This window comes from Campylobacter corcagiensis (assembly GCF_013201645.1).
GTDB classification, from domain to species: domain Bacteria; phylum Campylobacterota; class Campylobacteria; order Campylobacterales; family Campylobacteraceae; genus Campylobacter_B; species Campylobacter_B corcagiensis.
On record NZ_CP053842.1, the window covers coordinates 515,963 to 573,633 of the forward strand.

63 protein-coding genes (2 of these 63 running past the window's edge) are annotated in these 57,671 nt (G+C 31.9%); 47 read left to right on the forward strand and 16 right to left on the reverse strand.

The features are described from left to right. From CCORG_RS02715 to CCORG_RS02760, 10 genes are all read left to right on the forward strand, one after another. A protein-coding gene (locus tag CCORG_RS02715; RefSeq protein ID WP_025802965.1) for an AAA family ATPase crosses the window boundary here: on the forward strand, positions 1–588 show its 3' portion. It extends 360 nt beyond the left edge of the window; 588 of the gene's 948 nt are visible here — the last part of the coding sequence; its start codon lies off the left edge, out of view; the stop codon is at positions 586–588. 1 nt (position 589) lies between these two features. Continuing rightward, the gene (locus CCORG_RS02720; RefSeq protein WP_025802964.1) at positions 590–1,414 is read left to right on the forward strand and encodes a DUF58 domain-containing protein; all 825 of its coding nucleotides are present in this window, start codon (positions 590–592) and stop codon (positions 1,412–1,414) included. Positions 1,415–1,416: 2 nt separating this feature from the next. After that, a complete protein-coding gene (locus CCORG_RS02725) occupies positions 1,417–1,788 on the forward strand; it encodes a hypothetical protein (RefSeq protein ID WP_025802963.1) in 372 nt (123 codons plus the stop codon). Next, positions 1,785–2,666, forward strand: a complete 882-nt coding sequence (locus CCORG_RS02730; protein WP_025802962.1) for a vWA domain-containing protein — start codon at positions 1,785–1,787, stop codon at positions 2,664–2,666. Before CCORG_RS02725 ends, CCORG_RS02730 begins: the two co-directional genes overlap by 4 nt. Next, positions 2,659–3,594: a VWA domain-containing protein gene (locus CCORG_RS02735; protein ID WP_025802961.1), complete on the forward strand. Its 936-nt coding sequence runs from the start codon at positions 2,659–2,661 to the stop codon at positions 3,592–3,594. The genes CCORG_RS02730 and CCORG_RS02735 overlap by 8 nt, the downstream gene beginning before the upstream one ends. After that, positions 3,591–4,484: a tetratricopeptide repeat protein gene (locus tag CCORG_RS02740; protein WP_025802960.1), complete on the forward strand. Its 894-nt coding sequence runs from the start codon at positions 3,591–3,593 to the stop codon at positions 4,482–4,484. The genes CCORG_RS02735 and CCORG_RS02740 overlap by 4 nt, the downstream gene beginning before the upstream one ends. Continuing rightward, on the forward strand, positions 4,462–5,934 hold the full coding sequence (locus CCORG_RS02745; RefSeq protein ID WP_025802959.1) for a BatD family protein: 1,473 nt from the start codon (positions 4,462–4,464) through the stop codon (positions 5,932–5,934). Before CCORG_RS02740 ends, CCORG_RS02745 begins: the two co-directional genes overlap by 23 nt. Before the next feature lie 261 nt (positions 5,935–6,195). After that, positions 6,196–7,002, forward strand: coding sequence for a transporter substrate-binding domain-containing protein (locus tag CCORG_RS02750; protein WP_025802958.1), 807 nt, complete (start codon positions 6,196–6,198; stop codon positions 7,000–7,002). 93 nt (positions 7,003–7,095) lie between these two features. Further along, complete coding sequence (locus CCORG_RS02755; protein ID WP_025802957.1) at positions 7,096–7,941, forward strand: transporter substrate-binding domain-containing protein; 846 nt, start codon at positions 7,096–7,098, stop codon at positions 7,939–7,941. Positions 7,942–8,012: 71 nt separating this feature from the next. Beyond that, positions 8,013–8,222: a hypothetical protein gene (locus CCORG_RS02760; RefSeq protein WP_025802956.1), complete on the forward strand. Its 210-nt coding sequence runs from the start codon at positions 8,013–8,015 to the stop codon at positions 8,220–8,222. On the opposite strand, the gene acpS is transcribed toward CCORG_RS02760, so the two are convergent. Further along, positions 8,219–8,569 (reverse strand): holo-ACP synthase, encoded by a 351-nt coding sequence (acpS, locus tag CCORG_RS02765; RefSeq protein WP_025802955.1) that lies wholly within the window; start codon positions 8,567–8,569, stop codon positions 8,219–8,221. The genes CCORG_RS02760 and acpS overlap by 4 nt on opposite strands. Before the next feature lie 130 nt (positions 8,570–8,699). Between acpS and CCORG_RS02770 the strand changes: the two genes are divergently transcribed. From CCORG_RS02770 to CCORG_RS02780, 3 genes are all read left to right on the forward strand, one after another. After that, complete coding sequence (locus tag CCORG_RS02770; protein WP_025802954.1) at positions 8,700–9,458, forward strand: DUF4198 domain-containing protein; 759 nt, start codon at positions 8,700–8,702, stop codon at positions 9,456–9,458. A gap of 89 nt (positions 9,459–9,547) precedes the next feature. Next, positions 9,548–10,354, forward strand: coding sequence for a sulfite exporter TauE/SafE family protein (locus tag CCORG_RS02775; protein ID WP_025802953.1), 807 nt, complete (start codon positions 9,548–9,550; stop codon positions 10,352–10,354). After that, the gene (locus CCORG_RS02780) at positions 10,351–11,268 is read left to right on the forward strand and encodes a DUF1848 domain-containing protein (protein ID WP_025802952.1); all 918 of its coding nucleotides are present in this window, start codon (positions 10,351–10,353) and stop codon (positions 11,266–11,268) included. The genes CCORG_RS02775 and CCORG_RS02780 overlap by 4 nt, the downstream gene beginning before the upstream one ends. Before the next feature lie 106 nt (positions 11,269–11,374). Here the strand turns inward: CCORG_RS02780 and CCORG_RS02785 are convergent, their stop codons facing one another. From CCORG_RS02785 to CCORG_RS02800, 4 genes are all read right to left on the reverse strand, one after another. Then, positions 11,375–13,195, reverse strand: a complete 1,821-nt coding sequence (locus tag CCORG_RS02785; protein WP_025802951.1) for a heavy metal translocating P-type ATPase — start codon at positions 13,193–13,195, stop codon at positions 11,375–11,377. Next, a complete protein-coding gene (locus CCORG_RS02790) occupies positions 13,192–13,410 on the reverse strand; it encodes a cation transporter (protein ID WP_025802950.1) in 219 nt (72 codons plus the stop codon). The genes CCORG_RS02785 and CCORG_RS02790 overlap by 4 nt, the downstream gene beginning before the upstream one ends. Before the next feature lie 12 nt (positions 13,411–13,422). Next, the gene (locus tag CCORG_RS02795) at positions 13,423–13,710 is read right to left on the reverse strand and encodes an ArsR/SmtB family transcription factor (protein WP_425321212.1); all 288 of its coding nucleotides are present in this window, start codon (positions 13,708–13,710) and stop codon (positions 13,423–13,425) included. Positions 13,711–13,924: 214 nt separating this feature from the next. Next, entirely contained in the window at positions 13,925–15,016 is a 1,092-nt protein-coding gene (locus CCORG_RS02800) for an FtsW/RodA/SpoVE family cell cycle protein (protein WP_025802948.1), read from the reverse strand. Positions 15,017–15,070: 54 nt separating this feature from the next. Here CCORG_RS02800 and CCORG_RS02805 point away from each other — a divergent pair, with 54 nt between their 5' ends. From CCORG_RS02805 to CCORG_RS02875, 15 genes are all read left to right on the forward strand, one after another. Continuing rightward, the gene (locus CCORG_RS02805) at positions 15,071–16,024 is read left to right on the forward strand and encodes an RluA family pseudouridine synthase (protein WP_025802947.1); all 954 of its coding nucleotides are present in this window, start codon (positions 15,071–15,073) and stop codon (positions 16,022–16,024) included. Further along, entirely contained in the window at positions 15,954–17,159 is a 1,206-nt protein-coding gene (locus tag CCORG_RS02810) for a fibronectin type III domain-containing protein (protein WP_025802946.1), read from the forward strand. The genes CCORG_RS02805 and CCORG_RS02810 overlap by 71 nt, the downstream gene beginning before the upstream one ends. Beyond that, the gene (gene trmB / locus CCORG_RS02815) at positions 17,159–18,331 is read left to right on the forward strand and encodes a tRNA (guanosine(46)-N7)-methyltransferase TrmB (RefSeq protein ID WP_025802945.1); all 1,173 of its coding nucleotides are present in this window, start codon (positions 17,159–17,161) and stop codon (positions 18,329–18,331) included. The genes CCORG_RS02810 and trmB overlap by 1 nt, the downstream gene beginning before the upstream one ends. Further along, positions 18,316–18,981, forward strand: a complete 666-nt coding sequence (locus CCORG_RS02820) for a cell division ATP-binding protein FtsE (RefSeq protein ID WP_025802944.1) — start codon at positions 18,316–18,318, stop codon at positions 18,979–18,981. The genes trmB and CCORG_RS02820 overlap by 16 nt, the downstream gene beginning before the upstream one ends. Continuing rightward, positions 18,968–19,768, forward strand: coding sequence for an FtsX-like permease family protein (locus tag CCORG_RS02825; protein WP_025802943.1), 801 nt, complete (start codon positions 18,968–18,970; stop codon positions 19,766–19,768). Before CCORG_RS02820 ends, CCORG_RS02825 begins: the two co-directional genes overlap by 14 nt. 2 nt (positions 19,769–19,770) lie before the next feature. Beyond that, a complete protein-coding gene (locus CCORG_RS02830; protein ID WP_025802942.1) occupies positions 19,771–21,045 on the forward strand; it encodes a murein hydrolase activator EnvC family protein in 1,275 nt (424 codons plus the stop codon). Positions 21,046–21,153: 108 nt separating this feature from the next. Beyond that, positions 21,154–21,873 carry a UMP kinase gene (gene pyrH, locus CCORG_RS02835; RefSeq protein WP_025802941.1) on the forward strand — a complete coding sequence of 240 codons (720 nt, stop codon included), beginning with the start codon at positions 21,154–21,156 and terminating at the stop codon, positions 21,871–21,873. 9 nt (positions 21,874–21,882) lie between these two features. Beyond that, positions 21,883–22,101, forward strand: coding sequence for a DNA-directed RNA polymerase subunit omega (locus CCORG_RS02840; RefSeq protein WP_034971442.1), 219 nt, complete (start codon positions 21,883–21,885; stop codon positions 22,099–22,101). Next, positions 22,076–24,271: a RelA/SpoT family protein gene (locus tag CCORG_RS02845; protein ID WP_034971440.1), complete on the forward strand. Its 2,196-nt coding sequence runs from the start codon at positions 22,076–22,078 to the stop codon at positions 24,269–24,271. Before CCORG_RS02840 ends, CCORG_RS02845 begins: the two co-directional genes overlap by 26 nt. 15 nt (positions 24,272–24,286) lie before the next feature. After that, positions 24,287–25,489 (forward strand): tyrosine--tRNA ligase, encoded by a 1,203-nt coding sequence (tyrS, locus tag CCORG_RS02850; RefSeq protein ID WP_025802938.1) that lies wholly within the window; start codon positions 24,287–24,289, stop codon positions 25,487–25,489. A 9-nt stretch (positions 25,490–25,498) separates the two neighbouring features. Then, positions 25,499–26,584 carry a nitronate monooxygenase gene (locus CCORG_RS02855; protein ID WP_025802937.1) on the forward strand — a complete coding sequence of 362 codons (1,086 nt, stop codon included), beginning with the start codon at positions 25,499–25,501 and terminating at the stop codon, positions 26,582–26,584. A gap of 1 nt (position 26,585) precedes the next feature. Continuing rightward, on the forward strand, positions 26,586–28,193 hold the full coding sequence (locus CCORG_RS02860; RefSeq protein ID WP_025802936.1) for an N-acetylmuramoyl-L-alanine amidase family protein: 1,608 nt from the start codon (positions 26,586–26,588) through the stop codon (positions 28,191–28,193). A 1-nt stretch (position 28,194) separates the two neighbouring features. Then, positions 28,195–30,027 carry a bifunctional tRNA (5-methylaminomethyl-2-thiouridine)(34)-methyltransferase MnmC2/FAD-dependent 5-carboxymethylaminomethyl-2-thiouridine(34) oxidoreductase MnmC1 gene (gene mnmC, locus CCORG_RS02865; protein ID WP_025802935.1) on the forward strand — a complete coding sequence of 611 codons (1,833 nt, stop codon included), beginning with the start codon at positions 28,195–28,197 and terminating at the stop codon, positions 30,025–30,027. Then, a complete protein-coding gene (locus tag CCORG_RS02870) occupies positions 30,024–30,392 on the forward strand; it encodes a hypothetical protein (protein ID WP_025802934.1) in 369 nt (122 codons plus the stop codon). The genes mnmC and CCORG_RS02870 overlap by 4 nt, the downstream gene beginning before the upstream one ends. Further along, positions 30,379–30,705: a hypothetical protein gene (locus CCORG_RS02875; RefSeq protein ID WP_025802933.1), complete on the forward strand. Its 327-nt coding sequence runs from the start codon at positions 30,379–30,381 to the stop codon at positions 30,703–30,705. Before CCORG_RS02870 ends, CCORG_RS02875 begins: the two co-directional genes overlap by 14 nt. Before the next feature lie 94 nt (positions 30,706–30,799). Here CCORG_RS02875 and CCORG_RS02880 read toward each other — a convergent pair whose 3' ends face one another. The 5 genes from CCORG_RS02880 to aspS form a co-directional block, all read right to left on the reverse strand. Next, a complete protein-coding gene (locus tag CCORG_RS02880) occupies positions 30,800–31,903 on the reverse strand; it encodes a 5-methyltetrahydropteroyltriglutamate--homocysteine S-methyltransferase (RefSeq protein ID WP_025802932.1) in 1,104 nt (367 codons plus the stop codon). Between the two features lie 125 nt (positions 31,904–32,028). Further along, a complete protein-coding gene (gene ppa / locus CCORG_RS02885; RefSeq protein ID WP_025802931.1) occupies positions 32,029–32,544 on the reverse strand; it encodes an inorganic diphosphatase in 516 nt (171 codons plus the stop codon). Positions 32,545–32,547: 3 nt separating this feature from the next. Next, positions 32,548–32,892 carry a NirD/YgiW/YdeI family stress tolerance protein gene (locus CCORG_RS02890; RefSeq protein WP_025802930.1) on the reverse strand — a complete coding sequence of 115 codons (345 nt, stop codon included), beginning with the start codon at positions 32,890–32,892 and terminating at the stop codon, positions 32,548–32,550. 9 nt (positions 32,893–32,901) lie between these two features. Further along, entirely contained in the window at positions 32,902–33,486 is a 585-nt protein-coding gene (locus CCORG_RS02895; protein ID WP_025802929.1) for an adenylate kinase, read from the reverse strand. After that, the gene (gene aspS / locus CCORG_RS02900; protein ID WP_025802928.1) at positions 33,483–35,240 is read right to left on the reverse strand and encodes an aspartate--tRNA ligase; all 1,758 of its coding nucleotides are present in this window, start codon (positions 35,238–35,240) and stop codon (positions 33,483–33,485) included. The genes CCORG_RS02895 and aspS overlap by 4 nt, the downstream gene beginning before the upstream one ends. 59 nt (positions 35,241–35,299) lie before the next feature. Between aspS and CCORG_RS02905 the strand changes: the two genes are divergently transcribed. The 15 genes from CCORG_RS02905 to CCORG_RS08910 all read left to right on the forward strand — a co-directional run bounded on the left by CCORG_RS02905 (position 35,300) and on the right by CCORG_RS08910 (position 47,881). Continuing rightward, positions 35,300–36,172 carry an NAD(+)/NADH kinase gene (locus tag CCORG_RS02905; protein WP_025802927.1) on the forward strand — a complete coding sequence of 291 codons (873 nt, stop codon included), beginning with the start codon at positions 35,300–35,302 and terminating at the stop codon, positions 36,170–36,172. After that, the gene (locus tag CCORG_RS02910) at positions 36,169–37,692 is read left to right on the forward strand and encodes a DNA repair protein RecN (protein ID WP_025802926.1); all 1,524 of its coding nucleotides are present in this window, start codon (positions 36,169–36,171) and stop codon (positions 37,690–37,692) included. The genes CCORG_RS02905 and CCORG_RS02910 overlap by 4 nt, the downstream gene beginning before the upstream one ends. A gap of 67 nt (positions 37,693–37,759) precedes the next feature. Continuing rightward, complete coding sequence (locus CCORG_RS02915) at positions 37,760–38,542, forward strand: TatD family hydrolase (protein WP_025802925.1); 783 nt, start codon at positions 37,760–37,762, stop codon at positions 38,540–38,542. A 2-nt stretch (positions 38,543–38,544) separates the two neighbouring features. Then, positions 38,545–39,687: a lytic transglycosylase domain-containing protein gene (locus tag CCORG_RS02920; RefSeq protein ID WP_034971470.1), complete on the forward strand. Its 1,143-nt coding sequence runs from the start codon at positions 38,545–38,547 to the stop codon at positions 39,685–39,687. A gap of 108 nt (positions 39,688–39,795) precedes the next feature. Continuing rightward, positions 39,796–40,449 (forward strand): septal ring lytic transglycosylase RlpA family protein, encoded by a 654-nt coding sequence (locus CCORG_RS02925; RefSeq protein ID WP_371827745.1) that lies wholly within the window; start codon positions 39,796–39,798, stop codon positions 40,447–40,449. 2 nt (positions 40,450–40,451) lie between these two features. Beyond that, complete coding sequence (hisB, locus tag CCORG_RS02930) at positions 40,452–41,015, forward strand: imidazoleglycerol-phosphate dehydratase HisB (RefSeq protein ID WP_025802924.1); 564 nt, start codon at positions 40,452–40,454, stop codon at positions 41,013–41,015. Then, entirely contained in the window at positions 41,012–41,500 is a 489-nt protein-coding gene (locus CCORG_RS02935) for a KdsC family phosphatase (protein ID WP_025802923.1), read from the forward strand. Before hisB ends, CCORG_RS02935 begins: the two co-directional genes overlap by 4 nt. Further along, entirely contained in the window at positions 41,491–42,012 is a 522-nt protein-coding gene (locus CCORG_RS02940; RefSeq protein ID WP_025802922.1) for an LptA/OstA family protein, read from the forward strand. The genes CCORG_RS02935 and CCORG_RS02940 overlap by 10 nt, the downstream gene beginning before the upstream one ends. Next, positions 41,991–42,482, forward strand: a complete 492-nt coding sequence (locus tag CCORG_RS02945; RefSeq protein WP_025802921.1) for an LptA/OstA family protein — start codon at positions 41,991–41,993, stop codon at positions 42,480–42,482. The genes CCORG_RS02940 and CCORG_RS02945 overlap by 22 nt, the downstream gene beginning before the upstream one ends. Further along, positions 42,479–43,078 (forward strand): ribosome biogenesis GTP-binding protein YihA/YsxC, encoded by a 600-nt coding sequence (gene yihA, locus CCORG_RS02950; RefSeq protein WP_025802920.1) that lies wholly within the window; start codon positions 42,479–42,481, stop codon positions 43,076–43,078. Before CCORG_RS02945 ends, yihA begins: the two co-directional genes overlap by 4 nt. After that, positions 43,065–43,523, forward strand: coding sequence for an N-acetyltransferase (locus CCORG_RS02955; protein ID WP_025802919.1), 459 nt, complete (start codon positions 43,065–43,067; stop codon positions 43,521–43,523). The genes yihA and CCORG_RS02955 overlap by 14 nt, the downstream gene beginning before the upstream one ends. After that, a complete protein-coding gene (locus CCORG_RS02960; RefSeq protein WP_025802918.1) occupies positions 43,490–43,978 on the forward strand; it encodes a hypothetical protein in 489 nt (162 codons plus the stop codon). Before CCORG_RS02955 ends, CCORG_RS02960 begins: the two co-directional genes overlap by 34 nt. Next, positions 43,975–45,789 (forward strand): penicillin-binding protein 2, encoded by a 1,815-nt coding sequence (mrdA, locus tag CCORG_RS02965; protein ID WP_025802917.1) that lies wholly within the window; start codon positions 43,975–43,977, stop codon positions 45,787–45,789. The genes CCORG_RS02960 and mrdA overlap by 4 nt, the downstream gene beginning before the upstream one ends. A 135-nt stretch (positions 45,790–45,924) precedes the next feature. Next, entirely contained in the window at positions 45,925–47,229 is a 1,305-nt protein-coding gene (locus CCORG_RS02970) for an ankyrin repeat domain-containing protein (protein WP_172658541.1), read from the forward strand. Positions 47,230–47,470: 241 nt separating this feature from the next. Further along, entirely contained in the window at positions 47,471–47,881 is a 411-nt protein-coding gene (locus tag CCORG_RS08910; protein WP_232088132.1) for a hypothetical protein, read from the forward strand. Positions 47,882–48,284: 403 nt separating this feature from the next. Here the strand turns inward: CCORG_RS08910 and CCORG_RS02980 are convergent, their stop codons facing one another. The 3 genes from CCORG_RS02980 to CCORG_RS02990 all read right to left on the reverse strand — a co-directional run bounded on the left by CCORG_RS02980 (position 48,285) and on the right by CCORG_RS02990 (position 51,699). After that, positions 48,285–49,562 carry an ArsS family sensor histidine kinase gene (locus CCORG_RS02980; RefSeq protein ID WP_025803914.1) on the reverse strand — a complete coding sequence of 426 codons (1,278 nt, stop codon included), beginning with the start codon at positions 49,560–49,562 and terminating at the stop codon, positions 48,285–48,287. Further along, positions 49,562–50,239, reverse strand: a complete 678-nt coding sequence (locus tag CCORG_RS02985) for a response regulator transcription factor (protein ID WP_025803915.1) — start codon at positions 50,237–50,239, stop codon at positions 49,562–49,564. Before CCORG_RS02985 ends, CCORG_RS02980 begins: the two co-directional genes overlap by 1 nt. A gap of 77 nt (positions 50,240–50,316) precedes the next feature. Then, positions 50,317–51,699 carry a Do family serine endopeptidase gene (locus tag CCORG_RS02990; protein WP_025803916.1) on the reverse strand — a complete coding sequence of 461 codons (1,383 nt, stop codon included), beginning with the start codon at positions 51,697–51,699 and terminating at the stop codon, positions 50,317–50,319. Between the two features lie 162 nt (positions 51,700–51,861). Here CCORG_RS02990 and CCORG_RS02995 point away from each other — a divergent pair, with 162 nt between their 5' ends. From CCORG_RS02995 to CCORG_RS03010, 4 genes are all read left to right on the forward strand, one after another. Then, positions 51,862–52,713 carry a DnaJ family protein gene (locus tag CCORG_RS02995; protein WP_025803917.1) on the forward strand — a complete coding sequence of 284 codons (852 nt, stop codon included), beginning with the start codon at positions 51,862–51,864 and terminating at the stop codon, positions 52,711–52,713. 10 nt (positions 52,714–52,723) lie between these two features. Further along, positions 52,724–53,104 (forward strand): heat shock protein transcriptional repressor HspR, encoded by a 381-nt coding sequence (locus CCORG_RS03000; protein ID WP_025803918.1) that lies wholly within the window; start codon positions 52,724–52,726, stop codon positions 53,102–53,104. A 99-nt stretch (positions 53,105–53,203) separates the two neighbouring features. Then, positions 53,204–54,544, forward strand: coding sequence for a sodium-dependent transporter (locus CCORG_RS03005; RefSeq protein ID WP_025803919.1), 1,341 nt, complete (start codon positions 53,204–53,206; stop codon positions 54,542–54,544). 9 nt (positions 54,545–54,553) lie between these two features. Beyond that, positions 54,554–55,897, forward strand: coding sequence for a sodium-dependent transporter (locus CCORG_RS03010; RefSeq protein WP_025803920.1), 1,344 nt, complete (start codon positions 54,554–54,556; stop codon positions 55,895–55,897). A 42-nt stretch (positions 55,898–55,939) separates the two neighbouring features. Here the strand turns inward: CCORG_RS03010 and cysK are convergent, their stop codons facing one another. The 3 genes in view from cysK to CCORG_RS03025 are tightly spaced (at most 7 nt apart) and all read right to left on the reverse strand, a layout consistent with a single transcriptional unit that may run on beyond the window. Continuing rightward, entirely contained in the window at positions 55,940–56,830 is an 891-nt protein-coding gene (gene cysK / locus CCORG_RS03015; RefSeq protein ID WP_025803921.1) for a cysteine synthase A, read from the reverse strand. Positions 56,831–56,837: 7 nt separating this feature from the next. After that, on the reverse strand, positions 56,838–57,251 hold the full coding sequence (locus CCORG_RS03020; RefSeq protein WP_025803922.1) for an RrF2 family transcriptional regulator: 414 nt from the start codon (positions 57,249–57,251) through the stop codon (positions 56,838–56,840). Further along, a protein-coding gene (locus tag CCORG_RS03025; protein WP_025803923.1) for an O-acetylhomoserine aminocarboxypropyltransferase/cysteine synthase family protein crosses the window boundary here: on the reverse strand, positions 57,251–57,671 show its 3' end. 851 nt of this gene lie beyond the right edge of the window; 421 of the gene's 1,272 nt are visible here — the last part of the coding sequence; the start codon falls outside the window, past its right edge; it ends in the stop codon at positions 57,251–57,253. The genes CCORG_RS03020 and CCORG_RS03025 overlap by 1 nt, the downstream gene beginning before the upstream one ends.

Consider the following 57,671-nt stretch of genomic DNA (forward strand, 5'->3'; position numbering starts at 1 on the left):
CAAGAACATCAAATAACTATTGGCGATAAGAGTTTTAAAATAGATGAGCCATTTTTGGTTATGGCTACGCAAAACCCTATCGAGCAAGAAGGGGCTTATCGTTTGCCTGAAGCTCAGCTAGATAGATTTATGATGAATGTTTTAGTTGGGTATAATAGTTTTGATGAAGAAGTTGAGATTGTTGATAGAGTTGCTGTTAAAGGCTTTGATAAGATAGAGCAGGTTGCAACAAAAGATGATATTTTAGCTTTAAGAGAGGAGCCAAAAAATATCCATATAGATGAAGAGGTTAAACGCTACATAATCCGTTTAATCCACGCTACAAGAGAGCCTGAAGATTATGCTCTATCTGAACTTAGAGAGTACATTCAGTTTGGTGCTAGTCCAAGAGCTAGTATTGATCTATATAAGGCTAGTTTAGCATTTGCTTTTATTAATTCTAAAGATTATGTAACTCCGCTTGATATTGCTAAAATAGTTAAAAGCGTCCTAAGACACCGCATAACCCTAAACTACAAAGCCCGTGCAAAAGGCATAACTACAGATGATATCATCTCAAAAGTTTTAGAAGCTGTAAAGGCACCGTAAATTGCAAAGAGCAAAAGAGATCTTTTTAAAAGCCAAAAAAGATGTTACAAATCTAAATTTTGGTCTTAGTTTAAGTAAATTTGGAAGTGATGGGTTAGATTTTTCTGAGATAAGGGATTACTCTAATGATGATGTTAAAAAGATAAACTGGAAAGCAACAGCTAGAAGTATGGAGCTAAAAAGTAATGTTTTTAACGAAACAAAACAGCTAAATATCGTCATAGCATTTATGCTTAGTGGGAGTTTAAATTTTGGCTCAAGTAGGCTTAAATTTGACCTAGCAGTTGAGATTTTAGCTCTTTTAGGTCTTGCTAGTGTTATCTCAAAAAACGCTGTATATCCATATGTTTTTAGTCAAAAACTAGAGTTTTTTACAGAGCCACTGTTTAGTGAAGATGGAATTTTCGAGCTTGTTAATACCGTTTTGAACACTCAAATTTTAGGCAAAAAACCAAATTTCAAAGCACTTTGTGACGCCATAAATTTAGCTCATAAAAAAAGATCTATGATTTTTATAATATCTGACTTTTTAGAAGATAGTGTTGGCATAAGTGAAATAGCTTATTACAACGATGTTTACGCGCTTTGTATAAGAGATAGAGCTGAAGAAGATATCTCTATGTTTGGTGAGTTAAATTTCATAGATCCTACAAATTTTAGTGCTTTTAAGACAAATATTGATAAAGGCATCTCAAAGCGTTATAAAGAGCTTTTAAAATCTCATGATGACAAGATTAGGGAGCATTTTTTACAAAATAGTGTCTCGTTTACGAAATTTTATAGCGATGATGATATTGTGCATAAATTTTTGGGTTTGATGAGGTAAACATGGAAGGCTTAAGAGATATAAAAGGATTGGCTGGAATTCCTGATTATAGCCTACTTTATATTGTAGCTATAGTTTTTATTTTTGCAATTATTGTATTTTTAATTTATAAGTATTTTACAAAGCCAAAGTATATTTTTAAAGTACTAAGTCCAAAAGAGTTAGCTTTTAAAGAGTTAAAAAGCATAAATTTAGATGATACTAAAAGTAGCGTTTACACTTTTACACAAAATTTTACGTATTTTGACGATAGTGATGAAGTTAGAAATTTTGTAGATAGTTTAGAAATTTATAAGTATAAAAAAGATGTGTCAAATTTAAGCCAAGATGATAAGGAATTTATTAAAAATTTCATTAGCAGGATAAGCTTATGAGTTTTGAGTACCCTTTTGCTTTTTTGATTATACTTTTATATCTTATTTGCCTTAAATTTTGTAAGCAAAAAAAACAGAGCATTTACTTTTCAAACATAAAAATGCTTAAAAAAAGCTCAAGTGTTAAAAATATTTTTCTAGAAATTCTGAAATTTCTAGCTATTTTTGCTCTTAGCGTAGCACTTGCTAGCCCTGTGAAAAAAGATGAACTACAAAGTTCAAACAATAAAGAGGGATATGAGATAGTTTTAGCGCTTGATTCAAGCGGGTCTATGCTAGTAGATGATAGATTTGAAAAAACTAAGGCTATATTAAGCGAGTTCATAGATAAAAGAAAAGATGATAAAATCGCCCTAACTATATACGCAAGCTTTTCATATGTAGCCATACCTTTAACTTATGATAAAGCAAGTATAAAAGGTCTTCTTGATCTTATAGGGGTTGGCGTAGCAGGTCAACAAACAGCCATTTATGAAGCGCTGTTTATGAGTGCAAATCTCTTTAAAGATAGCAAAACCAAAGATAGAGTTATCATTCTTCCTACAGATGGCGTTAATAATATAAATACCATTCCACCAGAAATTGCTATCAAAACAGCTCAAAAATACAACGCCAAAGTTTATACTATAGGCATTGGAAATAGAAGGCAACTTGATGAAGCTTCACTTGTTCAAATAGCAAAAGAGACAGGCGGACGCTACTTTCAAGTAAATGATGCAAAAGATTTATCTGGTGTTTATGAAGCCATCGACCAGCTTGAAAAGAGCAAAATAGAAAGCGAAAGATATGTTAAAACAAGCTATTATTATCAGCTTCCAGCACTGATTGGCGTGGGAATTTTGGCATTTTTGTTTATATTAAGGAGAGTAAATGTTTAGCTTTTTAGAACCAAACTATCTATATCTTTTGCTACTTTTGCCATTTTTATATATTTTAGGTAAAAAAGATAGAAAAAAAGCTCTTTTTAGTAAAGAAGTGATGGATAAAATTTTAGTAAAAAACTATGGATTTAGTAAAAATTTAAGAAATTTATTAGCTATCTTTTCGCTTGCTTTTATAATTATGGCTATTTCAAGACCTGTAATAAAAGGCAAAGAAATTGAGATAAAAGATGATAAAATGGATGTTGTCGTAGCTATTGATATAAGTGATTCTATGAGTGTTGATGACATATATCCAAACAGATTTGAGTTTGCAAAGAATAAATTTCATACCTTTTTAGACGAAGGGGTTGATAAAAGAGTAGGTGTGATAACTTTTGCTAGTAAGGCTTACGCTATTTCGCCAATTACTAGTGATTTAAACTCACTTAAATTTTTAGTTGATAACTTAAAATTTGAAAATTTTAGCCTTAAAGGAACTAGCATAATGAGTGCTTTAGAAGCTACCAAAGAGCTTTCAAAGTCAGCTAATAAAGTACTTTTAATTTTTACTGATGGTGGTGATGAGAGTAGTTTTAAAAATGAGATAGAGTATGCAAAAAAGCACGGTATAACGGTATTTGTCTACCTAACTGCTACTGATAAAGGGGCTTTGTTTAAAGCTCAAAATGGAGATATGGTTCAGCTTAAGGCAAATCCAAACATTGCATCGTTAGCTACTAGCAGTGGTGGGGTTTTGATGAGAAATTTAGGAAGTTATGATATGAAAGTACTAAATGATGAAATTAGCAAAAAAAACAGCAAAAAAGATAGTGATACAACGCTTGCTGTTGGTCAAGTTGAGCTTTTTTATTTGCCGTTAGCTTTAGCTGTTTTGCTTATCTTTATGGCTAGTTTTTCACTTCCTTTAAGGAGTAAAAGTTGAAAAAAATTATAGTTTTAGCTCTGTTTTTAAATTTAGTAAACGCTGGGATATTTGATGTAAAAAAAGCTAAAAAAGCTTTTGAAGATGAAAATTTCACAAAAGCAGCCAAAATTTACTCAAATATAAGTGGCGATAAAGCTTTGTATAATAAAGGCGTATCGCTATATAAAGATGGAAATTTCACTGAAGCTCTAAGGGCTTTTGGTGGGGTAACAGATCCAAATTTAGAATTTGAAAAACTCTATAATCTCGGTAACTCTTTTGCAAATTTAGGAAGGTTTGATGAAGCAAAATTCTCTTATGAGAGTGCACTTAAGATAAAAGATGATGAAGATGCTAAATTTAACCTAGATATTGTCACAAAAGAGCTTGAAAAAGAAAAAAAAGGTGAAGAGAGTGATCCAGGCAAAAAAGATGATAAGACTGAAGATAAGAGAAAAGATGGCTATAGTGATAATAACCAAAGCGATCAAAATGAACGCCGTGATGATACAAAAGGGCAAAAAAGCCAAAATGAGTATAAAGAAGATGACAATAAAAGCAGCAATCAATACAGTGGTAGCCAAAATCAAGAAAAAGATAAAAACAAAAAAGACTCAGCACAGATAAAAAAAGAAAACAGTAGCGATATATCACAAGCTAGTAATGAAGAAGCAGATAAGCTAAAAGCTGATGAAAATGAGACTAAAAAAGATTTAAATGATAAGCAAAATAGTAGTGATTTACCCCTAGATGAGAGTGTAAAAGATATAGATCAAAACAGTGATCCAATAAGTGATATGGAGCTTAAAAAGTGGCAAAAAATACTTAAGGATAGAGAGCTTAGTACCAGAATGCTTGAGTTAAAAAGACAAGGAGATCCAAACGATGAAGATCTTAAGCCTTGGTAGAATTTTACTACCTTTTTTAATAATACTAAATTTATACGCAGATGTCAGTGCAACTCCTGATAGATATGCTATTTATAAAGGAGAAAGCGTAAATATCACGCTAAGTGCTACAGGAAATGCACACTTTCCTGATGTATTTGACATAGCAGGATATAAGGTTTTAGGAGCAAGTAGTTCTAGTTCTATAAATGTTGTAAATGGACAGATGACTAAGACTAGTTCTAAAACATTTAGCTTTAAGCCTGATAAAAACATCACAGTGCCTAGTTTTTCTATAGAAGTAGATGGAGCTACTGAAAGTACAGCGCCTTTTGAAATCGTAGTCAAAGAGCCAGTTGCTAGCACTCAAGGAGATGAGTTTGTAGTAGAACTTAGTCTTGATAAAGATGAGCTTATGGTTGGACAAAGTGCCAAACTTAGTGTTATATTTAAGATGAAAACAACAAGTAGAGTTGATGATATAAGGCTATCTGATCCAAAATTAAGTGATTTTTGGGTTGAAAATTTAGGACAAGGCAAACAAGAAATAGATGGTGAGTACATAAAAATGAGTATGAATTATCTTATATTTGCACAAAAAAGTGGTGAATTTGAGATACCACCGATTACAGCTGCTATTGGGGTAGAAGCAGATGGCGGTGATCCATTTTTTGGATCTATATTTAGAAATTTAAACTATAAACAAATTTACTCAAATAGCACTAAAATTAAAGTAAATCCACTTCCAAATGGACTTAGTTTATATGGGGATTTTCAAATAAGAGCTGAGGTTGATAAGAAGGTTATAAACGCAGGCGAACCGGTAAATTTCACCATAAGAGTTAGAGGTATAGGAAATGTAGATGATATATCTTCTTTTGAGATTAAAGAGCCAGATTTATTAGTTTATGCAGATGATCCAAAGCTTCAAAGAGGAATGATATCAGGAGAGTATGGCGGTGAATTTAGCCAAAAATTTGCTATTGTCTCTGAGTCAAATTTTACCATTCCAAGTATGAGCTTTAGCTTTTATGATAAAAATTTAAAAGAGAGTAAAACCATAAAAACAGACCCGATGAATATAGAAGTTATTCCAAGAGCTGTATCAAATTTAAATATAAACAGCGACTCTTCTTTAGAGTCTGATTGCTACCCAACTGAAGTTATAAACTATAAACCTGGAATTTTACCATTAATTGCATCATTTATTATGGGGGCTTTAAGTTTTTATGTGGCAATAAATTTTAAATTTAAAAGAGCTAAAAGACCAAAAAAAGAACTTGACATAAAAGATAAAATAAAAAGAGCAAAAACAGACAAAGAGCTATTAAATTTGCTTTTACCATATATAAATAAAAGTAAGAAAATAGATGAAATTTTATCTTTTTTAGATGAAAATTTATATAAAAATACAAATCATAAAATAGATAAAAAAGAGATAATCAGTGAGTTTTTAAGGCTTGAAATTTGAAGGGGGTGAATTTTATCCCTTCAAATTAATAACTTTTAAAAGTAAAAATTTATTTAGTATAATAAGTTTTTATAAAATATTTTAGCTATATGAGTGAAAATTTAGTTTATTTTTAAGATTAATTTTTATATTTTTTATAAAAACAATTTACTATAAAGAAAAGGTTATAGATAAATAACTTTTTTGTTAAAAATTGTTTACCATTTATCATATTTTTGTGGTACAATTTCATACAAAATATATCTATCAAGGAGTGATATTATGAAAAAGATTCTTTTGTGTTTGGCACTAGTTGCCTCAAGTTTGTTTTCTAACTCGCTAAGTGAGATTAAAAATAGTGGAGTTATTAGAGTTGGTGTATTTACAGACCAGCCACCATTTGGCTCATATAAAGATGGTCAATTTGAAGGCTTTGAAGTTGATTTTGCAAACCGTATAGCAAGAGATATCTTTGGTCAAAATGGAGGAAAAGTAGAATTTGTTCCTACGAAAGCTGCTGAAAGAATAGATTTTTTACAAAATAATAAAGTAGATATCATATTAGCAACTTTAACTATAACTGATGAGAGATCTAGAATGGTTGACTTTTCTATGCCATATTTTGCTGTAAATATTGGCGTTTTAACAAGAAAAGATGATAATATTAAAAGTGTTTCAGATCTAAGAGGAAGACCTGTTTTGGTAGAGAGTGGAACTACTGGAGAGCTATTTTTCAAAAAAGAGGGCTATACTGTAGTTGAGTGTCCAAACTCAAATGAGTGCTATAGAATGCTAAAAGATAACAAAGCTGATGCATATGCAAATGATAACCTGATTGTTCTTGCTTACCCTGTTATAGATAGATCTGTTTCTGTTGATATTAAGAATTTGGGTGCATCTGATTTCCTAGGAATTGCTGTTCAAAAAGGAAATAAAGAACTTTTAGATGTTATAAACAAAGAACTTATTAATCTAAGCAAAGAGGGCTTTTTTAGAAAGTCATTTAAGGATACAATTGACCCGTTCTATAAAGGTACAGCAGAAGAGAAATATTTCTTACTAGATGATATTTACTCTATTTTTGGATAATATTAGGAAGGGCTACCCTTCCTAATATTAATCACACTTTTAACTACTATTTGATATTATTTCATACATTATATTTACTTTAAGGAACTGTTTATGAAAAGAGTGTTTTTAGTCTCTATTTTTTTAACTATATCACTTTTTGCTGGTCATATAGATGATATAAGGGAACGCGGGATTATTAAGATAGGTGTTCCTTTTGATATGGTGCCGTTTGGCTATAAAAATGATGGACTTTTAAAAGGGTATGATATAGATCTTGTTAAGGCTATAACAGCTGAAATTTTTCCAAGTGCCAACATGAAAATAGAACTCATATCAGCTCCTACTGATCAAATAGTAGATCTTATTCAAAAAGATAGAGTTGATATTGTAGTTTCAGCTTTTACAATTACTAAAAATAGAAGCAAGATGGTAAATTTCTCTTTGCCTTATCTTAAGGTAAATTTAGCAGCTTTAGCCAGAAAAGATAGCAATATTACATCGCTAAATGATTTAAAATCAAGTAAAGTGGTTGTTAAAAAAGATACTACTGCTTATGCATTTGCTAAACAAAACGGTATAAATTTTAAAACATGCACAGATATCATAGCTTGTCACACACTTGTTAGTCAAGGCAAGGCTGATGTGTTTATAGGTAACAATCTTGTAATTTATGCTATTGACTTTGTTGATAATAATTTAGAAACAAAGATAAAAACAATAAGTGAACCAATGTATTTAGCAGCAGCTGTTAAAATGGGAAATAATGAGCTTTTAGATGCTATAAACAGTGCTTTAAAAAATCTTCACTCAAATGGGGTGCTAGATAAAATTTATCTTGAAAATATTGGTTCCTTTTTTAGAAATAGCGTTGATAAAGAGCTGTTTATTTTAGATGAGCTTAGAATTCCAAAGATAAAAAGTGAAGAAAAAAAGAGCAATAGGTTATATAATTTATAAAAATCCGAAATTTACTTGAAAAAAAAGTTTTTTTTTGATAAGCTTACGAGATTTTATTTTGGAGAGTTGTTATGACTTATGATGAGTTAGAACTTGAAGCGTATCTTTTAGAGGTTTTAGAGGAGTATAAAAATTTCGATGAGATGGATGATGAGGAGCTTTATGAGCTTATAAACAAAGTAGCTAGCTTCATGGATGATGACTATGAAGAAGCATATGAGTATATAACTCAGTTTGGTCCAGTAGACAAAAAAAGAATACTCGCTTTAGATCTTTTTTAAAAGTGCGTTAGTATAACAGCTGCGATGGCAAAACCACCATCGTGGCTGATGCTTAAATCACTATTTTTAATACCAAATTTCTTAACCAAATCATCTTTAAACCTTAGCTTTGGGGCTCTATTTTTATCTTTAAAAATTTCTACATCTAAAAATGAAAACTCACTTCCTACACCAGTTTTCAAGGCTTTTGAAACCGCTTCTTTAGCTGCATAAAATCCTGCTAGACTCTCATCAGATTTTACTAATAATATCTCATTTTGATTTAAAAATTTCTCCATAAATTTGGTACCATATTTTGCTTTTAACTTAGAAATTCGTGAAATCTGAACTATATCTATTCCTATCATATTAACTCTTATTTTAAATTTTGTCTAATTTTATCTAAATTATACAAAGTTTCAAATAAAGTATCTTTTTAACTTGACAATTGTTATCAATATTATTATAATTATACAATTTTTATTTTAAAGGATAAATATGAAAAAACTAGGATTACTGTGCGTAGCAGGGCTTTTTACAACACAAGTTTTAGCTCATGATTTATGGGTATGGGGAGAAAATGGTGATAAATTTAGTGCTGATATGATTTATGGGCATGATTTTCCAACACCTGAAAAGATACAAGAAGAAAGGGTTGTTCTTTTTGAAGATGTTAAAGTTATATCCAAAGATGCTGAAAATATCTTAAAGCAAAGCGGAGAAAACTACCACTATGAAGGTGATAAATTAAAAGATGGCGTTTATATACTAAATGCATTTTATAAACCAACACCTTGGATAAAAAAAGATGATGGCAAATGGGAGATGAATAAAACTAGAAAAGATGTAAGCCAAAAAGTTGATTATTGTGGTATCTCAACTATGCAAGGAAAGGCTATTGTAGTCGTTGGCGATAGTGATTCTAAAATTATCACAAAGCCACTAAATAAAGGTCTTGAAATAACTCCGCTTTTTGATAGCGTAAAAGATATCAAAGAGGGCGAAATTTTAAAATTTAAAATAATGCTAAATGGAAAATCTGTAAAAAATGCTGAAATTTATGCAAGTTATGGTGGATATGCAAGTAGTGATATGGCTCAAGCTGGATATGCTAAGAGTGATTTAGATGGAAATTTTGAATTTAGACCACTTAAAAAAGGTCTTTGGTATCTAAAGTCAACTGTTAATACAAAAACTGGAAATGATGATTGTGAGATAAATAACGATAAAACAACTCTTGTTTTTGAAGTAAAATAACTTCTATCTAGCCTAAATTTAGGCTAGACTCTTTTAGCTTAAAAATAGTAACTATTTGATAAAATTACTAAATTTATTTAGGAAATTTTATGTTTAGTTTAACTTCTATTTTTCTTTTTTTAGCTCTTGGGGCTTTTGTTGGTTTGGTCGCTGGTATGTTTGGCATAGGTGGCGGCGGCGTAATGGTTCCACTTCTTGGGGCGATTTTTATTATGAATGGTTTTGATGAAGTAAATGCTGTTAGAATGGCGTTTGGAACTTCAATGGCGACAATTATAATAACATCATTTTCAAGCTCAAGAGCTCATAACAAGGGCGGTTTTGTCTTATGGCAAAAATTTTGGCTCATAGCTCCAGGCGTTATTATTGGCACTTTTTTAGGTAGTTTTATAGCAACTAGCATAAATCACATCTATTTAGTTTGTTTTTTCTCAGCTTATATGTTTTACGCAGCCGCAAAGCTTTTTATCAAAAATGATATCACAAATTTAAAACAAAAAGAGTATCCAAAATTTATTCAAACTCTTGCAGGATTGGGTATCGGAGCGATATCAGCACTTGTTTCTATTGGTGGTGGAACTCTAAGCGTGCCATTTCTTACATTTCAAGGCATTGATGCTAAAAAGGCGATTGGAACTTCAGCTGCTATCGGGCTTCCTATAGCTATAAGTGGGACATTTGGCTATATGATAAATGGATGGGAGATGACAAATTTAAGCGAATTTAGAGTAGGGTATGTAAATTTATTAGCCTTTGCTTTGGTTGGTTTAGCAAGTTATAACTTCGCACCAATTGGGGCAAAATTTACTCATAAACTTCCAGGTTCGTGGGTTAGAAAGCTTTTTTCGGTGCTACTTTTTTTCATGAGTTTAAAAATGTTTTTGAGTGTGATATGAGTCCAGTTATCATCTCAGTTAGCCGTGCTACTGATATACCAGCTTTTTATATGAAGTGGTTTAAAAAAGCATGGCAAAATGGACAATGTTACTGGAAAAACAGCTACACAAAAGAGCAAATTTTAGTAAATTTTGATAAGGTTAGATGTGTGGTTTTTTGGTCTAAAAACTACGCCCCACTTATAAAAGAGTGGAAATTTATAACAACTTTACCAAATACTATATTTCATTTTACTTTAAATGACTATAAGCATTATGAGACAAGTGTTGCAGAGCTTAAATTTAGAATAAAAACCTTTAAAGAACTCTCAAATTTAGTTGGAAAAGATAGAGTTATTTGGAGATTTGATCCACTAATTTTAAGCAAGGATATAAATTTAGTTGAAATTTTAAAAAGAGTAAAAAATTTAGGAGATGAACTATCGCCATATACGACTAGATTTATTTTTAGCTTTTTAGATATTTATTTTTATAAAAAAGTAAGTAGAAATTTAGCCGGTTTTGGGTTAAGGGAGTTTAGTGCTGATGAAATGAGAGAGTTTGGGCTAAATCTGGCTAAATTTAATAAGGAGTGGAATTTAGATATAAGTAGCTGCTGTGAAGAGATAGATTTAAGCGAATTTGGTATAAAAAATGGTAAATGTATAGATGAAGATGATTTAGTTAGAAATTTTAGCCATGATGCAAAGCTTATGGAGTATTTGGGTGTTAAAATTGAAAACAGTTTGTTTGGACAAAAATTAATAAAAACCAAAAGTTTAAAAGACAGTGGACAAAGAAAATTTTGTAAATGTATAAAGTCAAAAGATATTGGTTTTTACAATAGTTGCCCACATGGTTGTATCTACTGCTACGCAAATTTAAGCCAAAAAAGTGCTTTAGAAAATTATAAAAATTTAAGTTTTAGTTTTTAGATTGTCTACAAAGATAACTTTTAAGATATGATTATTAAATTTTAAGGTGTTTTAAGCTTAAATTTATCAATAAATAAAGACGGAATTTTACTTCCGTCTATAAATTTTAAACCCTATTTGCATACTTATAAACTCTAAGTGAGTTAAGTATTGCTAGTATCGTAACGCCAACATCAGCAAATATAGCCATCCATATAGTTGCAAGACCCATTATAGCTAAAATCAAAACCAACACCTTTATACCGATGCTAAATATGATATTTTGATAAGACACGGCTATGGTTTTTTTAGAAATTTTAATAGCCTTAATAAGCTTATCAAGGTTATTATCAAGAAGGACGATATCTCCTGCTTCGATTGCTGCTTGGCTTCCTAACATCGATATTCCAACATCTGCTCTTGCTAAAACAGGAGCATCATTTATACCATCTCCTATATAAGCAAGTGTGCTTTTAGCACTCTTTTGGCTTAAAAGACGCTCTAAATTTTCAAGCTTTTTATCTGGTAAAAGCTCAGCTCTAATCTCATCTATACCTAAAATTTCTCCTATTTCAAAAGCCACTTCTTTTTTATCTCCTGATAGCATAGCTGTTTTTATACCATCTTGTTTTAAAGCCTCGATGCTCTGTTTTGCTTCATCTCTTAAAGTGTCTTTCAAGGTTATATATCCAGCAAATTCTCCATTAATAGCTACAAATGTGCAAGTTTGATTAACCAAAGGTAGATTTAAGCCTTCTAAAAGCTTGCTACTTCCTACTAAAGCATCTTTGCCGTCTATTTTTGCTTTTACTCCAAGACCGGCTATCTCTTTAAGTTCGCTAACTCTATTTTCATCTAGGTTTTTATTTAGGTGTTTAAGGATAGAAACGCTTATGGGGTGAGTGCTATGTAGTGCTGATAAGGCTGCTATTTCTAAAATCTCATCTTTACTAAATTTATCTTCATTTACAACCATATCTACGCTAAATTCGCCCTTTGTAAGGGTTCCAGTTTTATCAAAAACAACTGTTTTAACTCTTGAAAGTGAGTCTAAAAAATTTGAGCCTTTTATCAAAATACCACGCTTGCTTGCTCCGCCAATACCGCCAAAAAAGCTAAGTGGAACTGATACGACTAAAGCACAGGGACAAGATACAACCAAAAATATTAAAGCTCTATATATCCACTCTTTAAATTCTCCTGTAAACAAAGGTGGAACTACAGCTAAAAATAGTGCAAAACAGACAACTATAGGCGTATAAACTCTAGCAAATTTAGTTATAAATTTCTCTTGACGCGATTTTTTAGAACTTGCATCTTCAGTAAGTTCTAAAATTTTAGCCACAGTTGAGTCTTGAAAAAGAGTAGTAACTCTTACTTCTAAAAGTGAGCTTAAATTCAGATATCCACTAACTATCTCATCTCCTACGCTTAGTTCTTTAGGAAGACTCTCTCCTGTTAAAGCAGATGTGTTAAATGTAGAATTTCCTTTTGTTATAATACCATCAAGTGGGACTTTTTCGCCTGGTTTTATGACAATTGTATCATCTATTTTTATCTCATCAGGATCTACTTTTTTAGTGCTTCCATCAGCGAGTTTTAAATTTGCAAACTCAGGCATAATGCTCATAGCTTCAGTTATGCTTTTTCTAGATTTATTGATAGAACGCTTCTCAAAAGCCTCTCCAATCCTATAAAATAGCATAACAGCTACAGCTTCAATTTGTTCTTGTATGATAAAAGCACCAATAGAAGCTATCGTCATAAGAAAATTCTCATCTAAAAATGAGCGTTGTCTTAGGGTTTTTATGGCATTTATGGCTATTTCCCAACCTACAAAAAGCCACGCTATTATAAATATCACTGTTTTTAAAGTAGGATTATCTACAAGTAGCCCTAAAAGCGACAAAAAAGCCGCCATAGCTATAGAAATTAGATCTTTTTTCATATGACAACCTTTGTGTTTGGCTCAAGCTTTGTGATGATATCTTGAGCTTTATCTAAAATTTCACTTTCTAAATCATCATCAAATTCTAGCGTCATCTTAGTAGTAAAAAAATTTATATTTACACTTTTTACACCATCAAGCTTTGAAATCTTTTCTTCCATTATAGCCGCACAATTTGCACACTCTAAATTTTCTAAAATATATCTTTTTTTCATTTTGTTTTCCTTTTATTTTTCTTTTATATGGATAAATCCTTGTGAGAATATCTCTTTGATATGCTCATCTTTTAGGCTGTAATAAACCACCTTGCCAACTTTTTTGTTTTTTACCAAAGCGTTTTGCTTAAGAACTCTAAGCTGGTGAGATATGCTTGATTGGCTTGCATTAAGAAGTGCTGCTATATCACAAACACACATCTGGCTTTCGCTTAAAGCCCATAAAATCCTTATCCTAGTAGAGTCTCCAAAGACTTTAAAAAAATCCGCTAACCTTTCTAAACTCCCATCATCTGGCATTTTTTTAGCTACTTCTTTAACTATATCTTCATGTATAGTAGAGATAGAACAAAACTCAGAAGTTTTATCTAGATTGTCAGTCATATTTATATCCTTTCATATGAACATATATTCATATGAAATTGTAGCAAGGCGATTATTAAAATTTACTTAAATTTTATAAGAAAATGATTTTTATAAAAAGTTTGTTAAATTTAAGGAGTTTGTTTTTAAATTATCCTAAAATTTTATACTCATCCCTAAATTTAAATGTTATTAAATTTTGAAGTATTCCAAAAAGACTCATAAATGTTATAAAGCTACTTCCTCCATAGCTAAAAAATGGTAGTGGAACACCTACAACTGGTGCAAAACCTATGGTCATTAAGATATTAACACAAGCGTAGATAAAGATTAACACAGCTAAACCTGTAGCAACTGTACTAGATAGATAATCTCCTTTTAGTTTTAAATTTAAAACTAAAAGATGAAGTATTAAAAACAGATAAAGCGTCATAATTATGAGATTTCCAATAAAACCAAATCTCTCGCTACTATAAGCGAAGATAAAATCACTCGTTGCAATCGGTAAAAATTTAAAGTGAGTTTGAGTTGCTTCATCTTTTGGGCGTCCGCTCATGCCACCATTTCCGATTGCTACAATTGATTGCTTGACATGATAGCTTGGTTCTTCTGCTATGAAATCATGAATTCGTTTTTTTTGGTAGTCGTGAAGATTTGAGTAAAGAAGTGGGGAAGCTATTGATATAATTATAGCTAAGCTTATCCAAATTTTGGTCCTAACTCCTACAATAAAAAGAGTGATATATCCTGTAAGCAGGAGTATTAGTGCTGTTCCAAGATCTGGTTCTTTTACGATGAGAAAAAAAGGAAGTAAAATATAAAAGCTAAATTTGAAAAAATCTTTCCAGCCATATCCATCTTTGGGTGGTGGGTCTTTTTTGATAAGGTATGCAAGCATTAAGATAAAGGTTGGTTTCATTATTTCGCTTGGTTGAAGTGAAAAAGAGCCTATCTCTATCCATCTAGTAGCACCAAGTTTGGTGGTTCCAAAAAACTCAACCCCAAGAAGTAAAACTATGCCAAACCAGTAAATAAGCGGTATAAGCCACTGCATTTTTCTAAGTGGCATAAGGAAGAAAAACATAAAAACTAAAAAACCTATACTAAAGTAAAAGTACTGTTTCGTAGCAAGAGCTTCGTTTGCTTCACTTATTAATACATGTGATAAAATCACTATTGGAAGTACTAAAAAAGGCTGAATAAAATCAAAATGTGATAAAATACGCTTGTCAAACAGTATCAAAACTAACCCTTAGCTAAATTTAAAAAAGGGATTATAACTAAAAAAGGTATCAAATTGGATGAAATTTATGTAAAATTTAATGCACGATTAGATCAAATTTTAAGTAGTGAGCTTAAAATTTCAAGAAATAAAGCTCTAAATTTAATAAAAAATGGCGAAGTTTTTGTAGATGATGGGATTATTTTAAAAGCATCATTTCAGCCAAATTTAGGTGCTAAAATTTCACTAAATTTAAAAAAAGAGACTAAAGAGCTAAAAAAAGAGAACTTTAACATAGAAATTATCTATGAAGATAGTGAAATTTTAGTTATTAATAAACCTTCAAATTTAGTAGTTCATGGTGCAGATAGCGTAAAAGAGTATAGCTTGGTTGATTATTTAAAAGAGCAAAATTTCACTCTTTTTGATCCAAAAAGTATTAGAAGTGGTATAGTTCACAGGCTTGATAAAGGCACAAGTGGGGCTTTGGTTGTGGCTAAAACTGAGTTAGCGTATAAAAGTTTGGTATCTCAGTTTAAGGGTAGAATCACAGATAAATACTATCTTATGCTAACAGATTTGCCATTAAAAGAGAGCATAATAATAGATCGCCCAATAGCTAGAAATCCTAAAAATCGCCTTAAAAATGCAGTCGTTGATGGAGGAAGGCAGGCAAAATCAGCTTTTACAAATATCTACTCAAAAGGTAAAATTAACTTAATAGCAGCTAAAATTTACACAGGCAGAACTCATCAAATAAGAGTTCATCTAAATTCAATTAATAGACATATAATAGGGGATAATTTATATGGTTTTAAGAGGAAAAACGATAAAATTCAAACTTTAATGTTACACTCTTATATCTTATCATTTAACCACCCAAAAAGCTCTCAAAGGCTTACTTTTGTGGCTGAGTTAAAGGGTGAGTTTAAAGAGATGATAAATAAGGAGAGTATAAATGAAAAAATTTCAGCAAATTTTGTTATTTCTAGTTTTGAGCATCTTCATAGCTGGATGTGCATCAACTAAGGGTGGACCAGAAATTTTAGATGAGAATTTACCACCGATTATGGCTATAAGAACTGTAGTTTCTACTAGTTCAGTTGGTCTTGAGTGGGATGATCCAAAAGATCCAAATGTTGATGGTTTTTATGTTTATAGAGCTAAGTTAAATGAACCAATGAAAAAGATAGATACGATACAAAGTCGCTTTTCAACTCACTATCTAGATAGTGGTTTAGAACCATCAACTAGCTATAGATACTCGATGAAAAGCTATTCAAGTAGTGGGATGTCAAGAGATGGCGTGGTAGTTACAGCAACTACTGCTAAAGCTATCGAGTCTGTATCATTTGCACAAGCACTTTATGGGCTTCCAGAGCAAGTTAAACTGATATGGAGACCACATGCTAACCTTAAAGTTGATAGCTACATAATAGAAAGAAGCAAAGCTGGTGCAAATAGCTGGAGCAAGATAGGCGAAGTTAAAGGTAGGCTTAGTGCTGAGTATATAGATACTAAAGTTAAAAGTAACTCAAGCTATGATTACAGAATAAGAGTTAAAACACTAGATGGTGAAATCTCAGCTCCAAGTAAAATTTTAAATTCCACAACCAAAGAGCTTCCAAGTGGCGTTGTTGGTCTAAGTGCTACAACAGATCAGCCTAAAAAAATAGTCCTAACTTGGGATAGTCCTGCAAATGATCACTTCTCACACTATCAAATTTATAGCTCAAGACTACAAAGTCTAGGTTTTTTACCTCTTGCTAAAACAGATAAAAATTTCTATGAAGATCTTATAAACACAAACGATGCAACTAGGTATTATAAAGTTACTTTTGTAGATAAAGATGGTCTTGAAAGCCTAGCAAGCGATACGCCTGTAATGGGTAAAACCCTAGCTGCTCTTCCAGCTCCAGCTATGCAAGCCCCTATTATAAACAACAACACCATTGTTTTAAATTGGCAAACAAAATCTCCTACGCATAAATTTACCATTTTAAGAAGTGGTGGGGGAAGTGATAAAACTATAAGCGACATTACAAATAACTCATACATTGATAGTGATATAGTTAAAGGAAACACTTACAGATATAGCGTAATAGCAGTTGATGAGTATGGCATAAATTCAGATAGATCAAACAGTGTAAAAGTTGCTTACTAATGCCAAATTTCATCGCTAAAAAGTGTAAAAATTTAACCCTGCCTTTTGAAAAAGATGGGGTTAAATTTCTAAATTTGCTAAAGGGTAGAAAGGTTGATTTTATCCTAACTAGGGCAAATGAAGAGCTATTTTTTGTAACTGTAAAGAAAAAAGATGATGCTTATCTTTTTAAAGGTGAAAAGCTTACAAGACCTGCTAAAGTAGGTCTTTTACAAAAGGCTTTAGAAATTTTAAGAGATGAGTTTTGCTCTGAAATTTTAAATAATTCCATTAACTTTAACAAAAACTCACTTACAAAAAATAGCTCTATTATTATGAGTGAATTAGAAGCGATAAAAGCGCTAAATGGTAGAGAAAAAATCGCCATTGAGATAGGTTTTGGAAGTGGTAGACACTTGCTTTATAGAGCTAAAAATGAGCTAGATAAGCTTTTTGTTGGGATTGAAATTTATAAGCCTAGCATTGAACAAGTTGCAAAACTAGCAATAAAACAAAATATAGAAAATTTAGTTTTGGTAAATAGCGATGCTAGGACTTTTATAGATTTAGTTGGTTCAAATTTAGTTGATACAATATATGTTCATTTTCCTGTTCCATGGGATGATTCTCCTCACCGTAGAGTTATAAGTGGCGAGTTTATGAGTGAAATTCAAAGAATTCTTAAAGTTGGTGGTACTTTTGAACTTAGAAGCGATAGTAGAGCTTATGTTGATTACTCTTTGATAAAATTCCTTGATATGGATGGTGTAAGTATTAAGGTGCATAAAAACAGAGACCTTGAAATTTCAAGCAAATATGAAGATAGGTGGAAAAAGCAACTTAAAGATATCTATGATGTATGGCTTAAAAATTTAGTAAAAAGTGGTGAAAAAAGTTGGAAAGATAGGCTAAAATTTGACATTTTAGACATAAATTTAGTTAAACAAAATTTTAGACATAAAGTTACTAAATTTAGCGACTTTTTTCTAAATTTTGAAGAAATTTATGAATTTGATAGTGGCGAGCTTTTGATAAAGCTCTCATTTGGTGCATTTGATACGCCTGGTAATTATTTTATTAAAATTTCTAAAGATAAAACCGAGTATTTTATCGCTAAGCCACTTCCAACAGATATGAATTTAAAAGCACACGAAAAAGTTAAGGAGCAACTAGCTAAATGGCAGATATTATAAATGCAAAAAACCTTGTTTTAAGCTATGATACGCCTGTTATTAAGGGTGCAAGCTTTTGTGTTAAATCAAATGACTTTATAGTTATAACAGGTGAGAGTGGAAGCGGAAAAAGTACGCTTATTAAGTCTTTTTATGGTGGTATTAAGGTTGATTCAGGTGAGCTTGATGTATGTTTTTATGATATGGCTAGCCCAACAAGCAGGGATTTAAAAGAGCTAAGGCAGAAAATAGGTATTGTTTTTCAAGATTACCGCCTTATAAATGAGTGGACTATAGAAAAAAATGTCATGCTACCACTTTTAATACAAGGTCATAATAAAACAATGTGCAAAAAACAGTCTGAAAATTTACTAAATTTTGTAAAACTTGGACATAAAATAGGGCGTTATCCTTTGGAGTTAAGTGGTGGAGAACAGCAAAGAGTTGCTGTTGCAAGAGCTATGGCACACAATCCTCAACTTCTACTTTGCGATGAGCCAACAGGAAACCTTGATGAGGTTTCATCTAATATGGTTTGGGATTTTTTGCGTTCTGCAAAGGAGCTTTGGGGGGCGTGCGTGATAGTTGTAACCCACAGAGCTCCATCAACTCTAAAGTTTGACTTTAGGCATTTTGAAATAAAAGAAGGAAAAGTAATTGAAGGGCTTTAAGACTCATTTTGGCGTTATTATTTCACTTGTGGCGCTACTTTTTTCAGTTCAGTTTGTAATTTTTACCTCAAATTTAGTAGATAAATATGAAGATCTTATGAAGAGCGAATATAATATTATAGCTGTTGCAAAAGGTGATTTAAACGCTACTAGCATTAAGGATATAGAAAATGTTACAAAAATAGATCCAAGCGATATGCTAAACACTCTTGATGGTAAAATTTCTAAAAATAGCCTTGAAAAGCTAAAAACCACTCTTCCAAATTTCTACTCTATAACGCTAAATATATTTCCTGATAAGGCTAAACTTGATGAAATTTCAGCTAAACTTATGAAAATTGATGGAGTTAGTAGGGTTGAAGTTTTTGCAAAAGCTCACAGTAGTATTTACAAAATTTTGCTACTTATTAAAAATATAGTGATGCTATTTTCAGCTTTGATTATAGTTCTTGGAGTTATGCTTATGTTTAAGCAGATGAGAATTTGGCTGTTTGAGCATAAAAAAAGGGTTGAGATTATGACTCTTTTTGGTGCACCGTACCTTATCAAAAGCTTTATTTTATACAAAATGGCAGTTATTGATAGTGTAATTTCAGCTCTTATTGTAACTGTAATTTATGCTTATTTACCAAATTTAGCAAATTTTAGAGCAATTTTTGATCTTATTCAAGTAGTGCCTAATACCATAAATTTACCTTATGATGCTCTGTTTTTACTAGGTTTATCGCTTCTAATTTCTGTTTTAACAGTAAGTATTGTTATGCTTAGCATTAAAGAAGGAAGGTAATTTTGAGAGTTTTATCTGTTTTTGTGCTAATTGTGAGCCTTCTTTTTTCAGCTCCTACAACTAAAGATAAGATTGATGATACAAACAAAGCTTTGGCAAAAAGTAAAAAAGATGAAGTAAATCTCAATAAAAAAATAGATGATTTAGGAAAGCAAATTTTAAAGCAAAACAAAGAGCTTGAAAAGACAAAAACAAAGATAGATGAAATTTCAGGTTTAGTTATAAATTTATCCGAAAAACATAAAGAAGAAGAGATTAGGCTTAATAAATTAAAAGAGCAAAACGCTACTTTGATTAGTTCAAAACTAAGCCTTGAAGAACAATTAGTTGATCTTATAGCAAATGATTTTTCTTTGAATTTAGTTCAAGATAGTGATATTAAAAGTAGCCAAAGCTTAATCTCAAATGAGATATTTAAAAGTTTAAATAGTGTAGTAAATGACGAATTTAAGGAGCTTTTAAAAGATTATGAAAAAACCTTAAAAAACATCAGTGATAAAAATAGTGAAATTTCAGCCATAGAAAATAGTTTAAAAGATTATAACGCAAAAAAAGATGAGCTTTCTAAAACGCAAAAGAAAAAAGAGAGTTTGGTTGCAAATTTAGCAAAAGATAAAGAGGACTACATCTCAAGATTAGAAAAAGCCACAAATACAAGCAGTGCTTTGTCTAAGACTTTAGCTGAGTTAAAAATCATAGATGATAAAGAAGAGAGACAAAAGGCTTTAAAAGCACAAGAAAAAGCAAAAAAAGCACGAGAAAAAGCAGCTACTAGTTCTAAAAAAGATGAAGAGCCACCTGTTGTGGTTAGTAGAGATAGAAGAGTTGATGATATTGATAAAAAAGTAAAGCTTTATGGTTCAAGCTATCAAGAAAGTAGAGTTAAAAAATATAAAGGACCTAAGACAATCTCTCCTATAAAAGGTGCTGTTTTAAAAAGAAATTTTGGTAACTATATAGACCCAGTTTATGGTATTAAAATTTTTAATGAAAGCATTATTTTAGGTTCAAAAACTCCAAATGCTCAGGTCCAAAATGTATTAGATGGTAAGGTTATTTTTGCAAAATCAACGCCCATTTTAAATAATGTTATCATTGTAGAAAACGCTGATGGCATTCATACAATTTATGCTCATCTTAGCCAAATAGCACCAACTATAAAAGTTGGAAGCAGGATAAAAAAAGGCTATGTTATAGGACGAATAAGTGATGAGTTAACCTTTGAAGTTACGCAAAAAAATTTCCATATAAATCCACTTGATCTTATATCTTTGTAGTTAAATTTTAAATTTATAGATATTTATTATGGTGGTTTAGTTTGTTATGAAATTTTAAACTCTTTTTGGGTATAATCAAAGGTTTAAATATAGATAAATGGAGATGATATGCAAAAAAGAGTATTAGTTAAATTTTCAGGTGAAGCTTTGGCTGGTGGAAACGGCTTTGGAATAGATACAAATATTTTAAAATTTATAGCAGGCGAGATAAAAGAGCTAGTAGATGCAGGTGCTGAAGTTGGTATCGTAATAGGCGGTGGAAATATCGTTCGTGGTGTGGCAGCTTCTGCTGGAGGGATCATAAAAAGAACAAGTGGCGATCACATGGGTATGCTTGCTACAGTTATAAATGCTATTGCAGTTAGAGAGTCTTTAGAACACGCTGGTATTGATGTTAGAGTTCAAAGTGCTATCAAAATGGAAGCAATTTGTGAGACTTTTATCATGGGTAGGGCAAATCGCCATTTAGACAAAGGTAGAGTTGTGATCTTTGCAGCTGGAACTGGAAATCCATTTTTTACAACAGATACAGCAGCCACTTTAAGAGCTATTGAGATAAATGCTGATATGATTATTAAAGCTACAAAAGTAAGTGGAGTTTATGATAAAGATCCAAATAAATTTAGCGATGCAGTTCTTTTAAATCATTTAAGTTATGAAGAAGCGATGAAAGATGACATCAAGGTTATGGATGATACTTCAATAGCATTAGCTAAAGATAATTCTCTTCCTATCGTGGTTTGTGATATGTTTAAAAGTGGAAATTTAAGGAAAATAGTAGTTGATGATGATACATCGTTTTGTTCAGTAGTATCAAATAACAGATAAAGGATAAAAATGAGACCAGAAGAAATAGCAGCAAAAGCCCTAGAATCAGTAAATGGAGATAGATATAAACTATCTTTAATGGTTGCAAAAAGAACAAGCGAGCTTTACTCAGGAGCTAAAGTTTTAGTAAATGTAGACACTAGAGGGCTTAAATTTGCAGATATTGCACTTTTAGAGATTGCAGAGGGAAAAGTAGAATTAGATGGAATTATTGAAGCAGAAAAATGATGCTGATATTGAGAGATTTTTAGACGATATTGTAAATGTCTCTACCATTGATGATGCTAAAGAGCTTTTTCATAAATTTAAAGAGCCAAAAGATACTTTAGAAAAAGCTATTGAAATTTGTGTAAAAGAGCACAACGGGCAGTTTAGAAAAAGCGGTGAGCCTTATTCGGTTCATCCTATACTTGTTAGTTGTATTGTTGCTTTTATGGGCGGTGATGATGATATGATTGTCGCTGCACTTTTACATGATGTGGTTGAAGATACAAGTTATGATCTTCAAAGTGTAAATGCTGTATTTGGTGACGGGGTTGCTAAGCTTGTAGAAGGTCTTACTAAGATTGTAACGATTAGAGAAGATAAATTAGCTCCATCAAGCGATAAAAACGCAAAGCTTAGAACTTCAGCTCTAACTTTTAGGCGTATGCTTTTAATATCCATTGAAGATGTTAGGGTTTTGGTTGTTAAGCTTTGTGATAGACTTCATAACATGCTTACTCTTGAAGCACTTCGTCCTGATAAGCAAAAAAGAATTGCTGAAGAAACTCTTGTTGTTTATGCGCCTATTGCTCACAGGCTTGGAATTTCATCGATTAAAAACATCTTAGAAGATCTGAGTTTTAAATATGTAATGCCAAAAGAATTTGAGATGATAGACTCATATATCAACGAGCACAAACAGCAACTTCAGATGAGTTTAAACAAATTTAGCCTTAAAATAACAGAGCTTTTACTTACAAATGGCTTTAGTGAAAATAGCTTTGATATCCAAAAAAGAGTCAAGCACTACTACTCTACATATCTTAAGATGCAAAGAAAAGGAATTTCTATTCAAGAAGTTCTTGATCTTTTAGCTGTTAGGGTTTTGGTTAAAGATGTGAAGGATTGCTACCTTGCTTTAGGAGTAATTCACTCAAATTTTAACCCTTTAATCTCTAGGTTTAAAGACTATGTAGCCCTTCCTAAACAAAATGGATACCAAACTATCCACACGACAGTGTTTAATGAAAGCATGATTATCGAAGCTCAAATTCGCACCTTTGATATGCATAATACTGCAGAATATGGTGTTGCAGCACACTGGAAATATAAATATAGCGGACAAAGCCCAGTTTTAGTTAATCCTAGACTCGATTGGCTAAGTGATATCTCAAATAAAGATGATGTTCCAATATCTAGCGATGAAGAAGATGGTCCAGAAGATTTATATGAGTATGCAAAAGATAGTCTTTATGCTGAAGATATCGCAGTTTACTCCCCAAAGGGCGGAATTTTTACTTTGCCTAGGGGTGCAACAGCCCTAGACTACGCTTATGAAATTCACTCTCAAGTAGGTCTTAAAGCTGTAGAAGCATATGTCAATAGAGTTCGTGTTCCGCTTCTTACTGAGCTTAAAAACGGAGACATTGTTCATATCATAACTGGAAATGAAGCTCACTATAGATGTAGTTGGTTAAATTCAGTCAAAACTGGTAAAGCAAGAGCTACTATTAAAGGCTTTTGTAAACAAAAACTAAAAGAGCTAAATAACGAAATCGGCATAAAGATGCTCTCAGCGATATTTGAGACAAATGAAACTGAAATTTTATCATGGTTAGATAGTGAAAATTTAAGCAAAAAAGCTGGTAAAGTATCGTATGACTCTGAATTTTTAAAAGATGCTGTAAATGCTTTAAAGAAAAATGCTAAAAAAGATAAGTACATTATAGAAAAGCAAAAATTTGAAAATATAGTCGTTTACTCAAATTTCAAAGTAAATTCTGCAGAATTTGACTACTGTTGTAACCCAAAAAGGGGCGATAATATCGTAGGATTTAGAGATGGTGATCGAGTTACAGTTCATCATAGATTTTGTGATAGAGCGTCAAATTTGATGAGAGATGGTAAAGAGATAATCTTTGTAAAATGGACAAGAAACGCTCCTCATAGATATAAAATCATCCTGAATTTAGAGAACAAAAGAGGCTCACTTGCTGAGTTTTTAGCATATATAGCAAAACTTCAAGTTGATCTTGTAGCTATAAATTTAAACGAAAACGAAGAGACGAAGTCGGACTTTTTTGTGCTTATTATTGAACTTCATGAGAGTTTAAATATAGATGATATCAAAACTAAGATAAAAAGTAGATATAAGATAGTTGAATTTACTTCACTATCTGATGCTTATAACTAAAATTAAAGGAATATTATGGATTTAAATAGTGTTTTTACGGAGTTAAAAAAGGGAATCGCTGAGATTATTGATGAAGATAAGATAAAAGATATGATTAGAAATTTCTATGAAAAAGGTGAAAATTTCTATGTTAAAATAGGCATGGATCCAACCGCACCTGATCTTCATTTAGGTCATACTGTAACTTTACAAAAGATGGCTTTTTTACAAAAGCACGGGGCTATTATACAGTTTTTAATAGGTGATTTTACAGCTAGAATAGGCGATCCAAGTGGTAAAAGTGAGACCAGAAAAATGCTAAGTAAAGATGAGGTTTTAAAAAATGCCAAAACTTACGAAGAGCAAGTTTTTAAAGTATTAGATCCAGCTAAAACTAAGATAATGTTTAACTCAGCATGGGATGAAAAACTAAAAGCTTCTGATATGATAGCTATTGCTAGTACTTATAATGTCGCTAGAATGCTAGAGCGAGATGATTTTGAAAAAAGATTTAAAAACGAAACGCCAATATCAATAAGTGAGTTTTTATACCCTTTACTTCAAGGCTACGATAGCGTTGAGATGAAATGCGATATAGAAATGGGTGGAAATGATCAGAAATTTAACCTTTTAATGGGGCGTCATATGCAAAGAGTTTATGGTGTGGGAAAAGAACAAGCCATTATCACAATGCCACTTCTTGTTGGACTTGATGGTGTAAATAAAATGAGTAAATCTCTAAACAATTACATAGGTGTTACTGAAGAGCCAAATTCTATGTATGCGAAGGTTTTAAGTATTAGTGATGATTTGATGTGGGACTGGTATGAGCTTTTAAGTGAAAAAAGCTTAGAAGAGATTTCAGAGCTTAAAAAGAGCGTAGAAAGTGGTAAAATTCATCCAAAAGCAGCTAAAGAAAACCTTGCTTTAGAGATAACAAAGCGTTTTTATGATGAACAAACTGCTAAAAATGCAAAAGCTGAGTTTGATACTGTTTTTTCAGAGCACGCTCTTCCTAGTAATATGGATGAATTTAGCGTAGATGGTGAAATCTGGGTGGTAGAGGCGATTGTAAAGTGCGGTTTAGCTAGTTCAAATTCACAAGCAAGACGCCATATAAATGCAAATGCGTTTAGTATCAATCAAGAAAAGGTTAATGACGATCAGCTAAAATTAGGAAGTGGAAGCTATATTCTTCAAATTGGCAAAAGGAAATTTGCAAAACTAAATGTAAAATAAAGGCAAGATATGAAAAGCATTAAGATAGGAAAGCACGAGATACAATATCCAATTTTTCAAGGTGGAATGGGACTAGGAATTAGCTGGGATAGGTTGGCTGGCAATGTCAGTTTAAATGGTGCTTTAGGTATCATAAGCTCGGTTGGAACTGGGTATTATGAAGATAGAAAGTATTCTAAAAAAGAGATAAATTCAAAACCTTTAGGCAGTGAGAATTTTTACTCAACCCAGGGTCTTAATGCAATCATAACCAACGCTCGCAAAATTTGCGGACAAGCCCCAATTGGCGTAAATATAATGTGTGCTTGTAATGACTATGGTAGAATGGTTGTAGATGCCTGTGAAGCTGGGTTTAATATCATAGTAAGTGGTGCAGGACTTCCTACAAATTTACCAGAATTTACACAAAAATTTAAAGATGTAGCTTTGGTTCCTATCGTATCTTCAGCAAAAGCTTTGAAGATAATTTGTAAAAGATGGAAGCAAAGATATGATAGATTACCTGATGCTGTTGTGCTTGAAGGACCACTGAGTGGTGGTCATCAAGGCTTTACTTATGAGCAGTGTTTAGATCCAGAATTTCAGTTAGAAAAACTTATTCCAGTGGTTAAAGAGGAGATAAAAAACTGGGGTGATTTTCCACTTATTGCAGCTGGTGGAATTTGGGATAAAAATGATATTGAAAAGGCGATCTCTTTAGGTGCTGATGGTGTTCAGATGGGCACTAGATTTATAGGTACTTTTGAGTGTGATGCAGCTGATGAGTTTAAAGAGATTATATTAAATGCTACAAAAGATGATATCAAGCTAATTAGCTCTCCTGTTGGCTATCCAGCGCGTGGTGTACAGACAAATTTGCTTGATTTGGTTAGTAAAAAAGAGGGACCAAAAATACAGTGCATAAGCAACTGTGTAACTCCATGTGAACGAGGAAAAGGGGCTAAAAAAGTAGGGTATTGTATAGCAGATAGACTCTATGATGCTTATGCTGGCAAAAAAGAGAGTGGGCTATTTTTTAGTGGTGCAAATGGATATAGATTAAACGAGATTATTTCAGTTAAAGAACTTATAAGCAAGCTAGTTAATGGAGAGTAGTTTGGGATTTTTAAGGATTTTTCTTGTTTTTATAATTGCTACTTTTTTAAGTGCTGCTGATTTTAGCAACTTTGATAGAAATTTTGATTTAGCAAGTAAAGCAGAAAAGGAAGTTTTTCATAAAGAGCTAAGAAGCATTTACATTGAAGCTATGACAAAAGGAACTAAAAGCGATAAGATAGCGGTTTTAGAGCGACTTATTCACTCTTCTAAAGCTTTGGGTCTAAATTTTAAGGGTTATGAAAATGATCTCAAAAGCTTAGGTGGTAGTTATGATAGATATCTAAATTCTAAAGTATCACCAAAAAAAGAGCGTTCTATACAAGCAGATACACAGCCAAAAAAGCAAGTTGTGCTAGATCAAAATTTTGTACCTGAAGTTTTAGACTTTACAGAAGATAAACCTATTAAAAAAGTTCAAAAAACAGAGTCGCCTTCAAAAATAGAAACGCCCTTAGAAAAAAATCCACCTTTAGATGATAATGTCACACTTAAACAGCTAAATTTGATGAGTGTTGATAGGGTTGATGGTGGAGTGGTTTTAAATTTTAACCGACCTTTAGTAAGTGGTGAGATGAGACAGTTTGTCTTAGATAATAACGCTTATAGAAATGTTGTTGATTTTAAAGCTGGAAATTATGCTACGATTAGTAAGATAGAAGGTAGTGGAGCTAGTGAGATTAGAATTGCCCAGTATAATCCAAAAATAGCAAGAGTTGTTTTTACAGATAGTAAAAAATTTGATATTCTTATAAAAAGTGATGGAAAAACAGTTACAATAACATCTTCAAATCTTACAAAAGCTATAAACCAAACCCCAAAAGTAGCAGAAATAAAAAAACCTACTAAAAAAGAAAACATTAAATCAAAAGAGTCGGTCAAAAAAGAGCCTGCTAAAGTAATAAAAAAGGAGTCTATTAAAAAAGCCACAACTAGCTATAAACCAAGACTTATTGTTATCGACCCAGGTCATGGTGGAAAAGATCCAGGCACAATGGGAGCTGGACTTAAAGAAAAAGATATTGTTTTAAATATCGGCAAGGACTTAGGTGCTGAACTTACTAAAAGAGGCTATAAAATCGCATACACTAGAACAACTGATAAATTTATAAGCCTTAGAAATCGCACTGCGTTTGCTAACAAAAAAGATGCTGATCTTTTCATCTCTATCCATGTAAATGCTGGACCAAATAAAAATTCTAAACTAAGTGGTGTTGAGACATTTTTTCTAAGTCCAGCAAGAAGTGAGCGAAGTAAAAACGCAGCAGCTTTGGAAAACAGAGGCGACATTGAAGATATGAACTATTTTTCACAGCAAACTTATCTAAATTTCTTAAATCGTGAAAAAATTATCGCTTCAAATAAACTTGCGATAGATATTCAAAAACATATCTTAAACAGAGTTCAAAATAGGTATAATATGAAAGACAGTGGCGTTAGAGAAGCGCCATTTTGGGTTTTAGTTGGGGCTACGATGCCTGCTATTTTAATTGAAGTCGGATATATCACAAGCAAAAATGACAGCAAACACCTTGGCAAAAGAGCTTATCAAAAAGATGTCGCAAACGGCATTGCAAACGGTATAGATGCATATTTTTTAAAGAACTAGCATGCAGTACAAGGACGGTGTTTTATACTCTAGTAAGTTTTTGGATACTTACTATAGTGTTGCTTCACCATTTGAAGAGAGCTCGTTTGTTTTTACAAATTTAATAGATGAAATTTGGGATGAAAAAGATAGCTTTATCGTCGCAGAACTTGGCTTTGGAGCTGGGCTAAATTTCTTAAATTTGGTTAAAAAATTTAAAGGTTCTAATAAAAAACTTCATTTTGTTAGTGTTGAAAAATTTCCTTTTTCAAGGCGAGAACTAAAAACAATTTGGGATAAATTTAATAAATTTTCTCATCTTAGCAAAAAACTTATCAAAAAATACCCTAAATTTAGGGATGGATTAACCCGTATAAATTTTAGTAAAAACATAACTGTTGATATCTATTTTGGAGATATTAAGGATGCTTTAAAAGAGTTTGAGTTTAGAGCTGATATTTGGTTTATGGATGGTTTTGCTCCATCTAAAAACCCAGATATGTGGAGCTTAGAAGTTTGTAAAGGTATAGCAAATTTAAGCAAATACGGCACAATTCTATCCACTTATAGCGTCGCAAGAAGCGTGAGAGAAAATTTAGAAAAATCAGGCTTTAGTGTAGAAAAAAGATCTGGTTTTGCAACAAAAAAGGAGATGTTAAGGGCTAAATTTTTAAGTGATGATTTATCTTTTAGTGACTTATGCTTTAGCGCTCCAAATTTAAACCAACCTAAAAATGTTTTAGTTATTGGAGCAGGCATTGCTGGTATTGTAACGGCTTTGAAATTTCAAAATGCTGGTTTTAGTGTAAAAGTAGCTGAAAAAAACAAAGAAGTTGCCTTAAATGGTAGTGGAAATTTAGTCGGAGCTTTAACGCCACTAATTACTCAAAAGGGCGTAAATTTAGGCAAGATGCATTTAAGGGCTTTTTTCTTAGCAAGAAATTTTTATAAAAAACACGCTAAAAACTATGCTAAATTTGGTGGGTCTAAAGAGTTTGCGTTTAGTAAGAATTTAGAAAAAAGATATAAAAATAGTATTTTCACTCTAAAAAATGATGAGCCATATCCATCTATTTTCATTAAAAATGGCACTAGTATAAGACCAAAAGCACTTTGTGATGCTCTATCAAAAAAGTTAGACATTTTGCTAAATTTTGAGTTTGTTAGTTTAGAAAAGCTTGAAAATAGCTGGAGGGTTAAATTTAAAAATGGTGAAATTTTAGATGCAGATATGGTTGTTTTTTGCATGGGTAGTCATAGCGAAGAGCTGTTTGGCGGTGGGCTAAGTCCAAAGCTTAATTTTGATGAAAGCGTTTTGATTAGTTCTGTTCGTGGGCAAGTTACTTGGATAAAACAAAGGGTTAAAACCAACTCTTCTTTATCTGCTCGTGGCTATATTTGCCCAGCTTATGATGGCATTCAAGTAGTTGGTGCAACTTATGATAGAGCACTTTACTGTGATGAGGCGCGAGTAATGGATGATGCTAGAAATTTAGAGAGTGTGGCTGAGTTTTTATGTGATAAAAAGTGTGAAGTTTTAGGCTCAAAGGTAGGGTACCGTTCATATAGTGGCGATAGATTTCCTATAATTGGGCCTTTGGTTGATGTGGAATTTTTTAAGAAGAATTATAAAGAACTCCACTGGAAAAAAGAGCCAAAAATAAAACCTAAGTTTAAAGACGGGCTTTTTATAAACACTGCGCATGGTGCAAGAGGGCTTGGAACAGCTATTTTAGGTGCTGAGATGATTTTGGATTATGTTTTAAATAGACCTTTTTGTATAGAAAAGTCCTTAAAAAACGAGCTTCATCCAGCTAGATTTTTAGTTAGAAAACTTAAGAAGGGGTTGATATGAGAAAGATTTTACTGCTTATTTTGGCTTTGGTTTTGCTTTTTGGTGGGATTTTTATCCTTTCAAATGAAGCTATTAGGAAAGATTTAAAAATTATATCATTTTTGGTCTTGCTTATTGTTTATATTATTTCTTTGGTTGTTATAGCTATCGGAGAAAAAGATGTGGTAAAAGAGCCACTTATGAGTGCGATGCTTATAGCACTTGTGGCTGGTTTTATGAGTGGGTTTTTTATATCAAGCAAGTGGTATATTGTAGGTTTTGTGATAAGTTTGTATGTTGGTTTGGTTGTGGCACTACAGGTTAAATTTCAAACTTTTTCTAATAAAACTTATAAAATAAAAAGTGACATAGATGAGCAAATTTAATATCTCTATTGTGGTTATTTGGGTAGTTTGCCTTGTTTTAAATTTGGGACTATTTTTAGATATTTTTTCATATAGTGGTGGGATTTTTGCCTCTATGTTTTGGTTTTTTATGAGCATACTTGTTTTGATTTTGATATATACTGCTAATATTTCAAAATTTATAACTGGGCTACTGCTTATATTCGTTGGATTTTGTGGCGGATATTTTACAAGTTATTTATACTTTGGTGTAGCTGATATAAATGCACTTTCTATGGGAATTTTATCAGCTATAATAGCTGTTAGCTTAAGGTTTGGCGTAGCAGTTTTATAGTATGCTTTATAAAACTGCTAGTATATTGTTTTAATATATTAACTTAGCCTCTAAATTTAGATTTTTTAGACTAAATTTAAGGCTAAATTTTATTTTACTCGCCCCAGATCTCTTTTGCTAATTCTTGTACAAGCCTAATCTTTGCCCATTGCTCATCTTCACTTAGTTCATTTCCCTCTTCTGTCGATGAAAATCCACACTGAGTACTAAGCAAAAGCTGGTCTAATGACACAAATTTGATAGCTTCTTTAACTCTAGCTTTTATGCTATCTTTATCTTCAAGCTCTGGAAATTTAGATGTTATAAGCCCTAGGACAACTTTTTGATCTTTGATATATCTTAATGGCTCAAATCCACCTGAGCGGTCATTATCATACTCTAAGAAAAACATATCAACATTACATTTACCAAATAGTACTTTAGCTACACTTTCATATCCACCACTTGAAAACCAAGTCGAGCGAAAATTTCCACGACAAACATGAACGCTTACTATCATATCATCAGGTTTTGCTTTTACTATCTCATTTAGCATCCAGACATAGTTATCTTTGATTTTTTCTAAATTTACTCCTCTAGCTTCATAAGCTTTTACTTTCTCAGCATCGCAAAACTCACCCCAAGAAGTATCATCAAGTTGTAGGTGTTTACAACCAAGTTTGTAAAATTCTTTCATAGCGTCTATGTAGGTGTTGGCGATGTCTTTATAAATTTGATTATCATCTTTAGCATAAATTTCTATAGGCTCATAGTTTTCTTCTCTAACGCAAGGTATTAAGTGAAGCATAGATGGACTAGGAATGGTCATTTTGGCATTTTGTGTCAAATTTGCTAAAAATTTGAAGTGATTTAAAAATGGATGGCTTTTATCAAAGTGAATTTTATCTTCAATCACAATAGTATTTGCTTTTGGTTTATTACCTTTAAATTCTACTGACCATTTGCTGGCTTTTACTCTTTTTATTCCACCAATAAATGATAAAAAGTCAAGATGCCAGTACTCTCTTCTAAACTCGCCATCAGTGATAAATGGTAAATTTAACTCTTTTTCTTTTTCAACCAACTCTTTTATGCACTCATCTTCTATTTCCTTAAGGTCTTGTGCTGAAATTTCACCACTTGTAAATTTAGCCCTTGCTTCTTTTAGTTTTTTGGGTCGTAAAAAACTGCCAACTATATCGTAAGAGTATTTGCTCATAAATTTCCTTTAAACAAAATTTGAAAATTATATCAAAAGATAGATAAAAATGTTATAAATATTTTAAAATTAAATGCTATAAAGTTTACAAGTCCTTAAATTTAAGGACTTGTAAGGTGGGAATTTTAGTTTTTTTCTATTGATTTTTGTAAAATTTGAGTTGCTTTTTCAATACCAGCGAATTCTTTAACCTTAACCCATTTGTTTGGCTCAAGATCTTTATATCTCTCAAAGAAATGCTTTATCTTATCAAGAGTTATCTTTGGAAGATCATCAATACTTTTTATATTTTCATATCTAGGATCTATTTTTGTAGTTGGAACTGCTAAAAGTTTCTCATCCATTCCAGCTTCATCTTCCATTACTAAAACACCAATTAAACGGCAAGGTATCACACTTCCTGCTTGAAGTGGGTACTCATTTAATACCAAAATATCGGCTGGATCTCCATCGTCAGCTAAAGTATTTGGCACAAAGCCGTAGTTTGCTGGGTAAAACATCGCTCCATATAGTACGCGGTCAACCATAACAGCACCGCTATCTTTATCGACTTCATACTTTACATTTGAGCCATATGGTATCTCTATAACTGCGTTAATCTTATCAGGGTTTGAGCCTGCTTTTATCTTGCTTAAATCCATCTTTTACTCCGCTAATTTTACTCTATCAACATCAATTTTATTGTTTTGATTTGATTCCTCATCAACTTCGCCATAAATTTCTAAAAAAGTACTCTCATTTGCAGTTACACCGCCCCAGTCATCATCGTCAATTTCTATTATTATAGTATCGCCGTTTTGATCTCTAAACTCATATTTTTCATCGCCTAAGGCTTTATTTATATAGCCTCTTAAGGTTACCTTTTGATCATCTTTTGCTTTTAAAACCTCTTTTACAGAGCTTATATTTTGAGAATTTTTTGAACTTACAAATCCACCAGCAAAAGCTAAACTTGCTGCAACCAAAGAAATTACTACTATTTTTTTCATTTTTTCTCCTTAATTCATCTGTTTCATTATCTCTGAGACAATAATCTCATTCATTTCGCCAACTATTTCTTCTACTGTTCTTTCGCCATCTATTGATCTATATATTTTTTTATCTGTATAAAATTTGCGAATATCTTCAATTGGTTCTAGGAAAACTTTCATTCTGTTGTTAAATACTTCTTCATTGTCATCAGCTCCTCTTGCTCTACCTAAAACTCTATCTTTTGCAGTCTCTTCGCTAACTGTTACTTCTATGACGCTTATTAAATTTATACTTTTTTTCTCAGCCATAACTTCATCAAATTTAGTCATTTGCTCAACGCTTCTAGGAAAGCCATCTATGATGATAAAATCAAGCTCTGAATTTTCAATAGCTGATACTATGGTGTTTACAACCACATCAAGAGGAACAAGATTTCCTTGATCTATGTAGCTTTTTATCTCATTTCCAAGTTCGCTACCACTTGCTACTTCAGCTCTAAGCATATCTCCTGTTGAGTAGTGTGCAACGCTTTGATTCATCTCTTTAATTGCGCTTGCATCTGTTGTTTTACCGCTTCCTGGGGCTCCGATTATTAGAAATAGATTTTTCATTTATTCTCCTTTTTAATTACTCTAAGTCCTAGCTCTTTTAACTGCTCATCACTTGCCTTACTTGGGGCTTTTGTCATTGGACATTGCGCTCTTTGGGTTTTTGGAAATGCTATGACATCTCTTATAGAACTTGACTTTGTAGCAAGCATGATAAGTCTATCAAAGCCGATCGCAATACCGCCATGTGGTGGAGCTCCAAAACTAAGAGCGTCAAGCAAAAAGCCAAATTTATCTCTTTGTTCAGTTTCATTTATGCCTAACTTAGCAAAGACCTTTTGCTGGATATCATTTTTGTGAATTCTTATACTTCCACCGCCTAGTTCAACGCCATTTAAAACAACATCATAAGCTACACTTGTGATATCATCTATATCATCATCTATATTGTTTGGCATAGTAAAAGGGTGGTGCATCGCTGAGTAGCTTCCATCGTCATTTTCTTCAAACATAGGAAAATCTATAACCCATAAAAATTCCATCTTGTTTTGATCTATAATGCCCATTTCATTAGCTAAGAAAATTCTAAATCTTCCCATATAATCAAGCACTACTTTTTTCTTACCAGCACCAAAAAATACAACATCGCCTACTTCTAGCTCGCATCTTTTTACAAGTTCATCTAATGCTTCTGGTGCGTCTTCAAAAAACTTAACTAGCGGACCTTTTAAGCCATCTTCTTTTACTTGAATAAATGCTAACCCGCTTGCTCCAAATTTACGAACAAAATCTTCAAAACCTTTCATTTGTCGTTTACTAAAGATATTATCGCCATTTGGAACTCTTAAGGCTTTTATTCTATTTCTTTTTTTATCACTTGCTATTTTGGTAAAAATTTCATTTGAGCACTTTTCAAATACATCATCTACATCTACCATTTTAAGGTCATATCTAAGATCTGGCTTATCACTTCCATAAATTTCAGTAGCATCTTTGTATGTCATGATAGGAAATGGTGTATTTACTTCGTATCCGCAAGCTTTAAAGATATCTTTTAAAACCTCTTCGCCAACTTTCATTACATCTTTTTGCTCGCAAAAGCTCATCTCTATGTCTATTTGAGTAAATTCAGGCTGGCGATCTGCTCTTAAATCTTCATCTCTAAAGCACTTTGCTATTTGAAAATATTTATCAAATCCAGCACACATTAAAAGCTGTTTAAAAAGCTGTGGACTTTGTGGTAAAGCATAAAACTCGCCATTGTAAACTCTGCTAGGAACTAGATAATCCCTTGCTCCTTCAGGTGTTGCTTTTGTTAAAATCGGAGTTTCAACTTCAACAAATCCAAGTCTATCAAGAGCGTTTCTACAAGCCATAGCAGCTTTTGATCTCATCTTAAAACGCTCAAAATTCTCAGGTGTTCTAAGATCTAAAAATCTATACTTAAGCCTTGTTTCTTCGCCAACTTCTTTATCTCCTAAAACAAAAGGCAAGGCTTTACTTGGGTTTTCTATCTTTAGTTCATCAACTACTACTTCTATTTCACCTGTTTTAAGTTTAGGATTTGTAAGCCCTTCGCCTCTAGCTCTAACTCTACCTTTTGCTTTTAACACAAACTCATTTCTTACTGTGTTTGCTATCTTATAAGACTCTTTACTATCTGCTGGATCACAAACAAGTTGTAAAAGTCCTGTTCTATCTCTTAAATCTATAAAGATGATACCGCCGTGGTCTCTATAAGAGTTTACCCAGCCACAGATAAGAACCTCTTTACCTATGTCATCTTTTGATAAATCAGTACAATAATGACTTCTCAAATGCATTCCTTTGTAAAAATATAGCTCACATTATACCTAATTTTGTTATAATAGTGCTTATGAATATAAAGAATTTACACGAAAATCTAAAATTTGCAGGCATCATTGCTAAAAACCCAAGTAGCGCTCTTGAAATTTCTGAAATTTTAAGAGAATTTAAAATAGAATCGCTATTTGAAACTAAAAGTGCAAAAGCTTTGGGCTTAAAACCCTACTCGTTATGTGAAATTTCAAAATTTACAAATTTCATTATCTCAGTTGGGGGCGATGGAACGCTTATTGGTGCTTGTAGAGAAGTGGTTGGCAAATGCAACTTTAATCCATATATCTTAGGCGTTTATGATGGAAATTTAGGATTTTTAACAGATATTAAAATTTCAGAATTTAAAGGCTTTATGAGTGAGTTTTTAAAGGGTGAGTATAAGGTTGAGCACCCTTTAATGCTTGAAGCTAGGTTTTATAAAAACTCTCAGTTAGTCTCTACAAAGGTTGCTTTTAATGATGTTGTATTTACTAGAACAGCAGTTTTATCAATGAGTAGCGTTGATGCTTATCTTAATGGAGAGAAATTTAACTCATACTACGGAGATGGCGTGATAATCAGCTCACCAATTGGCTCAACTGCATATAATATGAGTGCAGGCGGACCAATAATCTATCCTTTAAGTTCTGATATTTGTATAACTCCGATATGTTCTCACAGTCTTACACAACGCCCTTTAGTTATCTCAGGCTTTGCAAATTTAAGCTTTAAAAACTCTAGTGGAAGTAAAGTAGGAGTAGTTATTGATGGGCAAAAGATCTATGATATGGATAAATTTGATGAGATTTTTGTTGGGCTTGGTAAAAGTAGTGCAAATTTAATAAGACATATCGGCAGGGATTATTTTGCTGTTTTAAGAGATAAACTAAACTGGGGACATATAAAATGATAACTAGGCTTTTGATTAAAAATCATCTAAGCTTTAAAGAAGTTGAGCTTAAATTTGATAAAGGACTTAGCGTATTTACTGGAGCAAGTGGGGCTGGTAAAAGTGTGCTAATGGAGGCGATTTTAGCTGCTTTTGGTCTGGTAGAAGCTAGTGCAAGTTTGATAGAAGCTGATGTAAATTTTAAATTTGATATGAGTGAGTATGGCATACTAAATGAGCCTATAAATTCTTTTAAAATGGTTAAAGAAAAAAGCACTAGATATTTTATAAATAACCAGTTTGTTGCTAAAAAAAACTTAACTCAAATAGCAAATGAGCATATAAAGTATTTAAGCGTAAGAGATACTAGCGAATTTGAAAACAAAAATTTACTAAATTTGCTTGATAATATAGCTATAAAAAACAGCAAAACTCACAAGAAAAATTTAACACATTTAGCCCAAATTTGGAAAGAATTTAGCGAAGTTAAGTCTGAGTTAGAACGCATTAAAGCTGAAGAGTTAAAGCTTGCTGAACTTAAAGAATTTGCTAAATTTGAGATAGAAAAAATAGAGAAAATTTCTCCAAAAGTTGGCGAATTTGAAGAGCTTATGGAGCTTAAAAAGCTTCTTTCTAAAAAGGATAAGATAGAATCAGCCTGGAGTGAAGCATATGGGATTTTTAGCTTTGAAAGTAGGGTTGTGGAGGCTTTAAGAATAAGTGGTCAAGACGCTAGTTTTTTTGAAGAGGCTATGAATGAACTTAGGGCTAAAAAAGATGAGCTAAATTTAGATGAACTTGAAAACATTGACATAGAAAAAACTCTTGATAGGATAGAGGATTTAAGCTCTTTAGAAAAAAGATATGGCAGCATTGAAGAGGCTTTAAAAGCACTTGATAGAAAAAAGTTTGAGTTAGCACACTATGAAAATATAGAATTTACAAAAAATGATCTAGAAAGAAAATTTAAAGAGTTAAAAATTAATCTAGAAAATTTAGCAAATTTAGTAAGTAGTGAAAGAAAAAAAGCTAAAATTCCACTTGAAAAACTTTTAAATTCATATCTAAAAGAGCTATATATGAGTGATTTAAAAGTTATATTTAGTAGTAAAAATATAGACAATTTAGGATCTGATAGTATAGGATTTGAAGTTTTAGGTACAGAACTTAAAAATTTAAGTTCAGGTGAGTTAAACCGCTTAAGGCTTGCTTTTATAGCAAGTAGTGTGGATATTTTGGGCTTTGCAAATGGAGTTTTGATTTTAGATGAAATAGATGCAAATTTAAGCGGAAAAGAGGCGATGAGTATAGCAAATGTGCTTACAAAACTAGCTAAATTTTACCAAATTTTTGCAATTTCTCACCTTCCACAGCTTAGTTCCAAAGCTAACTCACACTTTTTAATCACAAAAAATAACGAAATTTCTAGCGTTACAAAACTTGATGAAAATGCCAAAATAACAGAACTTGCAAGGATGATTAGTGGCGAAACTATAAGCCAAGAAGCTATAAATTTTGCCAAAAAACTAAAAAATGACTGAAATTTAAGCTTTGGTTTGCCAAACTTAGTTAAAATTGTGGGTTATATTAGAAATAAGGATTTATCTTATGATAATAGATACCCACTGTCACCTAGATGATAAGCAGTTTGATGCTGACTTAGATGATGTTATAAAACGAGCTAGATGTAGCGGAGTAGGAAACATTATTATTCCAGGTGCGGATATAAATGATGTTAAAAAGGCAAGAAATATAGCTTATGCTTATGATGATGTCTTTTTTGCAGTAGGAGTTCATCCATATAATTTAAGTGATTGGGATGAAGATAGGCTCTTAGAATTTGCAGATGATCCAAAGTGTGTAGCAGTTGGAGAGTGTGGGCTTGATTACTTTAGGCTTAAAGAGGACTTTCAAAGTGATGAAGAGCGTATTGCTGAAAAAGAGATGCAAAAAAAAGTTTTTATATCTCAAATTCGTTTAGCTACAAAGCTAAAAAAACCGCTCATTGTTCACGCAAGAGATGCAAATCAAGATGTGTATGATATCTTAAAAGAGCACGGTAAAGATTTAGTTGGTGGTGTTTTTCACTGTTTTAATGCAAGTGAGTTGCTTTTAGATTTTGAGAAATTTTACTATGGTATCGGCGGGGTTTTAACATTTAAAAATGCTAAGAATTTAGTAGAAATTTTACCTAAAATTCCTATCTCAAAGTTACTCGTAGAAACAGATGCACCATACCTTGCCCCCACACCAAATCGTGGGAAGAGAAATGAACCAAGTTATACGACACTTGTAGTTGATAAGATGTCTGAAATCTTGGGTTTTAGCGTAAGTGAGATTGAGAGTATAACTACAAAAAACGCTAAAGAGCTTTTTAAAATCAAGGAGTAAATTTGAGATTTATATCAATTTTTTTATTTACATTTTTGTTTATAGTGTCGGCTAAAGCTGATATTATAAGCGAGGTTTTAGAAGAATTTGCTATAAACAATACAAAAGCAAACAGAGATAGTGTTATAAATATACAAAAATCAATAACACAAGATGACATTAGGGATTTTAAATCAACTTTAAAAAGTAAGCCAAACAACGCTTATATCGTTAAAAGAGAGATAGAAAAGATAGATGCACCAAAATTTCTAATGTTTTTGGCAATGACAGAGTCAAGATTTACAAATTTTGCTACTTCGGATAAAAAAGCAGCTGGAATGTGGCAGTTTATGCCAAAAACTGCTAAAGCATTTGGACTTGACATAAATGCTCATGTTGATGAAAGAAGAGATCCTTTTTTGTCAACCGATACAGCTTTTGCATATATTGCTACACTAAATGGTATGTTTGATAATAAATGGTATTTATCGCTTATGGCTTATAATTGTGGTGATGGGTGCATGAGAAAGACTATTAAAAATTTAGGAACTAATGATTTTAGTGCTTTACTAAATAGCTCAATCACCCCAAAAGAGACCAAAGGGTTTATAAAAAAGATTATAAAATACACAATAATCTCAAAAACACCACATATAGAGTCCGTTTTGGTAAATTTAGAGCCAAATGTTGAGATTGAAAAGATAAAAGTTGATGGTGGGACAAAACTTTCTAGTGTTGCTAAAAGTATAGGCGTTCCAGTTGAGGATATGAAAACTTACAACCCACATATCAAACAAGGAGTTGCTCCAAGTACAAATGAAACCTATCACTTTTATATACCAGAAGATAAGTTAAATTTATATGCGTTAAACTATATCGGCAAGCTTATAAGAGGCGAAAAAGAGCTTGATAAGAGATTTGAAATTCATAGAGTTGCTAAAGATGAAACACTTAAAGATATAGCGGATAAATGGAGTGTTAAAGTGGCTGATATTAAAGAACTTAATGGATTAAAAAGCGATAAAGTTGTTGTTGGATATGAACTTAAAATTCCATTAACTAATCTAGCATTAAATGATAATAAAAAATACAGTATCGGTTCTGCATCCAAAACTAAGAAATTTGATTTTAGAAAAGGCAACATTGTTGCTTTAAGTGATTTGTAAATTAGGAGATTAGTATTGTTTTACCGTAAAATTTTATTAGTTTTGTTTGTTGCGTTTGTAGTTGTAGGCTGTTCTGGTAAGCCCAGTGTTGAAGTAAAAAGTGGTGGTATAGGAACTCCTAAAAAAGCAACTCCAGCAACCATGAGACCATATACTATAAGAGGAAAAACCTACTATCCTGAAACTGTTAAGGTTGGCGATACACAAAGTGGGCTTGCTAGTTGGTATGGTCCTGGATTTCACGGTAAAAGTACTTCAAATGGCGAAAGATACAGTATGTATGCTCAAACAGCAGCACATAAAACATATCCGATGAATACAATGGTAAAGGTCACAAATACAAATAATGGTAAAAGCACTATTGTGAGGATAAATGATAGAGGTCCATTTGTAGCTGGCAGGGTTATAGATCTATCTAAAAAAGCAGCTTCTGATATAGATGTTGTAGCTAGAGGAACAGCTCCTGTTAAGCTTGAAGTCGTTGGATTTTATGGCAAAACCGCTACTATTTCAACTCCTGCTAAAGATAGAGTTTTTTTAGGTGGAAATTTTATGGTTCAAGTTGGAGCGTTTAAAAACAGAACTGGAGCTGAAATTTATAAAGCTCAATATGATGGCGAAAGTGGATATAAAACAGCTGTTAAAGAGTATCATGCAGATGGGCTTTATAGGGTTTTCTTAACAGGATTTAAAAGCGAAGATGAAGCAAGAGATTTCGCACTTAATACCCACATAAGTGGCGCATTTGTAGTAAGGCAGTAGTTATGATAAGGCAAACTAAAGAGACAAAAATTTCACTAGAACTTGAAATTTATGGTAGTGGAAAAGGTGATATCAAAAGTGGCGTTGGGTTTTTTGATCATATGCTTGAAGCCTTTGCTAAGCACTCTTTAATGGATCTAAAAGTAGAGTGTGATGGCGATACATTTGTAGATGATCATCATAGCGTTGAAGATATCGGCATAGTTTTAGGTCAGGTTTTAAAAGAGCAAATTTATCCTATAAAAAATGTAGAAAGATATGGCAATGCTGTAGTTGTTATGGATGAAGCTGCTGTATCTTGCGATTTGGATTTATCAAATAGAGCATTTTTAGTTTATGAGAGTATAAAAAGTGGCTTTATTGGTAAATTTGATGCAGAGTTGTTGCCTGAGTTTTTTAGAGCTGTAGCTTTTAATGCTGGTATCACACTTCACATCACAAAACTAAGAGGCGAAAACAAGCATCATATAGCAGAAGCGTCATTTAAAGCTTTTGGAGTTGCTCTAAGAAGGGCTTTAGCTAAAAATGATAGAGTTGGAATTCCTAGCACAAAAGGAGTTTTATGATAGAGATTATTTTTTTAGATGTTGATGGATGCTTAACAGATGGTGGACTTTACTATACAAATAGTGGTGATGAGTTTAAGAAATTTAATGTAAATGATGGCTTTGGCATAGAACAGTGGAACAAAATGGGTAAAATTTCAGCTATCATCACAGGAAAAAGTTCTGCTATAGTGGAAAAAAGAGCGTCTGATCTAAAAATAAAATATGTCTATCAATCTGTAAAAGATAAACTATCCGTTGCAAAAGAAATTCTAGCTAAAGAGAATCTAAGCTTTGAAAATGCTGCGGCAATTGGTGATGATTTAAATGATATAAAACTTTTAAATGCTGTAAATCTAAGCTTTAAGCCCGCAAATGCACATGAAATTTTAAAAACAGATATTACTCTTAAAAAGTGTGGTGGAAGCGGTGCTGTTAGAGAGATGATAGAGATTATCGTAGATAAAAATGGCGAATCAAAGCTTTGGTTTGATAAATGGCGCTAAGAATTTTTTATTTTGGTACTATTCTTTTTGCAGTTGCATTAGTTTTTCTAATGATGCAAGTTCCATATACTAAGGATTTTTTCAAAGATGATATAGATATCGCTACTATGGAGATGAGAGATATTACTGATTATCAAGTTGATATAAATGGAACTAATGCCATTTACCAAGCAGATAGCGGTATAAGATATAGTAGTCATGATGAGTTTGAGAATTTTCGTGGCAAGATGATAGATAGTGATAGAAATCATTCAATGCGTTCAAATGTAGCTATTTCAAAGGGTGATGAGCTGATATTTAAAGGCAAAGCAACCTATCTTAGTTCAGATGATATTAACTATATTTCAGAAGAGATTATATATAATACCAAAGACAAAACCGCCACAAGCAAAGTTCCATTTTTCTTAAGACAAAATGAAAATAATGTCACAGGAGATAGTTTGGTTTATGACCTAAAATTTAAACAAACTTACGCAACAGGAGTTCACGCATGGTATTTTTACGAAGATTAGGGCTGTTTTTGGCAATCATTGCTATGCCTATTTTTGCAGAGAAAGTTGAGGTTACAGCTGATAATTTTTTTGCTGATGAGGTAAAATTAATAAGTGTTTTAACAGGCAATGTTCATGTAAAAAAAGGCTCATATGACACACTTGATAGCAATAAAATCACTATCTATTTTGATAAAAATAAGCAACCTATAAAGTATGAAGCCACTGATAATGCTAGGTTTAAAATCTTAATCAACGAAAGCCACTATAATGGCAAAGGAGATAAGCTTACATATATTCCAGCTGAGGATAAATACATCCTTACTGGAAATGCTTGGATAGAAGAAGTTGAGACTAAAAGAGAGGTTTTTGGAGATATTATAACTATAAGCCAACTTGATGGAAAGTATGAAGTTGATAGCTTTAGAGATAGTAAAAACAAAGATAAAAAACCAGCAAGACTAATATTTCATGTTGAGGAAAAAAAGTGATAAAAACAGGGGCTGCTAACTTTATCACATCATCTCCAAATTTAAGCCTTAGTCCAAATTTTGGACTAAGTGAGGTTGTGTTTATTGGGCGATCAAATGTTGGCAAAAGTAGCCTTATAAACTCACTTGCAAATCATAAAAATTTAGCAAAAAGTAGCCAAACACCAGGAAAAACTAAGCTTATAAATTTCTTTGAGATAAATTTTATAGATGAAAGTGAGAGATATAAACTTGTTTTTGTTGATTTGCCAGGTTTTGGCTATGCAAAGGTTGGCAAATCAACGCATGAAATTTGGTCAAAAGCACTAGATGAGTTTGTAAGAAATAGAAGCACTATTAGGCTTTTTATTCACTTAAAAGATTCAAGACATTTTGATTTAGATATTGATTTAGAAGTGGGAAATTATCTAAAAGATATAAAAAAGCCAGATCAAACCATACTAAATTTTTATACAAAAAGTGATAAACTAAATCAAAGTGAGCGTTTTAAAGTTCTTAAATTTGATCCATCAGCAGTTTTTGTATCATCGCTAAATCAAAAAGGAATTGATAAAGCCAGAGAGCTCATCATAAAAGGAACTTTTGGTGGAATTTAAAAAAGCAAAACTAAAAGATATATCTTTGATGCAAGAGATGATAAAACCTGAGATTGAAAGTGGAGTCATACTTCCTAGGTCAAATGACGAGATAGCAACTTCGATTCGCTCATACATTTTAGCTTATGAAAAAGATGAGCTTATCGGGTATGGAGCACTTAAAATTTATAGTCAAAAATTAGCTGAGATTAGAAGTCTTGTTATAAAAAGAGAATTTAGAGCAAAAGGAGTTGGCTCAGCTCTTGTAAAAGAGCTTTTAAAAGAGGCAAAAGAGTATGAGATAGAGGCTGTTTTTGCGCTAACTTACAGGGATAAATTTTTTATAAATTTAGGTTTTGAAGTTGTTGATAAAGATGAGTTGCCTAGTCAGAAAATTTGGGCTGATTGTATAAAGTGTAAGAACTTTCCTGTATGCAACGAAATAGCAGTTATTTACAAGTTTTAGAGTTTGTTTGCTTGCCAATAGCTTTGATCTTGTATCAGTTTTTAAGCTCGGTATTTAGCTCGTTGCCACCACTTCTTGGGCTATTTTTTACATATGCTATTGTTAAGCATTATGAAAAAGATGTAACTTATAAAGACTATAGTTCAGGGTGGTATATCGCTGTGGTTTATCTATTTGTGATTGAGCAAATTCATGGATTTAAGCCACTTTCGGTTGGAATTTTTTTTGGAATTTATTACTATTTTTTATTTGATTATATAGTTAGGAGTGTTAAATTTAGGGATTTAGCTCTTATGATAACGGCTGCTTTTGGCTATATCGGGACATTTTTAACGAGTAATTTTTTATCATATTTAAATAACGATAGTTATCTTGTTTTTGGGTTTGAGTATGTTACATTTATATTTATAGAAGCAACTCTTAGTTTGCTTTTGTTTAAAGGACGAATTATTTGAGACTTAAAATAGCTGCTTTTTTTGTGATTTTTGTTTGGGTACTTATCCTTTCAAGATTATACTATTTAAGCATAGTATCAAATGAAGAGTATGCAAGTATCGCGAAAGAAAATGCTATTAAAACCAAAGATATTCCACCAACAAGAGGGCAAATTTTAGACTCTAAAGGTAGACCTGTTGCTATAAATTTGCTAGGGTACTCTCTTTTTTTAGCACCCCATCTAAAAAACGAAGAACTAAATAAAGAGATTTCATATATAGTTGATGTTTTTAAAGATCAAAATTCAAGCAAAGATTTAAACGCAAGCCTAATAGAAAAAGAGTATAAAAAACAAAACTCACCGTACAATCAAGAATTTATAAAAGTTGTTGATTTTTTAGATTATGATAGAGTTATACCGCACTTTGCTAGATTAAATTTACGCTCAAATTTAATGGTTGAACCAGCTTCACTTAGGCACTATCCTTATGATAGCTTAGCCTCTCATGTAGTTGGCTATGTAGGAAGAGCTACAGCTAGAGATATAGAAAAAAACCCGCTCTCACGCCTTACAAACATAATGGGAAGAAGTGGAGTTGAGGCTTATTATAATGATATTTTACAGGGTAAAAAAGGCGAACGCCAAACAAAAGTTACAGCACTAAATCACATTGTAGAAGAGATATCATATGTAAAACCACAAAGTTCTGATATATCGCTTCATATAGATATGGAAATTCAAGAATTTTTAAAAGATCTTTACAAAGATCACTCAGGTGCTGTTATCATAATGGATGTTGAAACTGGAGCGATAATAGGAGCGGGAAGTTTTCCTGAGTATAGCTTAAACCCTTTTGTTACTGGGATTAGCTCAGCTGAGTGGAATGAGCTAATAAACGACCTTGATCATCCATTTACAAATAAACTCGCAAATGGTCTTTATCCGCCAGGTTCTGTCATAAAAATGGCGATGTCACTAGCGTTTTTAAATAGCGGTAAGATTACTAAAGATACTAGCCATTTTTGTGGCGGTTACTTAGAGTATGGAAAAAATAAGCACAAATTTCGCTGCTGGAAGCGTTGGGGTCATGGCGATATGAATATGAATGATTCTATTAGGGAAAGCTGTGATGTTTATTACTATGAAAACAGCCTTATTGTAGGCATTGACTTTATAGCTGCAAATTTAGAGAAATTTGGATTTGGTAAAAAAAGCGGTGTTGATTTGCCAAATGAGTTTTTAGGAACTGTTCCAAGCAAAGCATGGAAAATGGAAAAGTACAACCAGCCGTGGTATATAGGAGAGACAATCATTACTTCCATAGGGCAAGGAAGTATGCTAGTAACTCCTATACAAATGGCAAAACACACTGCTGAAATTGCAAGTGGCAAGGGCTTAACACCTCACTTTTTAAAAAGTATAGATGGCAAAGAAGTTGAGTTTGATACATATGAGGTTTTTAGCTCTTTTGAAAAAGATCAACTTCCTGCCATAAGACATGCTATGTATGAGGTTTCAAATCACCCAAAAGGAACGGCTTATAGATATACAAACGATAGTAGAGTAAAGATTGCCACTAAAACAGGAACTGCTCAAGTTGTAAGCATACCACAAAGTGAAAAGGTTCGCATGAAAGAAAAAGATATGGAGTACTATCAGAGATCTCATGCTTGGATAGTTGGTTTTGGTCCTTATGAAAAACCAAAATATGCTGTAACTGTCTTAGTAGAACATGGTGGTGGCGGAAGTAGTGTGGGTGGTCCTATCATAAAAAGAGTTTTTGAAAAGCTTTTAGATATGGGATATATCGACGAAAATGCTACGAAATAGCTCAATATATTTAGTATTTTGGCTATGAAATATAATAAACCCTAACAAAATAACTAAAAAGATTTATAATTTTAAAAGTTATAAATTTGTGGAGTAAAAGACAAATAAAGAACTAAATTAAAAAAGGAAAAACTTTTGAAACTAAGCTTTATAAGCTCACTTAAATTTATAAACTTAATAATATTAACACTAATACTTTCATCTTGTGATGATAATAATAAATCACACTTCACAGTTACAGCTGATACTGTCATTAAACCAGGATCTGAAATTTCAAAGTATGTAACTCAAGATGAAATTAATAGCTTTGGATTTAGATACTGGGATATAGATAATAATTACACTGAATTTGTTAATCCTATAGCCATTCCATTAAGAGATGCTTTAAAACAAAAAAACACAAATAAAGTATTAAGTTATTTAAAAGATAATAATCTAAGTGCAGATATACAAATAGAAGATGGAACAACACCTATAATGTATTCAAGCTTTTATAATGATATAAATACTACAAATGAACTAATAAAACTAGGTGCTGATGTCCATAAAAAAGATAAGTATGGTTTAAGCCCTATGGCTTATGCTATTTCTATGAATAGCATAGATGTAGTTAAAGCTTTAATTAATAGTGGTGTTAAATTTGAAGAAGTACCACTTACTCAAGGATATATTTTAACACCAAGCTATAGAAATATTGAAAAATTAGTAATAGATGGTGATAATATAGAAATCATCTATAAATACAATAATGTTCAAAAAGATTACGATACGCCTAAGGGTTATGGATATATGTTTGATGATATTGTTTTTAAAAACTGGTTAGAACTAGCAAAAATAATCCTAGATAGTGGCTATAAACCATATCCATATTTTTTTAATGGAGATGAAGTTTTAGTTGGAAATAGTATATATGATATTTTTCCAAAAGAAGAAGTCAACAATGCTATGGATATAGAGTTAGAAGAGTATAAAAACCAAGCTGGTGATAATTTTGATTTAAAGCTTTTTATAGATGACTTTTCATATGATTACTCTTTATATAAAGTTTTAGAAAATGTTCCCAATCACGAACCAATGCTAAATTTACTCCTAGAACACAATATCTCAGGACAACCATCAAAAGAGCTAATGAAAAAAGTGTATGATAGTGAATGTTATGATGACTATGTTTGGCATTCCAAAACAAAAGAAAATAAAGGTATAGATAAAAACTATGAAATATTTTTTACACTAAGATTAAAATTAGCACAAAGTATGTGTTCTGATAAAAATGGAACTTTTAATAATATAAAAGATTATATTTATTATAAAAATAGGAGAAATTTAACAGACGGCATTGTAGGTATCATAAATAGTGGTGATAAGGTGATTTTTAAAAATCCAACGGATACTATTTATAATGAAATAAATACAATAAATGGTAAAAATTTCATAGAATAATATCTAAAAAAATACTAAAAAGTGATAAAATTATAAAATCTAAAAAATTAAAATACAAATAAATAATGTAAATTTAAATTAATTAATTTTAAATAGTAGCTTGATAATATTAAAAGATTTTTATAGAAATGTTATGGTAATATAACAAAATATCAGAGAAAAACTAGGTAATTTTACACAATAGCACCTTTTAAAACAAATATCAGTAAAATTATAAAACACTAAATTTATAAGGAAAATTTTGAAAAACAACTCAAATAATCAAGTCTTTAAACAAAAAAGAGATTATGATAAAAATCCACTGATTATAAAAGATTATAGTTATTTTTTTGGTGTTTCATTGAGATTTTTTTCAATTTTTGTTGCCGTGACTATCATATTTTATATTTATTGCATAATAAATCCAATGAAAGAAGAAATAGAAATTTGGATTTTATTTCTTCCTGTGGTAGTGCCTTTGGCACTTGTCCTTTATGATTATTATGTTTATGTTGTAAGAGATAATTATACGCTTTATTTTGCCAATAATTCTATTGATTATATGCTGGGTGGTAAATTAAAACGCAAAATTTACATAAATGAAATTCCAAACTACTTATTAAAGCCTTTTTGGAAAGATAAACTTGACATTAGAGCCATTGTATTTTTTTAACAATTATTGTTTTTATAGTTGTTTGTTTGCTAATTAAATTAAATAAACCCATACCAAGTGAATTTTATTATATCATTGCCTTATTTTTTGCATTTCGAATGTTTGCAAATATAATATTAAAGCATCCTTATATTTATGGTTAAATAAAACTTTAAGTGGATTTAGGATTTTTCCTATTTTAATTATAGCTGAGCCTATAAATCCAAAGCAAGTAGCTGATATATGGTTTTTAGCTAAACAAAAATACTATTTTATATATTTTTATAACGAGCAAATTTATGATGAAGTTATAAAGTATTTTTTAGAAAATTTAGATATTGATATAAATAAAACTAAGAAATTAATTACACTTTAATAAGATAAGGATCTAAATAGTGTTTTAAGTTTTAAAATGCAAATAATTCTAAATTTCATCAATTTTTTCTAAATTTGGTACCTCTTTAACGCTTAGCTTATCAAGCCCAACGAAACTAAAAACATTATATCCATTTTCATATCTGTGGCTAAATTTCATCCCATGTGCTTTTACTATGCTATCTACGATATATAGTCCAAGACCAAAGCTTTGTTTGGCATTATCGCCTTTGGTAAACGGCTCTATATAGTACTCAAGTTTTCCGCTCATTTCATCGCCTAAAGTGTGAAATTCTAAAGAGTTGTTTTTAGTAAAAATCTTAACCTTTTTATCATCAGAGTACTTCATAGCGTTATCAATGATATTTTTTATGGCTATACTTAAAAGTTTAAAATCAGCCCTTATTTTCATATCGCTAGCTAAATTTTCAACTCTACTTTTATCAACCATGGCTATTTTTATAGCTTCATATATAAGTTCATTTAGCATGCATTCACCCATGTCTGAGATATCAATTATAGCGGTTGCTCTTTCAACTGCAGCAAATTCATTTATAAGCTCTTCAAGTTTTTCAAAAACAGAAATAAGGCGTTCTTGATATTTGTTTTTCTCTATCATTTCGACTGTTATTCGCCCTTTTGTTATCGGGGTTTTAAGTTCGTGCATAATGTTTCTAAGAAAAAGTGCTCTTGACTCATTTAGTCTTTTTATCTGCATAACTGAGTTGTAAAAAGCACTTGCTACATCGCTAATCTCATCTTTTCCCCTGCTTACATCTTTTATATTTAAATCCCCGCTTGCAAATTTATTTATCTCTCTTTTTAGTTTGCGAAGTGGTTTTATTTTTCGTATTATGAAGATATAAGTTACAAGAAGAATTAAAAAAACTAAACAAAAAATAACTTTTATAATATCATATCTATATGGTTGGTAATCCAAATCTTGAAGTAAGATCTCTTTATCAGCGTGTTTGACCATAACAAAGTGATGTTTGTTGTAAAAAATAATAGCAGCGGTGCCGATTTTAGTAGTTATTTCTTGAAGTATAACCCCAGTTGTTTTAATCAGTTCAATCTGACTAGGGTCTGAAATTTCATACATATTGAAATTTTCCATCTGGTTTTGATACTCGCTTTGATTCATTAGTCCTGCAAGTTTATAAAGCGTAGCGTTTGATGTGATGGAATAACGCGTGTTTAGTTCGTTAGTGTAGTTTTGCTTATCATAGTCCATCAGCCACAAAAAAGCAAGACCAATCCCGACAGTTCCAAGTATAAATATAAAAGTTATACTGTAAAAAATCGAGCTTCTGCTAAGTCCTAACATCACTGTGTGAGTTTGTAGCCAACACCTCTAATGGCGTGGATATATTTTGGGTTTTTAGGGTCTTCTCCGAGTTTTGAGCGAATTCTGCCAATTATTACATCTATGCTTTTGTTGGTTGACTCTTCACTTATGGCATCACAGTTATAGATAAGCTCTTCTCTTGATATAGCACCGCCTTCTTTTTTTATTAGATAGCTCAGGATATCAAATTCAGCCACTGTTAAGCTTAAGGCTTTTCCTTTTAGTGTTATAGTGTGTTCAAATTCATTTAAAACAAGATCTTTATTAGTTTCACTTTTTTCTACGCTTAAACTCCCTTCGCTTCTTCTAATGAGACTTTTGATACGAACAAGAAGCTCTTGAGGGTTGTATGGTTTTGGCATATAATCATCCGCACCAAAATCAAATGCATTTACTTTATCAGTTAAATCATGTCTTGCACTTGATACTATGATAGGAACAGAGCTTGTTTTTCTTATCTCTTTACAAACTTCTAGCCCATCAAGTCCTGGTAAAGTAAGATCAAGTATAACAAGGTCAAATTTATCTAAATTTAGCTTAGAAAGTCCGATATATGGATCATCAGCTGTTGTAACACTCATATCGTATTGTTCTAAATACTCAGTTAAAATTTCAGCTAATTCAACATTATCTTCTATCATTAAAATTTTTGTCATTTAACTTCCTTAAATTTAGGATGATTATATCAAAATATAGGAAATTTATCAAATACAATAGGGGCTTTGCCCCGATATTACTCAATGACTAATCCATAAGGAATACCCCTTCTTATGATCCAAACAAGAGCCTTATCGCCTTTTAGTTTTTTAAAGGCTTCATTAAATTCACTTACACTTGTAACTTCTGTATTATTTACTTGAGTGATAACATCTCTTACCATAAATCCTAACTCTTGGGCTTTTGAGCCATTTTTTACATCTGTGATAAGAACACCACTTATATCACTACTTAGTCTAAACTGTCTTGAAATTTCAGGTGTTATATCGCTTAATTCTAAACCATCAATCTTTGACACACTAACGCCTAAATCAGCATCTGCAAGCTCTATGGTTGTGCTTTTTATCTTGCCAGCTCTTTCATACTCAACTTCTGCTTTCGAACCAGGTTTTAAGGTTGCCACAAAATTTTTAAGCTCATTTGAATTTTTTATATCTTTATCTTCTATTTTTATTATAAGATCACCTCTTTTTATTCCTGCTTTTGCTGCTGGCATATCATCTTCTACCCCAAGAATAAGTGCTCCATCTTTGTTTTTATAAAAACTTTGTTGCTCTTTTGTAAGATCTGATATCATTACGCCGATATAGCCTCTTTGTATTTTACCATCTTCTGCAAGTTGACCTGCGATATCTTTTACCATATTTGATGGAATTGCAAATCCTACGCCATTATTTCCGCCACCTCTACTTAAAATAGCTGAGTTTATACCAACTAATGCCCCACGACTATCTATTAACGCTCCGCCTGAATTTCCAGGATTTATAGATGCATCTGTTTGGATGAAATTTTCATAATGATTTAGCCCGACACTATTTTTATTTAGAGCTGATACGATGCCTTGAGTTATCGTTCCACCAACTCCAAAAGGATTGCCTATAGCAAATACAACATCTCCTTCTAAAATTTTATCTGAATCAGCAAATTTAATAGCATTTAGATTATCAGCTTCTATTTTTATGACGGCTATATCGGTTTTTGGATCAGTTCCTATGACTTTTGCTGTGTACTCTTTGTTATCTTCTAGAAGAGTTACAAGTACTTCATCAGCACCATCTATCACATGGTTATTTGTAACAATATAGCCATCTTTGGAGATGATAACACCAGATCCAAGAGAGCCAACATCTCGTTGTTTTGGCATATCAAAACCAAATCCAAAAAATTGCTCGAAAAATGGATCATTAAAAAAATCATTTCCACGAGTAGATATTACTTTTTTTGTTGCTATATTTACGACTGACTTTTTAGCTTTTGCAACTGATGAGTTGTAAGATAAAACTACTGAGTCATTAGGTTGTTCTCTTTTAAAATCTTGCTGTACATTTTGAAATTCTATATTAGAAGCATATAACATTGATGCTGCTATAAATGAAACTAAAGTTAATTTTTTAAACATTTTTACTCCTTATATTAAAAATTTTTGGTATTATAAATGCTAGATTTCAATGTATAATTAATATAAATTTTTACCAAAGTAAATAAAAATTTTTAAACAAAGTTGATTGACATAGACTAAAGTTTTTGATATAATACGACTAAAAAACATTAAGGAAAAAATATGAGTGATAGTTTATATGAGACTTTGGGAGTGGATAAATCAGCAAGTAGCGATGATATAAAAAAGGCTTATAGAAAACTTGCTAGAAAGTACCATCCTGATATAAATAAAAGTCCAGATGCTGAAGAGAAATTTAAAGAGATAAATGCCGCTTATGAAATTTTAAGTGATGAAGAAAAAAGACGCCAGTATGATACTAGAGGGGACTCTATGTTTGGTGGTCAAAATTTTAGTGATTTTGCAAGAAATGCTGGCGATATGGGCGATTTAAATGAAATTTTAAGGAATATTTTTGGTGGTAGTGGCTTTAATTTTTCAGGGGGCTTTAGTCAAGGATTTGGTGGATTTAGCGAGGATTTAGACATTAATGCTAACCTTACTATGGACTTTGAAGATGCTATTTTAGGTGGCGAAAAAGAGATAAGTTTAAATGGTAAGAGTATTAAGATTAGAATTCCAGCTGGAGTTGATGATGGTGATAAGCTAAGGGTTAGAGGAAAAGGCTCTGTTTCACAGCGTTCAAACCAAAGAGGTGATCTTATACTAAATTTAAGCGTTAGACCAAGTAGTGAGTATACAAGAAAAGGTGATGATTTGTATAAAACAATTGATATTCCTCTAAAAACAGCTCTATTTGGTGGTAAAATGAGTGTAAAAACTCCAAAAAAAGATGTCACTATAAAAATAGGCGAAAATAGTAAAAACGCTCAAAAAATACGCCTAAAAGGGTATGGTGTTCAAAATAGAAAAACCAAAATTTATGGTGATTTGTATCTAAATGTAAACATCATACTTCCTGATATAAGCTCACTTGATGATGAGACTATAAAGATACTTAAAGAAAAACTATAAAGGAGAAAAAATGGAAGGATATGACGAGCCGGTATATTTGATAAGTATAGTTGCTAAGAATTTAGAAATTCACCCTCAAACACTAAGGCAGTATGAAAAAGAAGGGCTTATAGAACCAGATAGAACTGCTGGTAGGATGAGACTTTACTCTCAAAGAGATGTTGATAGGATAAGGGCTATTTTAACTCTAACTAGAGATATGGGGGTAAATTTAGCTGGAGTTGATGTGGTTTTTCAACTAAAGCAGAGAATTGAAGAGTATGAAAAAGAGATAGAAGATCTCCGTCTTGAGATAGAAAGATTGACAAAAAATTCAAATTCCAAAGGTTCTCTTGTAAAAAGAAAAACTAAATTTGACCTAATATTTTTAGGAAATAGTGATAAAAAATAACAAATTTTAAAAATTAGGCTAAATTTAAGTTAATTTTTGATTAATAAAAGCTTTTTTATGGTAACATTGTCAAATGTATTTAATAAAAAGGCTTGAAATTTGAATGATAAATTTAGTAAAATAGGCTTCATCTTAGCCGTTGCGGGTAGTGCTGTGGGTCTAGGAAATGCTTGGAAATTTCCAACCCTTGTTGGAACAAATGGTGGTTCGGCATTTATTATTCTTTATCTTTTGCTTACATTTTTAGTTAGTTTTGTTATATTTCTTGGCGAAATTTCTATTGGTAAACTAAGTGGTAAAGACCCAGTTAACGCCTACAAGATGCTTGCTCCAAAAAACGCTAAATTTTGGAGTTTAGCTGGATTTTGTATAGTTGGTTCTGTGCTTATATTTTCATTTTATAGCGTTATAATGGGCTGGATTTTAAAGTATTGTGTAAGTAGTGTTTACTACTTGCCAACCACAGTTGATGAGAGTGGGGCGGTATTTAGTGCACTTTTAACAAGTGATCTTGGAGTTATACTTTTTTATTATACAGTTTCTGTTTTGCTGACATTTTGGATAGTTTCAAAAGGCATTGTAGGTGGCATTGAAAGACTAAATGTCTGGATGATGCCAGCACTTTTTATATTTTTAGTGATAATGCTTCTGTTTTCTTTTTCTATGAGTGGTTTTAGCGAGTCTGCTAAATTTATGCTAAAACCTGACTTTTCAGCCCTTAATAAAGACTCAGTTTTAGCAGCTTTAGGTTTGGCATTTTTTACGCTATCGCTTGGCGTTGGTACGATTATAACATACGCTGCAAGCTTACCTGATAAAACTGACATTTTAAAAAGCTCTTTGTCTATTGTTTTTATAAATATTTTAATCGGCGTTATGATGGGTCTTATTGTTTTTACATTTATTTTTGAATTTGGAGCAGATCCTAAAGAGCAGGGCCCTGGTCTTGTTTTTATCTCGCTTGCTACACTTTTTTCAAAACTAGGCATAGTTGGAAATATATTTGCTGTTATGTTTTTTGTAAGCCTGTTCTTTGCTGCTTTAACAAGTGCTGTTTCTATGATAGAACCAAGTGCATTGTATCTTATCAACACCTTTAAAATGAGCCGAAAAAAAGCACTTAGCGTAATTTTAGCTTTTGTTTATATAATGGGGGTTTTATGTATATTTTCATATCAGGCAACAACTAGTGAGTATTTGACATTTTTTGGTAAGAGTTTCTTTGATTGTGTGGATTATTTCACATCTAATATTTTAATGCCAATTAGTGGTATTTTGATTGCTATTTTTGTTGGATATATTATGAATAAATCTTCTTTAGAAGAGCTTTTTATACCTTATACAGGTGAAATCGGGTTTAAAATTTGGTATATACTTTTAAGAACTGTTGCGCCACTTGCGGTTGCAATTATCATGATAAATCAAATTTTCTTTTCATAAGGATAAATTTTGAAAGATCATTTTTCTAAAATAGGGTTTGTTTTAAGTGTCGCAGGTGGGGCTGTAGGTTTAGGAAATGCTTGGAAATTTCCAACTATGGTAGGAACAAATGGTGGCTTTGCCTTTGTTTTACTTTACTTGCTTATTACTTTAACTATCGGTTTTGCTATATTTTTGGCTGAAATTTTGATGGGAAAACTAAGCCGTAAAGATCCTGTCAATGCTTATCTTTCGCTCTCACCAACGCCAAAAAAAGGTAAAATTTGGAAAAATGCAGGCTTTTTTACCATAGGTGGAATTTTAGTTTTATCATTTTATCTTGTGATTTTAGGCTGGGTTATAAGATATATTTTTGTTAGTTTAACAGCTTTGCCAAAAGATATCAATAGTGCTAGGGCGATGTTTGAAGGATTTGTTAGTGGTGATATTTTAGGAAGTATATTTTTCTTTTTTATAGGTTTTGCTATTACACTTTTTGTGGTATCAAAAGGGGTTAAAAATGGCATAGAAAAGCTAAATGTCTGGATGATGCCGCTACTTTTTGTGATGCTTCTTGGGATGCTTATATTTTCTTCGACTATTGATGGCTTTAAAGATGCGGCTAAATTTCTTTTTTATATGGATTTTTCTAAGCTAAATTTTAGCGTTATGCTTGATGCTTTGGGATTATCATTTTTTACTCTTTGTGTTGGAATTGGGTGTATTATGACTTATGCTGCTTCTATGAGTGATGAGACAAATCCGATAGCTAGCTCACTTTATATAGTGCTTATAAATATCTTAATAGCTTTTATGATGGGGCTAATAGTCTTTACATTTATATTTGAATTTAACGGCGATCCGACAGAACAAGGAGTAGGGCTAGTGTTTTTTTCACTTCTTACGCTTTTTTCAAATTTTGGCATTGTTGGAAATTTACTAGCGTTTCTTTTCTTTGTAAGTCTGTTTTTTGCGGGTATTACTTCAGCCATTTCTATGATAGAACCATTTACTTTTTATCTTGTAAGCGAGTATAAAATTTCAAGAAAAAAGGCTTTGGTTTATATAGGTTTAGCAGTGTTTATACTTGGCTGTTTATCCATACTTTCAATAAGTGCTAAATTTAGTGGTTTACTTACTTTTTTTGGCAAGAGCTTTTTTGATTGTCTTGATTTTTTAACATCAAATGTTACTCTTCCGCTTGGGGCTTTATTAACAGCAGTATTTGTTGGGTATGTTATGCGAAGTGAGCTTGTAAGGGGTTATTTTGAGCCATATATGGGTAAATGCGTTTTTAAAGTGTGGTTTTTTGTACTTAAATTTGTAGCACCTTTTGCTATAGTTGCTATAGTTTTAAACCAAATTCTAGGCTAAATTTATGCTTTTAATTTAGCCCGATTAAGGGCTAAATTTCTACTAAAAAAGAGAAAGATATCTCTCGCCTGTATCACAAAGTATAGTTACTATTGTTTTACCAGGATTTTCTTTGGCTATGACAGAAGCTGCATAAACATTTGCTCCACTTGAAATTCCAACGAGCAAACCCTCTTTTTTAGCTAATTGTTTAGCTGAGTTAAAAGCGTCTTCATTGCTTACTGTAAAGTACTCATCTACTACGCTTTTATGTAAATTTTTAGGAATGAAATTTGCTCCAATTCCTTGAATTTTATGTGCTCCTGCTGCGCCACTACTAAGAAGTGGAGATGAGGCTGGTTCAACTCCAATTACTTTAATATTTGGATTTTTAGCTTTTAAAATTTCACCCACACCACTTATCGTTCCGCCACTTCCAAAACCAGCTATAAAGATATCAGGAGTTACTTCAGCTAAAATCTCTTTTGCGGTTGTCTCTTTATGTGCTTGGATATTTGCTGGATTGTCAAACTGACTTGGGATAAAGCCGTTTAGTTCATCACGAAGTCTAATGCTCTCATCAACTGCTCCTTTCATGCCAAGTGCTGGGTCAGTTAGTACAATATTAGCACCATAAGCTTTAATGAGCTTTTGTCTTTCAACACTCATCGAACTTGGCATTGTAAGGATTAGTTTAAGCCCATAAACTGCACAAACCATAGCTAGTCCTATACCTGTGTTGCCACTTGTTGGCTCTATTATTACACTATTTTTTGTAATAACGCCTCTTTGAAAAGCATCTTTTATCATAAAGATTGAAGCTCTATCTTTAACTGAACCACTTGGGTTTAAAAATTCAGCCTTTGCTAGTATTGTTGCATCTTTTGAAAAGCTATTTATCTTAACAAGTGGTGTGTTTCCTATTAAATCTAATACATTTTCAGCTATCATTATGTATCCTTTATATTACGAAATTTAGGTATTTAGTACTTTCCTTTTCTACTTTTTCTATTTTACTTAGCGGAAGGTCTAATATATCTTTTATTTTTAAGTCAAATTTAGCAAGAAGCATATTTATACTTAAATTTTCAACTTGAGTATTTGCTATACTCACCTCTTTTTCAAGAGCAGTAAAAACTTCATAAAAAGTTATCTCATCAAGTGTTTTTTTTAGATAGTATCCACCACCTTTACCCTTAACGCTAGATATGATTTTAGCATTTTTGAGTAGATTTAGGATTTGTTCTAAATAACCTCTTGAAATTTTAGTGTTGTCACTTATCTCTTTGATAGTAACTGGTGAAATTTCACTGGCCTTGGCTATCTCGTAAATAGCCGAAAGCCCATAAACACCTTTAGTTGTAAGAAGTGCCATTAATCAAGTGCTTGTTTTAAGTCAGCTATAAGATCTTTAGCACTTTCAAGACCTACACTAAGACGAATTAGCCCACTACTGATTCCAGCTGTTTTTAGCTCACTTTGGCTAAGTTGTGAGTGAGTTGTACTTGCTGGATGAGTTATGATAGATTTGCTATCTCCGATATTTACCACAACTGAGAAAATTTTAGTTTTATCTGAGATCTCTTTTGCTATATCGTAGTTTTCAACTTCAAAGCATAAAAGCCCACTAGATAAGCCATCTTTAAATTTCTCTTTTGCGATTTTATTTCCTTTCGAGTTTTTAAGTCCTGGATAAGTTACGCTTTTTACTTTTGGATGATTTGCTAAAAATTCTGCTACTTCTAGAGCGTTTTTAGAGTGTTTTTCCATCCTTAAATCAAGCGTTTCAAGTCCT

Coding starts and splice junctions, on each gene's coding strand:
- CCORG_RS02820 (WP_025802944.1), top strand. CDS start 18,316: ATGGCAGATATTATAAATGCAAAAAACCTTGTTTTAAGCTATGATACG.
- CCORG_RS02845 (WP_034971440.1), top strand. CDS start 22,076: ATGGAATTATTGAAGCAGAAAAATGATGCTGATATTGAGAGATTTTTA.
- CCORG_RS02745 (WP_025802959.1), top strand. CDS start 4,462: ATGAAGATCTTAAGCCTTGGTAGAATTTTACTACCTTTTTTAATAATA.
- tyrS (WP_025802938.1), top strand. CDS start 24,287: ATGGATTTAAATAGTGTTTTTACGGAGTTAAAAAAGGGAATCGCTGAG.
- hisB (WP_025802924.1), top strand. CDS start 40,452: ATGATAAGGCAAACTAAAGAGACAAAAATTTCACTAGAACTTGAAATT.
- CCORG_RS02735 (WP_025802961.1), top strand. CDS start 2,659: ATGTTTAGCTTTTTAGAACCAAACTATCTATATCTTTTGCTACTTTTG.
- CCORG_RS03000 (WP_025803918.1), top strand. CDS start 52,724: ATGGAAGGATATGACGAGCCGGTATATTTGATAAGTATAGTTGCTAAG.
- CCORG_RS02960 (WP_025802918.1), top strand. CDS start 43,490: ATGCAACGAAATAGCAGTTATTTACAAGTTTTAGAGTTTGTTTGCTTG.
- CCORG_RS02750 (WP_025802958.1), top strand. CDS start 6,196: ATGAAAAAGATTCTTTTGTGTTTGGCACTAGTTGCCTCAAGTTTGTTT.
- CCORG_RS02785 (WP_025802951.1), bottom strand. CDS start 13,195: ATGAAAAAAGATCTAATTTCTATAGCTATGGCGGCTTTTTTGTCGCTT.
- CCORG_RS02730 (WP_025802962.1), top strand. CDS start 1,785: ATGAGTTTTGAGTACCCTTTTGCTTTTTTGATTATACTTTTATATCTT.
- CCORG_RS02875 (WP_025802933.1), top strand. CDS start 30,379: ATGAGCAAATTTAATATCTCTATTGTGGTTATTTGGGTAGTTTGCCTT.
- CCORG_RS02870 (WP_025802934.1), top strand. CDS start 30,024: ATGAGAAAGATTTTACTGCTTATTTTGGCTTTGGTTTTGCTTTTTGGT.
- CCORG_RS02755 (WP_025802957.1), top strand. CDS start 7,096: ATGAAAAGAGTGTTTTTAGTCTCTATTTTTTTAACTATATCACTTTTT.
- CCORG_RS02780 (WP_025802952.1), top strand. CDS start 10,351: ATGAGTCCAGTTATCATCTCAGTTAGCCGTGCTACTGATATACCAGCT.
- CCORG_RS02990 (WP_025803916.1), bottom strand. CDS start 51,699: ATGTTTAAAAAATTAACTTTAGTTTCATTTATAGCAGCATCAATGTTA.
- CCORG_RS02935 (WP_025802923.1), top strand. CDS start 41,012: ATGATAGAGATTATTTTTTTAGATGTTGATGGATGCTTAACAGATGGT.
- CCORG_RS02905 (WP_025802927.1), top strand. CDS start 35,300: ATGAATATAAAGAATTTACACGAAAATCTAAAATTTGCAGGCATCATT.
- CCORG_RS02795 (WP_425321212.1), bottom strand. CDS start 13,710: ATGCCAGATGATGGGAGTTTAGAAAGGTTAGCGGATTTTTTTAAAGTC.
- CCORG_RS02910 (WP_025802926.1), top strand. CDS start 36,169: ATGATAACTAGGCTTTTGATTAAAAATCATCTAAGCTTTAAAGAAGTT.
- CCORG_RS02945 (WP_025802921.1), top strand. CDS start 41,991: ATGGTATTTTTACGAAGATTAGGGCTGTTTTTGGCAATCATTGCTATG.
- pyrH (WP_025802941.1), top strand. CDS start 21,154: ATGCAAAAAAGAGTATTAGTTAAATTTTCAGGTGAAGCTTTGGCTGGT.
- CCORG_RS02895 (WP_025802929.1), bottom strand. CDS start 33,486: ATGAAAAATCTATTTCTAATAATCGGAGCCCCAGGAAGCGGTAAAACA.
- CCORG_RS02775 (WP_025802953.1), top strand. CDS start 9,548: ATGTTTAGTTTAACTTCTATTTTTCTTTTTTTAGCTCTTGGGGCTTTT.
- trmB (WP_025802945.1), top strand. CDS start 17,159: ATGCCAAATTTCATCGCTAAAAAGTGTAAAAATTTAACCCTGCCTTTT.
- CCORG_RS02810 (WP_025802946.1), top strand. CDS start 15,954: ATGAAAAAATTTCAGCAAATTTTGTTATTTCTAGTTTTGAGCATCTTC.
- CCORG_RS02890 (WP_025802930.1), bottom strand. CDS start 32,892: ATGAAAAAAATAGTAGTAATTTCTTTGGTTGCAGCAAGTTTAGCTTTT.
- mnmC (WP_025802935.1), top strand. CDS start 28,195: ATGCAGTACAAGGACGGTGTTTTATACTCTAGTAAGTTTTTGGATACT.
- CCORG_RS02940 (WP_025802922.1), top strand. CDS start 41,491: ATGGCGCTAAGAATTTTTTATTTTGGTACTATTCTTTTTGCAGTTGCA.
- ppa (WP_025802931.1), bottom strand. CDS start 32,544: ATGGATTTAAGCAAGATAAAAGCAGGCTCAAACCCTGATAAGATTAAC.
- CCORG_RS02855 (WP_025802937.1), top strand. CDS start 25,499: ATGAAAAGCATTAAGATAGGAAAGCACGAGATACAATATCCAATTTTT.
- CCORG_RS02790 (WP_025802950.1), bottom strand. CDS start 13,410: ATGAAAAAAAGATATATTTTAGAAAATTTAGAGTGTGCAAATTGTGCG.
- CCORG_RS02995 (WP_025803917.1), top strand. CDS start 51,862: ATGAGTGATAGTTTATATGAGACTTTGGGAGTGGATAAATCAGCAAGT.
- CCORG_RS02880 (WP_025802932.1), bottom strand. CDS start 31,903: ATGAGCAAATACTCTTACGATATAGTTGGCAGTTTTTTACGACCCAAA.
- CCORG_RS02985 (WP_025803915.1), bottom strand. CDS start 50,239: ATGACAAAAATTTTAATGATAGAAGATAATGTTGAATTAGCTGAAATT.
- CCORG_RS02915 (WP_025802925.1), top strand. CDS start 37,760: ATGATAATAGATACCCACTGTCACCTAGATGATAAGCAGTTTGATGCT.
- CCORG_RS02770 (WP_025802954.1), top strand. CDS start 8,700: ATGAAAAAACTAGGATTACTGTGCGTAGCAGGGCTTTTTACAACACAA.
- CCORG_RS02840 (WP_034971442.1), top strand. CDS start 21,883: ATGAGACCAGAAGAAATAGCAGCAAAAGCCCTAGAATCAGTAAATGGA.
- CCORG_RS02980 (WP_025803914.1), bottom strand. CDS start 49,562: ATGTTAGGACTTAGCAGAAGCTCGATTTTTTACAGTATAACTTTTATA.
- CCORG_RS03020 (WP_025803922.1), bottom strand. CDS start 57,251: ATGGCACTTCTTACAACTAAAGGTGTTTATGGGCTTTCGGCTATTTAC.
- acpS (WP_025802955.1), bottom strand. CDS start 8,569: ATGATAGGAATAGATATAGTTCAGATTTCACGAATTTCTAAGTTAAAA.
- CCORG_RS02725 (WP_025802963.1), top strand. CDS start 1,417: ATGGAAGGCTTAAGAGATATAAAAGGATTGGCTGGAATTCCTGATTAT.
- CCORG_RS02760 (WP_025802956.1), top strand. CDS start 8,013: ATGACTTATGATGAGTTAGAACTTGAAGCGTATCTTTTAGAGGTTTTA.